49 protein-coding genes (1 of these 49 running past the window's edge) are annotated in these 57,671 nt (G+C 65.8%); 20 read left to right on the top strand and 29 right to left on the bottom strand.

Features of this window, described 5'->3' with window-relative positions; genetic code table 11:
* From RAD10_RS26085 to RAD10_RS26070, 4 genes are all read right to left on the bottom strand, one after another.
* Positions 1-407, bottom strand: partial view of a DUF4142 domain-containing protein gene (locus RAD10_RS26085; protein WP_461619739.1) — the 5' portion only. The gene continues 127 nt to the left of window position 1, outside the view; only the first 407 of its 534 coding nucleotides appear in the window; the start codon lies at positions 405-407; its stop codon lies off the left edge, out of view.
* An 88-nt stretch (positions 408-495) separates the two neighbouring features.
* Positions 496-1,188, bottom strand: coding sequence for an RNA polymerase sigma factor (locus tag RAD10_RS26080; protein WP_461619738.1), 693 nt, complete (start codon positions 1,186-1,188; stop codon positions 496-498).
* Between the two features lie 107 nt (positions 1,189-1,295).
* On the bottom strand, positions 1,296-2,165 hold the full coding sequence (locus tag RAD10_RS26075; RefSeq protein WP_461619737.1) for a sulfurtransferase: 870 nt from the start codon (positions 2,163-2,165) through the stop codon (positions 1,296-1,298).
* 163 nt (positions 2,166-2,328) lie between these two features.
* On the bottom strand, positions 2,329-3,663 hold the full coding sequence (locus RAD10_RS26070) for a dihydroorotase (RefSeq protein WP_461619736.1): 1,335 nt from the start codon (positions 3,661-3,663) through the stop codon (positions 2,329-2,331).
* 101 nt (positions 3,664-3,764) lie between these two features.
* Here RAD10_RS26070 and ygfZ point away from each other — a divergent pair, with 101 nt between their 5' ends.
* The 6 genes from ygfZ (at position 3,765) to RAD10_RS26040 (ending at position 10,293) form a co-directional block, all read left to right on the top strand.
* Complete coding sequence (gene ygfZ, locus RAD10_RS26065) at positions 3,765-4,640, top strand: CAF17-like 4Fe-4S cluster assembly/insertion protein YgfZ (RefSeq protein ID WP_461619735.1); 876 nt, start codon at positions 3,765-3,767, stop codon at positions 4,638-4,640.
* Positions 4,637-5,263: a DNA-3-methyladenine glycosylase I gene (locus RAD10_RS26060; protein WP_461619734.1), complete on the top strand. Its 627-nt coding sequence runs from the start codon at positions 4,637-4,639 to the stop codon at positions 5,261-5,263. Before ygfZ ends, RAD10_RS26060 begins: the two co-directional genes overlap by 4 nt.
* A complete protein-coding gene (locus tag RAD10_RS26055; RefSeq protein ID WP_461619733.1) occupies positions 5,260-5,874 on the top strand; it encodes a YfbR-like 5'-deoxynucleotidase in 615 nt (204 codons plus the stop codon). The genes RAD10_RS26060 and RAD10_RS26055 overlap by 4 nt, the downstream gene beginning before the upstream one ends.
* Before the next feature lie 171 nt (positions 5,875-6,045).
* The gene (locus RAD10_RS26050; RefSeq protein ID WP_461619732.1) at positions 6,046-6,552 is read left to right on the top strand and encodes a tyrosine phosphatase family protein; all 507 of its coding nucleotides are present in this window, start codon (positions 6,046-6,048) and stop codon (positions 6,550-6,552) included.
* A 19-nt stretch (positions 6,553-6,571) separates the two neighbouring features.
* Positions 6,572-7,540: an NUDIX hydrolase gene (locus tag RAD10_RS26045; protein ID WP_461619731.1), complete on the top strand. Its 969-nt coding sequence runs from the start codon at positions 6,572-6,574 to the stop codon at positions 7,538-7,540.
* A gap of 50 nt (positions 7,541-7,590) precedes the next feature.
* A complete protein-coding gene (locus tag RAD10_RS26040) occupies positions 7,591-10,293 on the top strand; it encodes a DUF2339 domain-containing protein (protein ID WP_461619730.1) in 2,703 nt (900 codons plus the stop codon).
* 3 nt (positions 10,294-10,296) lie between these two features.
* On the opposite strand, the gene RAD10_RS26035 is transcribed toward RAD10_RS26040, so the two are convergent.
* The 7 genes from RAD10_RS26035 to RAD10_RS26005 all read right to left on the bottom strand — a co-directional run bounded on the left by RAD10_RS26035 (position 10,297) and on the right by RAD10_RS26005 (position 19,783).
* The gene (locus RAD10_RS26035; RefSeq protein ID WP_461619729.1) at positions 10,297-11,985 is read right to left on the bottom strand and encodes a methyl-accepting chemotaxis protein; all 1,689 of its coding nucleotides are present in this window, start codon (positions 11,983-11,985) and stop codon (positions 10,297-10,299) included.
* Between the two features lie 288 nt (positions 11,986-12,273).
* Positions 12,274-14,244 (bottom strand): methyl-accepting chemotaxis protein, encoded by a 1,971-nt coding sequence (locus RAD10_RS26030; RefSeq protein WP_461619728.1) that lies wholly within the window; start codon positions 14,242-14,244, stop codon positions 12,274-12,276.
* Positions 14,245-14,439: 195 nt separating this feature from the next.
* Complete coding sequence (locus RAD10_RS26025) at positions 14,440-16,176, bottom strand: methyl-accepting chemotaxis protein (protein ID WP_461619727.1); 1,737 nt, start codon at positions 16,174-16,176, stop codon at positions 14,440-14,442.
* Positions 16,177-16,356: 180 nt separating this feature from the next.
* On the bottom strand, positions 16,357-16,623 hold the full coding sequence (locus RAD10_RS26020) for a DUF6894 family protein (RefSeq protein ID WP_028141644.1): 267 nt from the start codon (positions 16,621-16,623) through the stop codon (positions 16,357-16,359).
* A gap of 164 nt (positions 16,624-16,787) precedes the next feature.
* Complete coding sequence (locus RAD10_RS26015) at positions 16,788-17,387, bottom strand: hypothetical protein (protein ID WP_091967312.1); 600 nt, start codon at positions 17,385-17,387, stop codon at positions 16,788-16,790.
* 113 nt (positions 17,388-17,500) lie between these two features.
* Positions 17,501-18,487, bottom strand: coding sequence for an acrylyl-CoA reductase (NADPH) (acuI, locus tag RAD10_RS26010; RefSeq protein ID WP_461619726.1), 987 nt, complete (start codon positions 18,485-18,487; stop codon positions 17,501-17,503).
* 42 nt (positions 18,488-18,529) lie between these two features.
* Positions 18,530-19,783, bottom strand: coding sequence for an MFS transporter (locus RAD10_RS26005; protein WP_104462858.1), 1,254 nt, complete (start codon positions 19,781-19,783; stop codon positions 18,530-18,532).
* A gap of 341 nt (positions 19,784-20,124) precedes the next feature.
* Between RAD10_RS26005 and nadA the strand changes: the two genes are divergently transcribed.
* The 3 genes from nadA to nadC all read left to right on the top strand — a co-directional run bounded on the left by nadA (position 20,125) and on the right by nadC (position 23,900).
* Positions 20,125-21,231: a quinolinate synthase NadA gene (gene nadA / locus RAD10_RS26000; protein ID WP_461619725.1), complete on the top strand. Its 1,107-nt coding sequence runs from the start codon at positions 20,125-20,127 to the stop codon at positions 21,229-21,231.
* A gap of 180 nt (positions 21,232-21,411) precedes the next feature.
* A complete protein-coding gene (locus tag RAD10_RS25995) occupies positions 21,412-23,010 on the top strand; it encodes an L-aspartate oxidase (protein WP_461619724.1) in 1,599 nt (532 codons plus the stop codon).
* Positions 23,011-23,021: 11 nt separating this feature from the next.
* Positions 23,022-23,900 carry a carboxylating nicotinate-nucleotide diphosphorylase gene (nadC, locus tag RAD10_RS25990; protein WP_461619723.1) on the top strand — a complete coding sequence of 293 codons (879 nt, stop codon included), beginning with the start codon at positions 23,022-23,024 and terminating at the stop codon, positions 23,898-23,900.
* A gap of 182 nt (positions 23,901-24,082) precedes the next feature.
* Here the strand turns inward: nadC and RAD10_RS25985 are convergent, their stop codons facing one another.
* From RAD10_RS25985 to RAD10_RS25970, 4 genes are all read right to left on the bottom strand, one after another.
* A complete protein-coding gene (locus tag RAD10_RS25985; RefSeq protein WP_461619722.1) occupies positions 24,083-25,537 on the bottom strand; it encodes a cell wall hydrolase in 1,455 nt (484 codons plus the stop codon).
* Positions 25,538-25,663: 126 nt separating this feature from the next.
* The gene (locus RAD10_RS25980; RefSeq protein ID WP_461619721.1) at positions 25,664-25,951 is read right to left on the bottom strand and encodes a hypothetical protein; all 288 of its coding nucleotides are present in this window, start codon (positions 25,949-25,951) and stop codon (positions 25,664-25,666) included.
* Between the two features lie 19 nt (positions 25,952-25,970).
* Positions 25,971-28,922 carry a pyruvate, phosphate dikinase gene (ppdK, locus tag RAD10_RS25975; RefSeq protein WP_461619720.1) on the bottom strand — a complete coding sequence of 984 codons (2,952 nt, stop codon included), beginning with the start codon at positions 28,920-28,922 and terminating at the stop codon, positions 25,971-25,973.
* Between the two features lie 96 nt (positions 28,923-29,018).
* Positions 29,019-29,174: a DUF3096 domain-containing protein gene (locus tag RAD10_RS25970; protein ID WP_008562090.1), complete on the bottom strand. Its 156-nt coding sequence runs from the start codon at positions 29,172-29,174 to the stop codon at positions 29,019-29,021.
* A gap of 231 nt (positions 29,175-29,405) precedes the next feature.
* On the opposite strand from RAD10_RS25970, the gene RAD10_RS25965 reads away from it, so the two are divergent.
* Positions 29,406-29,759 (top strand): DUF1236 domain-containing protein, encoded by a 354-nt coding sequence (locus RAD10_RS25965; protein WP_091967335.1) that lies wholly within the window; start codon positions 29,406-29,408, stop codon positions 29,757-29,759.
* Positions 29,760-30,054: 295 nt separating this feature from the next.
* Here RAD10_RS25965 and glyS read toward each other — a convergent pair whose 3' ends face one another.
* From glyS to RAD10_RS25935, 6 genes are all read right to left on the bottom strand, one after another.
* Positions 30,055-32,154 carry a glycine--tRNA ligase subunit beta gene (gene glyS / locus RAD10_RS25960; RefSeq protein WP_461619719.1) on the bottom strand — a complete coding sequence of 700 codons (2,100 nt, stop codon included), beginning with the start codon at positions 32,152-32,154 and terminating at the stop codon, positions 30,055-30,057.
* Positions 32,154-33,089: a glycine--tRNA ligase subunit alpha gene (locus RAD10_RS25955; protein WP_018323356.1), complete on the bottom strand. Its 936-nt coding sequence runs from the start codon at positions 33,087-33,089 to the stop codon at positions 32,154-32,156. Before RAD10_RS25955 ends, glyS begins: the two co-directional genes overlap by 1 nt.
* Positions 33,090-33,321: 232 nt before the next feature.
* The gene (locus RAD10_RS25950; RefSeq protein ID WP_008131462.1) at positions 33,322-33,513 is read right to left on the bottom strand and encodes a hypothetical protein; all 192 of its coding nucleotides are present in this window, start codon (positions 33,511-33,513) and stop codon (positions 33,322-33,324) included.
* A 105-nt stretch (positions 33,514-33,618) separates the two neighbouring features.
* Positions 33,619-34,527, bottom strand: coding sequence for a S49 family peptidase (locus tag RAD10_RS25945; protein WP_091956049.1), 909 nt, complete (start codon positions 34,525-34,527; stop codon positions 33,619-33,621).
* 214 nt (positions 34,528-34,741) lie between these two features.
* Positions 34,742-35,506 carry a tRNA1(Val) (adenine(37)-N6)-methyltransferase gene (locus RAD10_RS25940; RefSeq protein WP_461619718.1) on the bottom strand — a complete coding sequence of 255 codons (765 nt, stop codon included), beginning with the start codon at positions 35,504-35,506 and terminating at the stop codon, positions 34,742-34,744.
* On the bottom strand, positions 35,499-35,726 hold the full coding sequence (locus RAD10_RS25935) for a putative signal transducing protein (protein WP_018323354.1): 228 nt from the start codon (positions 35,724-35,726) through the stop codon (positions 35,499-35,501). The genes RAD10_RS25940 and RAD10_RS25935 overlap by 8 nt, the downstream gene beginning before the upstream one ends.
* 135 nt (positions 35,727-35,861) lie before the next feature.
* On the opposite strand from RAD10_RS25935, the gene RAD10_RS25930 reads away from it, so the two are divergent.
* From RAD10_RS25930 to RAD10_RS25910, 5 genes are all read left to right on the top strand, one after another.
* Positions 35,862-36,869: a polyprenyl synthetase family protein gene (locus RAD10_RS25930; protein ID WP_026202916.1), complete on the top strand. Its 1,008-nt coding sequence runs from the start codon at positions 35,862-35,864 to the stop codon at positions 36,867-36,869.
* 323 nt (positions 36,870-37,192) lie between these two features.
* Positions 37,193-37,708, top strand: coding sequence for a winged helix-turn-helix transcriptional regulator (locus tag RAD10_RS25925; RefSeq protein WP_461619717.1), 516 nt, complete (start codon positions 37,193-37,195; stop codon positions 37,706-37,708).
* Position 37,709: 1 nt separating this feature from the next.
* A complete protein-coding gene (gene fabF / locus RAD10_RS25920) occupies positions 37,710-38,972 on the top strand; it encodes a beta-ketoacyl-ACP synthase II (protein ID WP_461619716.1) in 1,263 nt (420 codons plus the stop codon).
* Between the two features lie 43 nt (positions 38,973-39,015).
* Positions 39,016-39,648 carry a LysE family translocator gene (locus tag RAD10_RS25915; protein ID WP_461619715.1) on the top strand — a complete coding sequence of 211 codons (633 nt, stop codon included), beginning with the start codon at positions 39,016-39,018 and terminating at the stop codon, positions 39,646-39,648.
* Positions 39,641-40,531 carry an alpha/beta fold hydrolase gene (locus RAD10_RS25910; RefSeq protein WP_461619714.1) on the top strand — a complete coding sequence of 297 codons (891 nt, stop codon included), beginning with the start codon at positions 39,641-39,643 and terminating at the stop codon, positions 40,529-40,531. Before RAD10_RS25915 ends, RAD10_RS25910 begins: the two co-directional genes overlap by 8 nt.
* A gap of 143 nt (positions 40,532-40,674) precedes the next feature.
* Here RAD10_RS25910 and RAD10_RS25905 read toward each other — a convergent pair whose 3' ends face one another.
* The 3 genes from RAD10_RS25905 to RAD10_RS25895 all read right to left on the bottom strand — a co-directional run bounded on the left by RAD10_RS25905 (position 40,675) and on the right by RAD10_RS25895 (position 45,400).
* Entirely contained in the window at positions 40,675-41,559 is an 885-nt protein-coding gene (locus RAD10_RS25905; protein WP_461619757.1) for a 4-(cytidine 5'-diphospho)-2-C-methyl-D-erythritol kinase, read from the bottom strand.
* An 86-nt stretch (positions 41,560-41,645) separates the two neighbouring features.
* Positions 41,646-43,442, bottom strand: coding sequence for a tetratricopeptide repeat protein (locus tag RAD10_RS25900; RefSeq protein WP_461619713.1), 1,797 nt, complete (start codon positions 43,440-43,442; stop codon positions 41,646-41,648).
* Between the two features lie 296 nt (positions 43,443-43,738).
* Positions 43,739-45,400, bottom strand: a complete 1,662-nt coding sequence (locus tag RAD10_RS25895) for an electron transfer flavoprotein-ubiquinone oxidoreductase (protein ID WP_461619712.1) — start codon at positions 45,398-45,400, stop codon at positions 43,739-43,741.
* Between the two features lie 246 nt (positions 45,401-45,646).
* Between RAD10_RS25895 and RAD10_RS25890 the strand changes: the two genes are divergently transcribed.
* The gene (locus RAD10_RS25890) at positions 45,647-46,453 is read left to right on the top strand and encodes a uracil-DNA glycosylase (RefSeq protein WP_461619711.1); all 807 of its coding nucleotides are present in this window, start codon (positions 45,647-45,649) and stop codon (positions 46,451-46,453) included.
* Positions 46,454-46,584: 131 nt separating this feature from the next.
* Here RAD10_RS25890 and RAD10_RS25885 read toward each other — a convergent pair whose 3' ends face one another.
* The 4 genes from RAD10_RS25885 to RAD10_RS25870 all read right to left on the bottom strand — a co-directional run bounded on the left by RAD10_RS25885 (position 46,585) and on the right by RAD10_RS25870 (position 50,917).
* A complete protein-coding gene (locus RAD10_RS25885; protein WP_461619710.1) occupies positions 46,585-48,093 on the bottom strand; it encodes a glycosyltransferase family 39 protein in 1,509 nt (502 codons plus the stop codon).
* Positions 48,094-48,340: 247 nt separating this feature from the next.
* The gene (locus RAD10_RS25880; RefSeq protein ID WP_461619709.1) at positions 48,341-49,198 is read right to left on the bottom strand and encodes a ribonuclease HII; all 858 of its coding nucleotides are present in this window, start codon (positions 49,196-49,198) and stop codon (positions 48,341-48,343) included.
* Positions 49,199-49,271: 73 nt separating this feature from the next.
* Complete coding sequence (locus RAD10_RS25875; RefSeq protein WP_461619708.1) at positions 49,272-49,727, bottom strand: VOC family protein; 456 nt, start codon at positions 49,725-49,727, stop codon at positions 49,272-49,274.
* A 23-nt stretch (positions 49,728-49,750) separates the two neighbouring features.
* Complete coding sequence (locus RAD10_RS25870; protein WP_461619707.1) at positions 49,751-50,917, bottom strand: PA0069 family radical SAM protein; 1,167 nt, start codon at positions 50,915-50,917, stop codon at positions 49,751-49,753.
* Positions 50,918-51,127: 210 nt separating this feature from the next.
* Here RAD10_RS25870 and RAD10_RS25865 point away from each other — a divergent pair, with 210 nt between their 5' ends.
* Entirely contained in the window at positions 51,128-53,542 is a 2,415-nt protein-coding gene (locus RAD10_RS25865; protein ID WP_461619706.1) for a phosphoketolase family protein, read from the top strand.
* 2 nt (positions 53,543-53,544) lie between these two features.
* Positions 53,545-54,738 carry an acetate/propionate family kinase gene (locus RAD10_RS25860; protein WP_461619705.1) on the top strand — a complete coding sequence of 398 codons (1,194 nt, stop codon included), beginning with the start codon at positions 53,545-53,547 and terminating at the stop codon, positions 54,736-54,738.
* A gap of 87 nt (positions 54,739-54,825) precedes the next feature.
* Here the strand turns inward: RAD10_RS25860 and RAD10_RS25855 are convergent, their stop codons facing one another.
* Positions 54,826-55,665, bottom strand: coding sequence for an RMD1 family protein (locus tag RAD10_RS25855; protein WP_018323338.1), 840 nt, complete (start codon positions 55,663-55,665; stop codon positions 54,826-54,828).
* A 323-nt stretch (positions 55,666-55,988) separates the two neighbouring features.
* On the opposite strand from RAD10_RS25855, the gene RAD10_RS25850 reads away from it, so the two are divergent.
* Both RAD10_RS25850 and RAD10_RS25845 read left to right on the top strand, forming a co-directional pair.
* Positions 55,989-56,564, top strand: coding sequence for a glycosyltransferase family protein (locus RAD10_RS25850; protein ID WP_461619704.1), 576 nt, complete (start codon positions 55,989-55,991; stop codon positions 56,562-56,564).
* A 61-nt stretch (positions 56,565-56,625) separates the two neighbouring features.
* Positions 56,626-57,585: a bifunctional helix-turn-helix transcriptional regulator/GNAT family N-acetyltransferase gene (locus RAD10_RS25845; protein ID WP_461619703.1), complete on the top strand. Its 960-nt coding sequence runs from the start codon at positions 56,626-56,628 to the stop codon at positions 57,583-57,585.
* Positions 57,586-57,671 lie beyond the last annotated feature (86 nt).

The raw sequence follows: 57,671 nt of genomic DNA, 5'->3' as shown, positions 1-57,671 counted from the left end.
CCGTTGACCGCCTTGTGGTAGGCGACCTCGTTGGCGACATAGGCCTTGTCGAAGGCGGCGCCGTCCAGCTTGTCGAGCTCGGCCAGCTTGTCGCTCGCCTGCTTCGACAGCGCCTTGCTGGTGTCGTTATCCTCCGGCGTGACGTTCAATTTCTTGACCAGCGCGAGCGCCTGCTTGTTGACCGCCTCGTGGTCGCGCAGCATGTCCTCGGCAAACGCTTTCACGTCCTTGCTCTTCGCCTTCTTCTGCGCCTGCTTGGCCGCGCTGATGTCGATCACGCCGGCGGTGTAGGCGATGTGGGCGATCTGCGGATCGGTGGGCTTGTCGGCTGCGCTGGCACCTTCCAGCAGCGCGGGGCTCGACAACAGAATTGCCGCGGCGACCGCCGCGCTCCATCGGGTGAACATGGCTCGATACTCCTGTGGTGCCGGACGTTCGCCGGCGCGTTGCTTCACAGGGATTGGATGCGAGTATCGCGCGAACGTTCCCGAAAAATTACGCGCCGAAGCCAAGGCGCCTGAGCACGGCCTCCGTCAGGCGCTCGCAGCGCTGTCCGGCGAACGGAAACGCGTCCATCACGACGGGGCCGATCTTCTTCTCGACGTTCTCGCGCAGCAGGGTGCGCGCACGGTGCAACCGCGTCTTGACGGTCTCGGGCTTGATGCCGAGCAGCTCGGCCGTCTCCTCCATGCTCATGGCCTCCATCACCCGCGCGATGAAGACCATGCGGTAGACGTCGGGCAATTCATCGACCGCGTGTTCGACGACGCGCTGGATCTCGCGTTGGGCCATGGATTTTTCCGGATCGGTTGCGGCGGACGAAAGGGGAAACTGGATGATCTGTGCTTCCAGCGTTGCCTCCGGGACCGATCCCAGCTCGACCTGCGGCTTCCGACTGCGCAAGCGTCCGAGCGCCTCGTTGATCGCAATGCGCGACAACCAGGTCGACAGCGCAGCTTCACCCAGAAAACCGTCGAGATGCGTGAAGGCGCGGACGTAGGTTTCCTGCACCACGTCCTCGCTCTCACTATCGCTCCGCAAGATGCCGCGGGCGAGCCTGTAGAGCCTGCGGTTGTTGGCCTGCATGATCTCGCGGAGCGCAGCCTCGTCCCGGCGCCGCGCGCGCTCGATCAGCTCGGATTCCGACGTCCTGAGGCTGGCGGACAGCCCGGCTGTGGTCCCTGGCATGGCGGGTACCTCGATCTCCATTGGTTCCGGACATTGGATGCAAACCAAGGAAAAAGGTTCCTGACTTTCTTACCCTCCCCTGGAGGGGGAGGGTAAGAGCCGCCCACCTAATCCGTCTCGATCGGGAGCGAAGGGTCCCGTGCCCATTCGCCCATCGAGCCGTCGTAGAGCGTCAGTCTGTCGTAGCCGAGCTGCGTCAGCAGCAAGAGGTTGATCGTCGCCGAGATGCCGCCGCCGCAATAACAGATCACGGTCTTGTCGCGCGTGACGCCCTGGGCGACGAACTTTGCTTCCGCATCCGCAAGACTCGTCAGCGTCTTGTCGGCATTGACGAGCGACGGGGCGGGAACGTTGATACTGCTCGGCACGCGGCCCGGCCGGCCGTAGCGGCTCGGCTCGAGGCCTTGGTGAAATTGCGGCAAGAGAGCGTTGACGATTACCGTCGAGGGATCACCGATCCGGGCCTTCACGACATTCTTGTCGACGAAGAAGCCCGCGCGCGGCGTGGCCTTGAAGGTCGTGGCCGGATAGCCTTTCGGTGCGCCCGTCTCGACCGGACGTCCCTCCTCCTTCCATTTGTCGAAGCCGCCGTCGAGCACAAGCGCATCGACGCCGAGCGAGCGCAGCATCCACCAGAACCGCGTCGACCACATCATCGTGCCGATGCTGTAGAGCACGATAGTCTTGCTCGCATCGAGGCCATGGCGGCCGAAGGCGGCCTCCAACTGGTCGACATCAGGCATCATAAAGAGAGGGCGCGCGGAGGTGTCGGCGAACTCGCCTTGCAGGTCGAGGAAATCGGCGCCGGGGATGTGGCCCGCGGCGAATGTCTTGTCGCCGGGCACTGCGCGGTAGGGTACGTCACTGCCCGGCGGCACCGGCTCGTTGTAGGTCGTGCAATCGTAGAGGCGGAGATTGGAATCGCCGAGGATGGCGGCGAGCTGTTCGGTCGATATGAGGGCAGCTGGCTGGGACATGATGTGCTCTCCCAATTTGAGCTTTCACTTCGTGGCACACTGTCATTGCCCGCGAAAGCGGGCAATCCAGTATTCCAGAGGCCGCTATCGTATCAGCCAACTCTCGCCGCGGCGTACTGGATGCCCCGGTCAGGCCGGGGCATGACAGCGGAGCGAGAAGCCCTTACGCCTTCAGCGTTTCCAGAAACCGCACCGGCTCGCCCTGCGCGGGCGTGACCAATTCGCCCTGCCACATCACGCGGCGGCCGCGGACGAAGGTGCCGACGGGCCAGCCGGTGACGCGCAACCCGTCATAGGGGGTCCAGCCTGCTTTCGACGCTACCCATTTGTTGGTGATGGTCTCGCTGCGCTTCAAGTCGACGATGGTGAAGTCGGCGTCGTAGCCGGCGGCGATGCGGCCCTTGCAGGCCATGTTGTAGAGGCGCGCGGGGCCCGCGCTGGTGAGATCGACCAAGCGCGCCAGCGACAGCCGACCCGCGTTGACGTGATCGAGCATCAGGGGCACCAGCGTCTGCACGCCGGTCATGCCGGAGGGTGACGCCGGATAGGTCTTCTGCTTCTCCTCCAGCGTATGCGGGGCGTGGTCGGAGCCGAGCACATCGATGATGCCCTGCTCGATGCCGCGCCAGATACCGGCGCGGTGATCGGCGCCGCGCACAGGCGGGTTCATCTGCGCCAGCGTGCCGAGCCGCTCGTAGCATTCGGGCGCAACCAGCGTGAGATGGTGCGGCGTCGCTTCGCAGGAGGCGACGTCCTTGTGGTCGCGCAGGAACTCGATCTCTTCCTTGGTCGAGATGTGCAGCACGTGGATGCGCTTTCCGGTCTCGTGCGCGAGCTTGACGAGGCGCTGCGTCGCCATCAGCGCCGCGGTCTCGTCGCGCCACACCGGATGCGAGCGCGGGTCGTCCTCGATGCGCAGCGACTTGCGGTCGTTGAGGCGGTATTCGTCCTCGGCATGGAAGGCCGCGCGGCGGCGGATCACCTGGAAGATGCGACGCAGGCTCTCATCGTCCTCCACCAGCAGCGCGCCGGTGGAGGAACCGATGAACACCTTGACGCCGGCACAGCCGGGCGCGCGCTCCAGCACCGGCAGGTCCTGCACGTTCTCACGGGTGCCACCGATGAAGAAGGCGAAATCGCAATGCATGCGGTGATGGGCGCGCTTTACCTTGTCGGTGAAGGTGGCTTCAGTCACGGTGAGCGGCGAGGTGTTCGGCATCTCGAACACGGCGGTGACGCCGCCCATCACGGCGCTGCGCGAACCGGTCTCGAGGTCTTCCTTCTGCTCCAGCCCGGGCTCGCGGAAATGCACCTGCGTGTCCATCACGCCGGGCAGGATGTGCAGGCCCTTGCAGTCGATGACCTCCGCGGCCGAGGCCTGCGACAACGGGCCCAGCTCGGCGATGCGGCCGCCTGTGATGCCGATATCGCGAACATTCTCGCCGTCCTGGTTGACGACGGTGCCGTTCTTGAGGATCACATCGAAACGCTGGGTCATGGCTGAAGGCCCTTCTCATCCCCAAGCGCAGGGCTCGAGGTCTTGTCGTTTATGCCTCGCGGGCTTACGTTCCGGAGCAACATGTCGCAAGAGATTTTCGCATGAAATCAGCGTTTCTTCCCGACCGGGGCGTGGTCAAGGTCGCGGGCGAGGATGCGCGCAACTTCCTCAACGGCCTGGTCACGACCGACCTCGACAGGCTGAAACCGGGGCTGGGGCGATTCGGCGCGCTGCTGACGCCGCAGGGCAAGATCATCGTGGATTTCCTGATCACGGAAGCCCCCGCGGGTCACGGCGGCGGGTTCCTGATCGACTGTCCGAAGGCGCTCGCCGAAAGTCTCGCGACCAAGCTGAAATTCTACAAGCTGCGCGCCAAGGTCACGGTGGAAAACCTCGATCTCGGTGTGCTCGCCGCCTGGGACGGCCAGCCTGCGGCGCAGCCCGATCTTGCCTTCGCCGATCCGCGCGATCAAGGGCTCGGCTATCGCATCCTGATCCCCGAAGATCTCAAGGAGAAGCTCTCCGACCTCATCGGGGCCGAACTGGTCGAGGCGACCGACTACGAGGCGCACCGCATCGCGCTCGGCGTGCCGCGCGGCGGGCTCGATTTCATGTACAGCGATGCGTTTCCGCACGAGACCAACATGGACCGCCTTGCCGGCGTCGATTTCGACAAGGGTTGCTATGTCGGCCAAGAGGTCGTCTCGCGCATGCAGCATCGCGGCACCGCGCGCACCCGCAGCGTGAAGATACTGCTCGATGGCCCCTCGCCCGAAGCCGGCGCGACCATTCTCGCCGGCGACAAGCCGGTCGGCACCATCGGCTCGACATCAGGCGGCAAGGGCATTGCCCTGGTGCGCATCGACCGTGTCGCAGACGCGCTCGATGCCGGCCAGCCCCTCACCGCTGGCGGTCTCGCCTTGAAGCTGGCAGAACCCGACGTTGTCCGTATTCCTGCGAAGCAGCCTACCGCATGAGCCGAGCCCCTCGTCTGCATCCCGACGGAAAGACCCGTTGCCCCTGGCCGGGCGATGATCCGTTCTACGTTGCCTATCACGACACCGAATGGGGCGTGCCGGAGTATGACGACCGCGCGCTGTACGAAAAGCTGATCCTCGACGGTTTCCAGGCCGGCCTGTCCTGGATCACGATCCTGCGCAAGCGCGACAATTTCCGCAAAGCCTTCGACGATTTCCAGCCGGAGAAGATCGCGCGCTACAATGCGAAGAAGGTGCACGCGCTGATGAACGATGCCGGCATCGTGCGCAACCGCGCCAAGATCGACGGCACGATCGCGAGCGCGAAGTCTTATCTCGACATCATGGAGAAAGGCCCGGGCTTCTCAAAACTGCTGTGGGACTTCATGAACGGACGGCCGCTCGTCAACCATTTCAAGACCACTGCGAGCGTGCCGGCCTCGACGCCGCTGTCGGTGCAAATCTCGAAGGAGCTGTCCTCGCGCGGCTTCAAGTTCGTCGGCCCGACCATCGTCTATGCCTTCATGCAGGCAACCGGCATGGTCAACGACCACCTCGTCGACTGCCACTGTCACGCCAGCTGCAGCAAGACGCAGCGCAAGCCGCGCCTCAAGGTCAAATGACGGCCAAGAAGACCGCACGCGACGTGGCGTCCCGCGCCTGGCAGCGCATGCTGTCGGGACGGCGGCTCGATCTGCTCGATCCCTCCCCACTCGATGTCGAGATCGCCGATATCGCGCATGGACTGGCGCGCGTCGCGCGCTGGAACGGGCAGACCGTTGGCACACACATCTTCTCGGTTGCACAGCACACGCTGCTGGTGGAAACCGTGTTGCGGCACGAGATGCCGCGCGTCGACCAGCGCATGCGGCTCGCAGCGCTGCTGCATGATGCGCCCGAGTATGTCATCGGCGACATGATCTCGCCGTTCAAGGCGGTGCTCGACGGCCATTACAAGGCGGTCGAGAAACGCCTGCTCGGTGCCATCCATATCCGCTTCGGCCTGCCGCCGGTGCTGCCCGAGGAGGTCACGCTGGCGATCAAGGCCGCCGATCGCGGGGCGGCTTACCTCGAAGCGACCGAGCTTGCCGGCTTCAGCGAAAGCGAGGCGCGGCGCCTGTTCGGCAAGGATCCCGGCCTCTCCGACAGCGTCCGGCGCGACTATCTGACGCCGTGGACGGCGGCCCGGGCCGAGAAGCAGTTTCTGGAGCGGTTTGGCGCGGTGTTTGCGTGAGCATCATCCCTTCGTAGGGTGGGCAAAGGCGCGTTTGCGCCGTGCCTACGTGCTTTCGCTTTTGCGACAAAGATGGTGGGCACGCTTCCGCCTTCGCTCTTCGAGCTACGGCGGACATGTCGCTTTGCCCACCCTACGGCACCGGTTATAATCGCGGCAAAAAGGTCCGCCATGATCCACGTCTGTTCCCTCGCCGCGCTTCCCGAAACCGTCCGCCTCACCAGGGCCAGCCACGTGCTGACCGTGATGGCCAATGTCGAGCAGGTGGCACGGCCGGTGTCCGTGCTGCCCGCCAACCATCTCAAGGTGTCGATGGACGACATCACCGAGGAGATGGACGGTTTCGTCGCGCCGTCCGAGACCCATATCGATCAGGTGCTGAATTTCGTGCGCGGCTGGGATCGCGGCGCGCCGCTGGTGGTGCATTGCTATGCCGGCATCAGCCGCTCCACCGCGAGCGCATTTGCGGCGGTCTGTGCACTCAATCCGAACCGCGACGAGCTGGAGATCGCCAAGAAGATCCGCGCGGCCTCGCCGATCGCCTCGCCGAACCGGCGCATCGTCGGCCTTGCCGATCGTGCGCTGGGACGCAACGGCCGCATGCTGCGCGCGCTCGACGAGATCGGCCCGGGCGCGATGATGGTCGAGGGCCGCCCCTTCGTGATCGAGCTCGAATGACAGCTGCGATCATCATCGCATGAGCGAGACGCTGCTGACGCCGATCGAGATCGGCCTGACCGCGGCGATCGTCGCGATCGAGGGGCATGAGCCGCTGATCCTCACCGCGCGCGGCAGTGACGGGCTTGCCGGCCTGCCGTTCGGCCCGTTCGACGCGCTCGCGCACCGCACCTTCGACATCGGCCTGCGCGCCTGGGTCGAGGAACAGGCGGGCTTGCGGCTCGGCTATGTCGAGCAGCTCTACACCTTCGGCGATCGCGGCCGCCATGCCGAGGCCGGCGATACCGGCGCGCATATGGTATCGATCGGCTATCTCGCATTGACGCGCGCGGTGGACGGCGAGCTTGCAGCCAATGCGGCGAGCTTCGCGCCCTGGTATCGCTTCTTCCCCTGGGAAGACCGGCGCGAGGAGCCGCCTGCGATCATCGCCCGCGACATCATTCCAGCGCTGACCGAATGGGCCGCCGAGGAGACGCCGGAGACGACGCGCGCGCTGCCGCGCAAGGATCGCGTGCGGTTCTATTTCGGCCTCGACGGGGCGGCCTGGGACGAGGAGCGGGTGCTCGACCGCTACGAGCTCTTGTACGAGGCCGGGCTGGTCGAGGAGGCGCGGCGCGACGGCCGCCCTGCGGCATTAGCGCGCAAGACGCTTCCCCCGCTCGGGACCTCCATGCAGTTCGACCACCGCCGGATTCTCGCCACGGCGATCGCGCGGCTGCGGGCAAAACTGAAGTATCGTCCTGTCGTCTTTGAACTTTTGCCGCCCGAATTCACACTTACCGAACTGCAGCATACGGTCGAGGCAATCTCCGGCCGGCACCTGCACAAGCAGAATTTCCGCCGCCTGGTCGAAATGGAAGCCCTGGTCGAACCGACCGGGGTGATGTCGACACAGACGGGCGGACGGCCGGCGGCGCTCTATCGCTTCCGGCGCGACGTGCTCCAGGAGCGGCCCGCGCCGGGCTTGCGCGTGCGCTCCCGGCGCTAACCCGACATATTACGTGACCGGCCCCTGCCCGCCGGTTGCCTGGAGGCTTTATGTTCGACGGCCCGTTTGACGTCTTTGCGTGGATCATTGCGATCGCGGCCTTCCTGATCGCGATCAAGGCCTCCAGCCAGGCGGCCGAGCTGCGCCGGCGACTGAATTCGCTCGAAGAGATGTTCTACGCACAGCGGCAAATGCAGCCGCCGCCGCTCATGCCCGTGCAGGAGCAGGCCCCCGCGCCCGCGACGACGGCCGCCGAGCCGCCGCCGCTTGCGCCCGAAGCCGAAGCGGCGCCGCCTCCACTCGTCACCGAAGAGCTTTCACCGCCGCCGCTCGAAGCGAGCCCCGCGGCTGCCGCACCACCTCCGGTGCCGGCGGCTGCGCCCGGCTTCGAGGAGCAGCTCGGCACCCGCTGGGTGGTGTGGATCGGCGGCCTTGCGCTCGCGCTCGGCGGCTTCTTCATGGTGCGCTATTCGATCGAGGCCGGCCTGCTCGGCCCCGGCGTGCGCGTGTTCCTGGGCGGCCTGTTCGCAGCTGCGTTGCTCGGGGCCGGCGAGTGGTCGCGGCGCAAGGAAAGCATTTCCAACATCGAGGCGCTGCCGATCGCCAACATCCCGGCGATCCTCACCGCCGCGGGTACGGCGGTGGCGTTCGCCACCATCTATGCCGCCTATGCGCTCTACGGCTTCCTCGTGCCCGCCACCGCCTTCGTGCTGCTCGGCATCGTGGCCATGTGCACGCTCGCCGCCGCGCTGCTGCACGGGCCGGCGCTGGCCGGCCTCGGCGCGGTCGGCGCCTTCGTGACGCCGCTCCTCGTCTCCAGCGGCAAGCCGGACTACTGGGCGCTCTACATCTACCTCGCCATCGTCACTGCCGCGAGCTTCGGCCTCGCGCGCATCCGGCTGTGGCGCTGGCTCGCGGTCACGACGATCGCCTTTGCCGTGCTCTGGATCTTCCCGGGTCTGGACACCGAGCAGGTCCAGGTCGCGCCGCACGCCTTCCACGTCATCGCAGGCTTCGTGCTCGCCGCGCTGCTCGTCGTCTGCGGCTTCATGTTCGGCCCCAGCATCGAGGACGGCGAGATCGAGCCGGTCTCCTCGAGCTCGCTCGGCGCCTACCTGTTCGGCGCAATGCTGATCGTGCTGTCGAGCGCACATGCGGATCTGGCGCTGATCGCGTTCACGCTTCTCGTCGGCGCGACGCTTCTCGTCGCCTGGCGTGCGCCGGCGGCCACCGGCGCGCTCGGCGCGGCCGCAGCGACCGTCTTCATCGTGTTCGCCGAATGGGCGGTGCGCGCCAATCCCGACATGCTGGTGCTGCCGGGCGGCGCGATGTCCGGTATCGGACCGACCGCGATCGACAGCTCGGTGACGCTGCATCTGATGATGGCCGCGATCTTCGCCGTCGGCTTCGGCGTTGCGGGCTTCCTCGCGCAGGGCCGCTCGAACTCGGCAATCATTCCCGTGGTGTGGTCGGCCGCAGCCGTCGCCACGCCGATCGCGATCCTCATCGCGCTCTACGCCCGCGTCGCCCATCTCGACCGCTCGATCCCGTTTGCGATCCTCGCGGTGCTGCTCGCCGCCGCCTTTGGTGCCGCGACCGAAGCGCTTACACGCCGCGAAGATCGACCGGGCGCGGCGACCTCGACCGCACTGTTCGCGACCGGCACGCTCGGCGCGCTGGCGCTGGCGCTGACCTTCGCACTGGAGAAGGGCTGGCTCACGATTGCCCTGGCGCTGATGTCGCTCGGCACCGCCTGGATCTCGATGCAGCGGCCGATCCCGTTCCTGCGCTGGCTCGCCGCCATCTTCGCCGGCATCGTCACCGCGCGCATCGGCTATGATCCGCGCATCGTCGGCGACGCCGTCGGCACCACGCCGATCTTCAACTGGCTGCTCTGGGGCTACGGCCTGCCGGCGGCTTCATTCTGGGCCGCGAGCATCTTCCTGCGCCGCCGCGCCGACGATGCGCCGCTGCGCATGGTCGAAACAGCGGCGATCCTGTTCACCGCCCTGCTCGCCTTCATGGAGATCCGACACTTTGCGACCAATGGCCGGATGACCTCGCCGCCGTCGCTGCTCGAGTTCGCGCTGCAAGTCTGCGTCACGCTCGCGATGGCGATCGGGTTGGAGCGCTTGCGGCTACGCAGCCGCAGCATCGTGCACAATGTCGGCGCGGTCGTGCTGACGGCGATCGGCGGGCTCATCAGCGTGTTCGGCCTCCTGATCCTGGAGAACCCGCTGATCTGGCGCGTCGACGTCGGCGGCGCCGTGTTCAACCTGCTGCTGCTCGGCTATGCGTTGCCGGCGGTGCTGATGCTGCTGCTGTCCTACGCAGTGGTCGGCGAGCGAGGCAAGGTCTACGCCAACACCATCGCGGGCGGTGCGCTCGTGTTCGCGCTCGCCTATGTCACGCTGGAGATCCGCCGCTTCTATCACGGCCCGATCCTCTCCACCGGCGCGACGACGGGCGCCGAGCAATACACCTATTCGATCGGCTGGCTCGCCTTCGGCGTGGTGTTGCTGGGCGTCGGCATTCTCGTCAACTCGGAGCGTGCACGGCTGGCCTCGGCTGCCGTCATCGCGCTGACGATCCTGAAGGCCTTCGTCATCGACATGTCGACGCTGACAGGCGTCTACCGCGCGCTGTCGTTCATGTGCCTCGGCGTCGTGCTGGTCGCCATCGGCTGGCTCTACCAGCGCATCCTGTTCCGGCGGCAGGTCGCACCGCCGCCGGCTCCGCAGGCGAGCGCGTAAAGATCAGGCCGCGCGGACCGATTCCAGGAACTGCGCGACCTCGACCTTCAGGCGGGTGCTGTCGGTCGCCAGCGATTTCGCCGCCGAGAGCACTTCGCCCGAGGCCGAGCCGGTGTCGATCGCGCCGCGCTGCACGTCGGTGATGTTGGACGAGACCTCCTGCGTGCCGAGCGAGGCCTGCTGGACGTTGCGCGAAATCTCCTGCGTCGCAGCGCCCTGCTCCTCGACGGCGGCGGCGATGGCCGATGACACCTCGGACAACCGCTCGATGGTGCCGCCGATCTCCTGGATGGCGCTGACGGATTCCTGCGTTGCGGCCTGGATGCCCGAGACCTGCGCGCCGATCTCGCCGGTGGCCTTCGCGGTCTGCTCGGCCAACGCCTTGACCTCGGAGGCGACGACGGCAAAGCCGCGACCGGCTTCGCCGGCGCGCGCCGCCTCGATGGTCGCATTCAGCGCCAGGAGGTTGGTCTGGCCAGCGATGGTGTTGATGAGCTCGACGACGTCGCCGATGCGGGAGGCCGCCTGCGACAGCGCGTTGACGCGATCGTTGGTCCGCGCCGCCTGCTCGACGGCTTCCGCGGCCATCCGCGCCGAATCCTGCACGCGGCGGCTGATCTCGGTGATGGAGGACGACAGCTCCTCCGAGGCGGACGCGACCGCCTGGACGTTGGTGGATGCTTCCTCGGACGCAGCGGCAACGACGGTTGCGAGTTCCTGGCCGCGCTGCGCCGTGCCGCTCAGCGTGGCCGCGGAGGCCTCGAGCTCGGTCGAGGCCGACGACACGGTCTCGACGACCTCACCGATCATGGCCTCGAAATTGCGCGTGATGGCATCGACGCGGCGGCCGCGCTCGATCTTGGCCTCGGCGTCGCGAGCGGCCGCCTCATCGGCGGCCTTCTTGGCGATCAGTGCCTCCTTGAAGATCTGGAGCGCATCCGCCATCGAGCCGATCTCGGTCCGCTCGCCGCGATGCGGCACTTCGGCCGAGAGGTCTCCTTGGCCGAGCGACTGCATCGGACGAATGATCGAGGCGATGCCGCGAGAGACGTCGCGCACGAGATAATAGGCGGCGCCGATCGCAATCACGACCGAGAGCACGATGATGCCGACCAGGACGCGGAAGATCGTGGCGTAACTGTCGGCCGCCTGCTTGGTCTCCAGCTCGGCGCCCTGGTTATTGAGCTCGATGCCCTTCTGAAGCAGGGGATCGGCGGCCTGGGCCATCTTGGCGACCTTGGTCTGCAACATCTCGTTGGCGTCGGTCGGGAAACGGCCGACGCTCTTGCGCGACAGCGCCATGGTCTCCTGCACGCCGTTCAGATATTCGCCCCACGCCTTGCTCCATTGCTCATAGAGCGCGCGCTCTTCGGCGGCCGTGATCAGCGGCTCGTAGACTTTGCGCGTCTTCTCGATGCGCTCACGCAACGAGCCGAGGCGCTTCTCGGCGGCTTCCTTGCCTTCGGCGGTGTCCTGCATCAGGTGCAAACGGAGCGCGACGCGCAGCTCGTTGATGTCGGCGCGCATCGAGCCGAGCGCACGCACGCTCGGCAGCCAGCTCTCCGCGATCTCGACGGTATGAGCATTGATGTTCTGCATGGTGCCGATCGCCGTCACGCCGACGCCGGCGAGTGACAGCACGAGGACCGATAACACGGCCAGAAGCTTGAAGACGATCGACAACTTCGACATCACACAAATCCCGATGATACCTAGCAACGCACAAATGACCTGCGCCGCTATCGTCGCGACGGACGAGAGGGGCGGAAGTCAGTTCAACAATGCTGGCTGGTTCTTATTCCGTGAGACTAAGCCCATGATTGCAAACAGGCGTTAACAGGAACCTACGTAAAACTACGGCATGGCCCGCGCGGTCGTTATTATCGTTGCAACCTCCTGCAGCTGCACGGGCCTCTGTGCTGCAGCCCAGGCGTACCGCGCTCGATGCATTGCAGTATTCGACCGACGCGGTTTGCGCCGTTATGCCGCCCGCACCGACTCCAGGAAGCGCGCGACCTCGCTCTTGAGCCGGTTGCTCTCCTGCGACAGCGACTGCGCGGCCGAATGCACCTGCGCCGAGGCAGCCCCGGTCTCGCCGGAGCCGCGCTGAACGTCGGCGATGTTCGACGAGACCGCGGAAGTACCTTGCGCGGCGTGCTGGATGTTGCGGGAGATCTCCTGCGTGGCGGCGCCCTGTTCCTCCACCGCAGCAGCGATGGTCGACGAGATCTCCGACATCCGCGCGATGGTGTCGCCGATCTCCTTGATCGCACCGACTGATTCGTCTGTCGCGGACTGGATCGCACCGATGTGCTGACCGATCTCGCCGGTGGCCTTCGCAGTCTGCTCGGCAAGCGCCTTCACTTCGGTCGCGACCACCGCAAAGCCCCGGCCGGCTTCGCCCGCCCGCGCCGCCTCGATCGTCGCGTTGAGTGCCAGGAGGTTGGTCTGCGCGGCGATGGTGTTGATCAGCTCGACGACGTCGCCGATGCGGGAAGCGGCCTTGGTCAGCTCGGCGACGCGGGCATTGGTGCGCTGGGCCTGCCCGACGGCGACGTCGGCGACACGCGCCGATTCCTGCACCTGGCGGCTGATCTCGGTGATCGATGACGTCATCTCCTCGCTCGCGGCCGACACCGACTGCACATTGGCGGACGCCTCCTCCGAGGCCGCCGCCACGGCGGTGGCAAGCCCGTTGCCGCGCTCGGCGGCGTGGGTCAGCGTATTCGACGACGCTTCGAGCTCGGTTGCCGCCGACGACACCGTCTCGATGATCTCGCCGACGGCGCCTTCGAACGTATCGGCGAGCCGTTGCATGTCGAGCTTGCGCTGCTCGCGCCCACGCGCGTCCGCTTCGGCCTGCTCGGCGCGCAGCCGCTCGGCTTCTGCCATGTTGGTCTTGAAAACCGCGACCGCGCCGGCCATCTCGCCGATCTCGTCCTTGCGGCCGACGCCGGGGATCACGACGGTCGTGTCACCGCTTGCCAGACCGGTCATCGACCGCACCATGGCGATCAGCGCGGTCGAGATCGAGCGGCCGGTGAAGAAGGACACGCTCCCCACCAGCAGGATGGAGCATCCGAGTGCGACCCACATCCACAGCTTGATCGAGGCCCGCATCGACTCTTCGGCGGCCTTCGCCGCGTCGTATCGCTGACTGACGGTCTTTTCGATCTCGTCGAGGACGGGCTCGATGGTGCGGAATTCCTTGGACATTGCCGAGCCGCGCGCGGCCAGATCCTGCGCGCCGGCTGCCCACGCCACGAAGTCATCCCGGTATTTGGAGAGCTTCTTGCCGATATCGGCCTTGAGCGCCGGCAGGATCGCCGAAGCCTCGACTTGCCCGGAGAATTCCGTCGCCGTCTTCTTCAGGGCGTCGAGATATTTCGGGTCGCGGCGCAACATGAAGTCTTTCTCGTGACGACGCATCGTCAGCATGCCGCTGGTGAGCCTGGGATCGTCGACCTCCTTGAGCTTGGTCTCGATGTCGTGCACCGCCGTGCGCAACGAGCCTGACAACCCCAGGGTCTCGTTCAATCCAAGCTTGACCTCGGCCTGCTCAACTGCCGCGAATTCGTTCACATATTTCTCGAACCCGGTGCGGACCACTGACGCCTTTTCCCCGACCGCCGCGTATCCTGCCGCACGCGCCGCGCTGCCGAGGCGATCAAGATTGCGGGTAATGTCGGAAGCAAGTTCGGCATGACGCTTCGCAAAAGACTGATCGCGGCGGAGCTGGAAATCCTTCTCGGCCCGGCGCGCTTCGAGCAATTGCTGCGAGATCCGCTGGTTCAGATCGGACAGCCGGCGCGCCTCTTCGGCGGCGTCGCGGGACGTGTCCTGGGAGAGGCTGCCAATCTGGTAGATCGTGCCGAAGGCGACGAGCCCGATGAGGCCGAACAGCCCGATCGCCATGACCTTGTGGGTCAGGCGAATGGAAATGCCACTCATGAATGTGCTCCAACGATTGAGACGCAATACGCGAAGGACGACTCAGCATCCGGGAAATTGCGGCAATCATGACTGCGCCGCTTTTCCGGAAGGTTAACCGCGCGCGACGGTCGCGGCGACGAGATACGCGCGCGAGCAGCCGCCACGCATTCACGCGTGATGGTTGCAAGCAGGACCTGCCGAAAGACGCCACCGTCAGGCGGCGCGCACGGTGCCGAGAAACTTGCCGACCTCGAGCTTGAGGCGGTTGCTGTCGCCGGACAGCGATTGCGCCGCCGCCAGCACCTGCGAGGACGCCGAGCCGGTCTCGCTCGCGCCGTGCTGCACGTCGGTGATGTTGGACGACACCTGATGAGTGCCCTCCGCCGCCTGCTGCACGTTGCGGGAAATCTCCTGCGTCGCCGCGCCCTGCTCTTCGACGGCAGCCGCGATGGTCGAGGAAATCTCCGACAGCTTCTCGATGGTGTCGCTGATGTCCCTGATGGCGCCGACTGAATGCTCGGTCGCGGTCTGGATGCTGGCGATCTGCTGGCCGATCTCGCCGGTCGCCTTCGCAGTCTGCTCGGCGAGCGCCTTGACCTCGGAGGCGACAACGGCAAAGCCGCGGCCCGCCTCGCCGGCGCGCGCGGCCTCGATGGTCGCATTGAGCGCCAGGAGATTGGTCTGGCCGGCGATGGTGTTGATCAGCTCGACCACGTCGCCGATCCGCGCCGCCGCCTTCGACAATTCGCCGACGCGGTCGGTCGTGGTGCGGGCCTGGCTGACCGCTTCGCTTGCGACGCGCGCGGATTCCTGCACCTGGCGGCTGATCTCGGTGATCGACGACGACAGCTCCTCGGTCGCCGACGCCACCGACTGCACGTTGGTGGACGCCTCTTCGGAGGCGGCAGCAACCATGGTGGTGAGCTCCTGTCCGCGCGCCGCAGTCGACGTGAGCGTCGACGCAGACGCTTCCAATTCAGTCGCGGCCGATGACACGGTATCGACGATCTCGCCGATCGCCGCCTCGAAGCCATCGGCCAGCTTGGACATCTCGGCCTTGCGTTGCGCGGCTGCAGCCTGATCCTGCCTGATCTTGGCCTCGGCCTCCTCGCGCGCCTTCTGTTCGGACACGATCTTGAACTTCTCGACAGCCGCCGCGACGCCACCGACCTCGTCCTTGCGGCCGAGACCGGGCAGCACCACGGAAAAGTCGCCGCCGGCGAGCTTGTCCATGGCCACCGTGAGCGCGCGGATCGGCCGTGCGATGGTCAGGAACGACAGCAGCCAGGAGCCGAGGAGGACGAGCGCCGTGAAAGCGCCGATGACCATTGCGATATGCTCGCTGGACGCCATCTCCCGCGCGGAGGCCGCAACCTCCTCTTCGCTTCTGTGCCTGGCGACGTCGGCAATCTGATTGGAAGCCTGGTCCATCTCGCCTGCGATCGGCAACGTGACCTCGCGGGCAAGACGTGTCCCCTCATCGACGAGCTTGGCGAGGCGAGCAGCGGCATCCTCGCCCGTGAGAGCCAGAGCGGCACCGCGCACGGATGCGAGCTGCTGAGCTCCCTTGAGATAGTTCGCCGTGAGCACCTTGAGCTTCTCTATCCTCGCGCGGTTTTCCGGCACGCGCGAGAGCGTGAGCATTGCGTCGGCAACCTTCACCAAATGACCGGCGCGTTCGGCCAGCGCGTCGCGCGCCTTCTGCAGTTCATCTGAATTGTTGGCGAGGCGGATGTCGCGTGCGGCGAGCTGCATGGTGCGCGCCGCGAGCTTGGATTCGACTGCCTCGCGCGCCAGCTCCTGCTGCTCGGACGCCGTCTGGCTGGACCGGCGCACGTTGCCGTTTCCGATCACCTGACCCGCGATCATCGCGAGGACCAGGAGGATGCCGAGCGCCGATGAGATCGCCAGCTTGGTCCCAATCCGCAAATTCTGAACGAGGCTCAACATGGGCATGCTTCCCCCCAAGGGAATGCGCGGCCGAGTCATTGCCAGCCGCCCTCGGCGTTGATCGCCCTTGTCCGAAAAGTATGCGTTCGCCATTCCAATTTGGTTAACGCGACCTCCGGGCAAATACTGGATCGGTAGGAAAACCCCTTGAATTTCAGCACGGTATGCGCGCTTAACAGGTTAATCACACGCAGTGATAGGAGCCCCGCTCTGCTGCGTTACGCTCTCGCCGACGAGGCTGATGCGAAAGACCGGCTTCTTGTCCTCGTCGAGCAGCTCCATGCACCACTCGGCGTTCGGCTTCAGGCCGCGCGCGATGCCGCCGAGCAGATTGGCGCAGACCTCGGTCATCTCGGTCCAGGCGGCTGTGCGATCCTCGAACTCGTACGGCTGGTCGGCGGCGCCGGAATAGCGACCGGTGCTGATGCGGAAAAAGTACAGCGACATCGTTGAACCCTTTTATCGGGCCGCGCCCCCCGGCCGTCCGCAAACTGGGGCGCGAACAGCTACCAACGCATGAAAGCCGCCGTCCGTATGACTACGGCGCGGCGGCTTGGCGTTCGATGGGCGTCTTCAACGACAAAGTGCGCGGACCGTCCCGCGCAGCCCTCTCACTGGGTGGAACGGCGCAGCTCCAGCGGGCCCTCGTTCCTGGCGGGCTCCGACTTGATCTCCGACTTCACCGGCTCGAGCCGGCTGCTCTCAACACGCGGCGTCTCGACGCGCGCGGCGACTTCGGTGTTGGTCGCGCCGACGGAACCGGTGTGCTCTGTCCTGTGCAGCGAGCGCGGACGCGCCGCAGCGCGCGCCATCAGCATCTGGTTGCCACCCTGGTGATGGAAGTCGCAATAGGCGAAGCCCATCCCCGACACCGAGCCGCGGAAGCTGCGATCGTCGGTCTTTTCCAGGTTGAAACACGGCTCGAACGGAATGCCCTTGATCGAGGCGCAGACGTTCTGGCCACGGATTTGGAGCGTATTGCCGGGCAGGCGGAGATGTTTGACCGGGCCCGCGCCGGAGAACTGCACCGCGCCGGCCGCGCCGAGATCGTCCAGGATGCGGCCCGCGCCGCGGGTGCCGTCGAAACAGGTGAAGGCAAACACCTTGCCCGCCACGAAGCGACGCGCCTCGTCGGCGTTCATGCCTCCGGCAAGGGCCGGCGCAAACGTTGCTGCCGCCGTGACAGCCCCCAACACAATACGCGCAAGCATGCTCAACTCCGAACCAACCCCCGCAGCGGGCGATGCCTTATCTCTTTACCCGCTGCTTACCATACTAACCATGGCGACATTGAAGCAGCTTGGTTGGTAAAGTCTGAACGCCGTTAGACAATTTTTACCACGGTGCGGCCGCGGACCTGGCCCGCCAGGATTTTCGCGCCCCACTCCGGCACCTCATCAAGAGGGATTTCGTGAGTAATTTCAGTTAGTTTGGTCCGATCCAGATCTGACGCCAGGCGCTGCCACGCGGCTTTCCGCGGCTCGATCGGGCACATCACGGAATCGATGCCGAGAAGGCACACCCCGCGCAAAATGAAAGGTGCGACAGACGACGGCAGGTCCAGGCCGGCGGCCAAGCCGCTGGCCGCGATCGCCCCGCCGTATTTCGTCATCGACAGCAGATTCGCCAGTGTGGTCGAGCCGACGCTGTCGACGCCACCCGCCCAGCGCTCCTTTGCGATCGGCTTGGCCGGCGCCGACAATTCGTTGCGGTCGATGATTTCGGCTGCTCCGAGATGCTTCAGATAGTCAGCCTCCGAGGCGCGGCCGGTCGAAGCGATAACGTGGTAGCCGAGCTTCGAGAGCACGGCGATGGCGACCGAGCCGACGCCGCCGGCGGCGCCCGTCACCACCACAGGGCCGCTCTTCGGCGAGAGACCGTGCTTCTCCAGTGCCAGCACCGAGAGCATCGCAGTGAAGCCGGCGGTGCCGATCGCCATGGCATCGCGTGCCGACAGGCCTTGCGGCAAGGCCACCAGCCAGTCGCCCTTCACCCGCGCCATTTCGGCATAGGCGCCGAGATGGGTCTCGCCCATGCCCCAGCCGGTGCAGACGACCTTGTCGCCGGCCTTCCATTGCGGATGCGAGGATTGCTCGACCGTGCCGGCGAAGTCGATGCCGGCGATCATCGGGAAGCGGCGCACCACCGGCGCCTTGCCGGTGAGCGCGAGGCCGTCCTTGTAGTTCAGCGTCGACCATTCCACGCGGACGGTAACGTCGCCGTCCATCAGCTCGGCTTCATCGAACTGCGTCAGCGCGGCGGTGGTGCCCTTGTCCGCCTTGTCGATCCGGATCGCCTTAAATGTGGCCACGACTGAACTCCCTGACTTTGTTTGTCGGGGATGTTTAGCCGATCACACAGGCTGCGCAACCGCCCGAACGACAGGTTTCTCCACGATCGGAAGATTGATCAGCGCGGAAAGCACGCCGAACAGGATCGAGAGCCACCAGATCGGCGTATAGGAACCGAAGCGCTCGAAGACGATGCCCCCTAACCAGACGCCGAGGAAGCCGCCGACCTGATGGCTGACGAAGGCAAAGCCATACAGCGTCGCAAGCCAGCGCGTGCCGAACATCAGCGCCACCAACGCCGAGGTCGGGGGCACCGTGGACAGCCAGGTCAGGCCGGAGACCGCACCGAAAGCGATCGCCGAGAACGGCGTGATGGGGAACGAGATGAAGGCGAGGGTCGCGAGCGCACGCGTGAAGTAGATGGCCGAGAGGATGTAGCGCTTGGGCAGCGAGTTCTGGAGATAGCCGACGCTGAGCGAGCCGATGATGTTGAACAGGCCGATCGCCGCGATCACCCAGCCTCCGGTTTGCGTCGAGATGCCGCGATCGACCAGGAAGGCCGGCAGATGCACGGTGATGAAGGCGAGCTGGAATCCGCAAGTGAAGAAGCCGAGCACCAGCAGCACATAGGAGCGGTGACCGAAGGCTTCGGCGAGCGCCCTGGTGATGGTCTGCTCATCCGCCGGCGTCGCATTGGCCGTCGCTGCGGCGGGCGGCGTCGAGAGCGCCAGTGACAGCGGGATGATCAGCAGCATCAGGAAGCCGAACACGGAGAGTGCCTGCTGCCAGCCGAAATTGTCGATCAACGCGACGCCGATCGGTGCGAACAGGAACTGGCCGAACGAACCCGCCGCCGTGCCGGCGCCGAGCGCGAGGCCGCGCTTCTCGGCCGGCAGCAGCTTGGTGAATGCCGACAGCACCAGATTGAACGAGCAGCCGGCGAGTCCGAAGCCGACCATAACGCCGGCGCCGATGTTGAGCGACAGCGGCGTCGAGGAATAGCGCATCAGCAAGAGGCCGCCAGCATAGAGCAGCGCGCCGACGCACATCACCCGGAACAGGCCGAAGCGATCGGCGACCGCGCCGGCGATGGGCTGGCCCAGTCCCCACAGCAAATTCTGAAAGGCGATGGCGAGGCCAAACACGTCGCGGCCCCAGGAGAATTCATGGCTCATCGGCTGCACGAAGAAACCGAGCGCCGAGCGCGGGCCAAAGCCGAGCATGCCGATCGCGCAGCCGCAAAGAATGATGACGGCGGGGGTACGCCAGCTGGAGGAACGTGAGGCCGGAGCGAGTTCGCCCACTGATGTCGACATGGTGTTCCTCGTCTGTCATTGGCGGACTCGCAAAGAGGCGGCCGCGAACGCGTCATTTAATGCATTTGCATGAAAATCCCAAATCAAAAACGGTTGCATTCCACGAGGGGCTGCCGCGGGAGCATTGCGTTTCAATCTGGCCTCGCCCGACGCGTCGGACGACGATCTGACGAGATTGTGTGCGGCAGGACCTAGCCGTCCTCGACAGAGCGTGCTATTTCTGATTTACTCATATTGAGCATATATGAGGATCGATGAAACCCGCTCCGGCCCCTCGGCCGGATTACTCAGGCTCTACATATACTCATATTGAGTATAAATGACATGCGAGGGAGGCTTTTATGCCGATCACTGAAATTTACGGTCCAGACGATTTTGCCAACCGGCCGCAGGGCCATCTCGCCTCCTCTCCCCGCCCCGCACCGGCGCCCACGGCGCGCGCGCTGCCGACGCCCTCGCTGGAATGGACGGCGGAGGTCGAACGCGCCACCGCCCCGCTCTATGAGCGCGTGAAGCACGTCATCCCCACGATCGAGTGGCCGCTGATGGCGCCGACGATCAAGGCGATCAACGAGCTGAAGCGCGCGCGGGGTGCGGTGATCCTCGCGCATAACTACCAGGCGCCGGAGATCTTCCACTGCGTCGCCGACATCGGTGGCGACTCGCTGCAGCTCGCGGTGGAAGCCACCAAGGTGGAGGCCAATGTCATCGTCCAGTGCGGCGTGCACTTCATGGCGGAGACCTCAAAACTGCTCAACCCGGACAAGACGGTGCTGATCCCGGACTCGCGCGCCGGCTGCTCGCTGGCCGCCAGCATCACCGGTGCCGACGTTCGGCTGCTCCGCGAAAAATTTCCGGGCGTGCCTGTCGTCGCCTATGTCAATACGTCCGCAGAGGTGAAGGCCGAGGTCGATATCTGCTGCACCTCGTCGAACGCGGTGCAGGTGGTCGAGAGCCTGAACGCGCCAACCGTGATCTTCCTGCCCGATCGCTATCTCGCCACTTACGTGGCCTCGAAGACGGACGTGAAGATCATCGCCTGGAAGGGCGCCTGCGAGGTGCACGAGCGCTTCAAGGGCGAAGAGCTCCGCGCCTTTCGCGAGGCCGATCCGTCCGTGCAGATCATCGCGCATCCGGAGTGCCCGCCGGACGTGCTGGCGGAAGCCGACTTCACCGGCTCGACCGCCCACATGATCAACTGGGTCCGCGAAAAACGGCCGCGGCGGCTGGTGATGATCACGGAATGCTCGATGGCCGACAATGTGCGCGCCGAGCTGCCTGACGTGGAGATGCTGCGCCCCTGCAATCTCTGCCCGCACATGAAGCGCATCACGCTCGCGAACATCCTGGAGAGCCTGCTGACGCTCCGCGAAGAGGTGACGATCGATCCCGCGCTTGCGGATCGTGCAAGGCGCTCGGTCGAGCGGATGATCAATCTGAAGAACTAACAACACATGCGGCGTCACACACAGCTGTCGTCCCGGACAAGCGAAGCGCAGACCCGGGACCCATAACCACAGGCAGTGGTTTGGCGAAGACCCGGGGTGACCATCTCGCGCGACAACTACGCCCTGGGGTTATGGGTCCCCGCGTTCGCGGGGACGACGACAGAGTGAATGGAGAGAACGATGACCAACACCATCCACAATCTCACCCGCACCGACGACATCGTCATCGTCGGCGGCGGCCTTGCCGGGCTGTTCTGCGCGCTGAAGCTGGCGCCGCGGCCGGTGACCTTGATCTCGGCCGCGCCGCTGGGACAGGGCGCATCATCCGCATGGGCGCAAGGCGGCATCGCCGCGGCGGTCGCCGAGGGCGACACGCCCGAAGCCCACGCCGCCGACACCATCGCGGTCGGCGGCGGCCTCGTCGACGAGGCGGTTGCACTTGGGATCGCGCGCGAGGCCGCGCCGCGCATCCACGATCTCCTGACCTATGGCGTCCCTTTCGATCGCGACCTCGAAGGCAGGCTCGCCGTGGGACGCGAGGCAGCACACTCCGCACGCCGCATCGTGCATGTGCGCGGCGATGGCGCGGGCGCTGCGATCATCGCGGCGCTGAGCGAAGCCGTACGGCGCACGCCGTCAATCCGCGTCATCGAAGGTCTGGTCGCCGAAGCGCTGCTGACGGAGGACGGCGCCGTCACCGGCCTTCAGCTGCGCGAGGCCAACAATCCCGCCGCACGGCCGATCCTGCTCGCCTCGCGCGCGATAGTGCTCGCAACCGGCGGCATTGGACATCTCTATGCCGTCACCACAAATCCGCTCGAAGCCAGCGGCTCGGGCCTTGCGATCGCCGCACGCGCGGGCGCAGTCATCGCCGACCCTGAATTCGTACAGTTCCATCCGACCGCCATCATGGTCGGCCGCGATCCGGCACCGCTCGCCACCGAAGCGTTGCGCGGCGAAGGCGCGACGCTGGTCAATGGCGCCGGTGAACGCTTCATGGTTGCGCGCCACCCGCTCGCGGAGCTCGCGCCACGCGATATCGTGGCCCGCGGCGTGTTCGCCGAGATCGCGGCCGGTCGCGGCGCCTTCCTCGACGCGCGCCAGGCGCTGGGCGCGCGCTTCGCTGACAAATTTCCAACCGTGCATGCGAGCTGCATCGCGGCCGGCATCGATCCGGCCACGCAGATCATCCCGATTGCGCCCGCCGCGCACTACCACATGGGCGGCATCGCCGTGGATGCGCGCGGCCGCAGCTCGATCGACGGACTTTGGGCCGGCGGCGAGGTGTCGTCGACCGGCGCGCACGGCGCCAACCGGCTCGCCTCGAATTCGCTGCTGGAGGCGGTGGTCTACGCCGCGCGCATCGCCGACGACATCGCCGGCCGCTCGATCCCCGCACCTGCCCGCCTCCCCGACGCATTGGTGACACCGCGCGGCGGGGCGCCGGATGCTCTGGCCGGGAAGCGGCTGCGCGCAATGATGAGCGCGCATGTCGGCGTGATCCGCGAGGGCGACGGCCTCACCGAGGCCGTGCACCACTTCGCTGCGCTCGAACGCGAGGCAACGAGCATCGCGCTGCGCAACATGGCGACGTCTGCCCTGCTCGTTGCCGCCTCGGCGTGGAGCCGCCACGAGAGCCGCGGCGCGCATTTCCGCTCCGACCATCCGGCTGAGGTCCCTGCGCGGGCACAGCGAACGATGACGACACTCGCCGCGGTGCGCGAGATCGCGGACAGCCTGAGTTCCCTGCCGCGGGTCGCCCAACCCATGATTGCCTGACGGAGTTTTCCATGATTACCCCCACCTCCCTGCTCTATCCCGACGCCTTCCTCTCACCGCTTGCGATCGACGAAGCGGTGCAGCGCGCGCTCGACGAGGATCTCGGCCGCGCCGGCGACATCACCTCCCTTGCGACGATCCCGGAAGCGACCAGGGCGCAAGCCATTCTGGTCGCGCGCCAGTCCGGCGTAATCGCAGGCCTGCCGCTGGCACTCGCGACATTGCAAAAGCTCTCCTCCGACATCGAGGTGCGCGCGCATGTCCGTGACGCCGCACGCATTGTCCGCGGACAGCAGGTGCTGACGATCTCGGGCCCTGCGCGCGCCATTCTCACAGCGGAGCGGACGGCGCTGAATTTCGTCGGCCGCCTGTCGGGCGTCGCGACGCTCACGGCCGACTATGTCGCCCGCACCGAAGGCACGAAGATGCGCATCTGCTGCACGCGCAAGACCACGCCGGGGCTGCGCGCGCTGGAGAAATACGCCGTGCGCTGCGGGGGCGGCTTCAACCACCGCTTCGGCCTCGACGATGCGATCCTGATCAAGGACAACCACATCGCGGTCGCCGGCGGCGTTGGTGCGGTGCTGGAGCGCGCCCGCACCCATGCCGGCCATCTCGTCAAGATCGAGATAGAAGTTGATACGCTGGCGCAATTGCGCGAGGTGCTCGATACCGGACTTGCCGACGCCGTGCTGCTCGACAACATGGACCTTGCAACATTGCGCGATGCCGTGCGGATCAACGAGGGCCGTCTCAAGCTGGAGGCGTCAGGCGGCGTCACGCTGGACTCGATCGCGGCCATCGCGGCGACCGGCGTTGACTACGCTTCGGCGGGCGCGCTGACGCATTCGGCGCCGAACTTCGATTGCGCGCTGGATATCGAGATGTGAGATCACCGCTCTGAGCCCAGGGCTGGCTGCACCTCTCCCGCTTGCGGGGGAGGTCGGCGCGAAGCGCCGGGTGGGGGGCTCTCTCCACACTGGGGTTCTCGCCTGTGGAAACACCCCCTCCCCGACCCTCCCCCGCAAGCGGGAGAGGGAGCGCACCTTCACTGCCGCGACGATTGATTGCCTCAGCGCCGCTCGCTCGCACCCATCTCGGCAGAGCTCTTGGCTTCCTGCGCAAGCTCGGCCGACAGCGCGGCGGTCTGGGCCGGGGTGCCCCAGCTTGGTTCCTCGCTGCCGTCGCCCCAGGCGCGTGGCCGATAGAAGGTGTGCACGCCGGTCTTGTACATCTTCTTCATCTCGGCGACCCAGGACGGACGCACCCAATAGGCATGATAGTGCGTGGACTTGCCGACCTCGGGCAGCCAGATCTGGCCGTCGAGCATCGCCTTCGCGATCTTCTTGGCGCGCTCCCACATCTCGGGCTCGCGGATCACGTCGGCATTGTTGTCGCAGGCGAAGGTGAACTGGCAGGCGAGATGGCGGTGCTTGTTCTGATAGACCGCTCCGCACACGGTGTCGGGATATTTGCCGGAGAACACGCGGTTCATCACGACTTGCGCGACGGCCATCTGGCCGCGCACGGCCTCGCCGCGCGACTCGAAATAGACGGCTTCCGCAAGGCACTTCTCGGACTTCGCGCGCGACTTGTCGTCGAGCGCGAGACGCTCCGCCGGCGATCTGGCGCGCTGGTTGTCGGCGTTGACCTCGCCCTTCGGCGCGACGCTCTCGCCGCTCTCGATATCCTTGGCGATGTCCACTGTGGGCGGCGACAACGAGGCCGTCACCTTCATGTCGGGATCGGGCATCACGATCAGCGGCTCGGCGCCGGGCTGCCAACTCTCGATGCTTTCGAGATTGCCGCCGAGCGAGGAACTGCCAAAGAACAGGTTGGAGGTCTTGACGCTGAAGGGATCCCGCACCGGCGTCGTCGGCGCAGTGGTCCGCTTAAGCGCCTCGAGCGGCTGCACCGCGAACGCGCGCGCGGCGTCGCTGGCCCGCGGGGCATTGGTGTATTGCGGTAGCGGTGGCGCGCGGAGCGCTTCCTGGAGCTCGGGATCGAGCGCGGCCGCGGATTCCGGCGACATCGCCTGCGGCAGCGCGGCGGTCTTGGCGCCGAACACCGAGCTGTTCGACGTCGCGGGATCTTGCTGCGCCGGTGCCGCAGTGGGCGCGGCCGTCTCGGGAGCCTCGGTCGGTGCAACGGTCGCGAGGCGATCACCCTTCATGGAGCGATCGACCTTGGGAAAGTCTGAAGCCTGGTAGCGCGGCGCAGCCTGCAGCGCCGGATTGCGGCTGATCGCGCCGGTGACGTCGCGACCATCGAGGCTCGCCAGGCGAACCATCGCGCTCTGCGGAACCGAGGTGCCGATGGGGCGGGAAAAACTGTAGGTCGCGAGCTGGATCGAGGACGCTGCGGAGAACACCTGCTTCTGCCAACGCTCGGCGACGCCGGGTTGGCGCGCCAGCAGAGAGGCAATATCCTGATAGCCGGTCTCTCTCGGCATCAATGCGAAGATGCAGAGACCGATGCCGAAGGACGCGAACCGCGCGCCCTTCGGATGGTTACGCAACACAGACATCGATACGCTCACGCTACGCTTACGCCAGAAAAATCGAAACGCAGTACATCCGTGCAATTCGATCTTTATCGTAAGTATCCAATTTAGGTTGCCGGGGCGTTAATCGGCGTTGCGCGTGCGGCACACTCAAGCGATTGCAGGTGTTTTCACGGGTTGATCGCGCACGGTGGTAAATGCGTCGTCACGTGAAGCGGTAAACAACCGGTCAACGCGAATGGTGAAGGAACTCTTGCTGGCGCGTATCAATACGGGATGCGCGTGCGGTTCCTTGTTGTCCGAGCGCTCTTGCGACGAAGCAATCCAGGTTGCCGCCGTGGAGAGATTCTGGGTTGCTTCGCAGCGCTCGCAATGACGGGTTGGCGAGAGCATCGCGAAAACGAAAAAGAGGCAGGGTTTTGGCCCCGCCTCTTTCATCCCAGTATTCTAGTTCTGCTTACGCCTGGCTGGCGATCGCCTTGCCGAGTGCGGCTTGCGCCGCTGCGAGACGGGCGATCGGCACGCGGTAGGGTGAGCAGGAGACGTAGTCGAGGCCGATGTTGTGGCAGAAGGCGACGGAAGCGGGATCGCCGCCGTGCTCGCCACAGATGCCGACCTTGAGCTTCGCCCGCGTCTTGCGGCCGCGCGCGACGCCGATCTTGACGAGCTCGCCGACGCCTTCCTGGTCCAGCGCGACGAAGGGATCAACCGACAGGATGCCCTTCGCCACGTAGGGACCGAGGAAGCTCGCCGCGTCGTCGCGGCTGATGCCGTAGGTGGTCTGCGTGAGGTCGTTGGTGCCGAACGAGAAGAACTCGGCCGACTCTGCGATCTCGGCCGCGAGCAGACAGGCGCGCGGCAGCTCGATCATGGTGCCGACCTGATAGGTCAGCTTGGTGTTGGTGTCGCGCATCACCGCCTGCGCGGTCGCATCGATCCGCGCCTTGACGAGGTCGAGCTCCATCTTGGTCGCGATCAGCGGCACCATCACCTCGAGGCCGACGGCCTTGCCGGTGCGCTTCTCGGCCTCGACCGCCGCCTCGAAGATCGCACGCGCCTGCATCTCGGCGATCTCCGGATAGGCGATCGCGATGCGGCAGCCGCGGAAGCCGAGCATCGGATTGAACTCCGAGAGCTCGCGCGCGCGGTCAGCCAGGCGCCGCGGGTCGGTATTCATGGCGCGTGCCACTTCCTCGACCTCGGCGTGGGTGTGCGGCAGGAACTCGTGCAGCGGCGGATCGAGCAGACGAATCGTGACGGGCAGGCCCTTCATGATCTCGAACAGCTCGACGAAGTCGGCGCGCTGCATCGGCAGCAGTTTTGCGAGCGCCGCGCGGCGGGACTGCTCGTCTTCGGAGAGGATCATCTCGCGCACCGTGCGGATGCGGGTCTCTTCGAAGAACATGTGCTCGGTGCGGCACAGGCCGATGCCTTCGGCGCCGAACTTGATCGCGGTGCGCGCGTCGTCGGGCGTGTCGCCGTTGACGCGGACGCCGATCTTGCGGACCTGGTCAGCCCAGGCCATCAGCGTGCCGAACTCACCGGACAGCTCCGGCTCGATCATCGGCATGCGGCCGGCCAGCACCTGGCCGAGCGAACCGTCGATGGTGATCACGTCGCCGGTCTTGAAGGTGCGCGAACCGATGCTCATGGTGCCGCGGCCGTAATCGACGCGGATGGTGCCGCAGCCGGAGACGCAGGGCTTGCCCATGCCGCGCGCGACCACCGCCGCGTGCGAGGTCATGCCGCCGCGCGTGGTCAAAATGCCTTCGGCGGCGTGCATGCCGTGGATGTCTTCCGGGCTGGTCTCGATGCGGACCAGAATGACCTTGCGCCCGTCGGCCTGAAGCTTGGCGGCCTCGTCCGAGGAAAACACGATCTCGCCGGAGGCAGCACCCGGGGATGCCGGCAGGCCGGTCGCGATCACGTCACGCTTGGCGTTGGGATCGATGGTCGGATGCAGCAGCTGATCGAGCGAAGCCGGATCAATCCGTGTCACCGCTTCCTTTTTCGAGATCAGGCCTTCATTGGCGAGCTCGACCGCGATGCGCAGCGCCGCTTTCGCGGTGCGCTTGCCGCCGCGGGTCTGCAGCATCCACAGCTTGCCGCGCTCGACGGTGAACTCCATGTCCTGCATGTCGCGGTAGTGCTTCTCGAGCTGCGTGTAGATCCGCGTCAGCTCCTTGAAGGCCTCCGGCATCGCCGCTTCCATCGACGCCTTGTCGGACCCCGATTCCTGGCGCGCTTCCTCGGTGATGTCCTGCGGTGTGCGGATGCCCGCCACCACGTCCTCGCCTTGCGCGTTGATCAGGAACTCGCCGTAGAGCTTGCTCTCGCCGGTCGAGGGGTTGCGGGTGAAGGCAACGCCGGTCGCCGAGGTCTCGCCCATGTTGCCGAACACCATGGCCTGCACGTTGACCGCGGTGCCCCAGGATTCCGGAATGTCGTGCAGCTTGCGGTAAGTCACCGCGCGCGCGTTCATCCAGGATGAGAACACCGCGCCGATCGCGCCCCAAAGCTGATCGTGCGGATCCTGCGGGAAGTCCTTGCCGGTCTCGCGCGCGACGGCGTCCTTGTACTTGCCGACCAGCTCGACCCAGTCCTCGGCGGAGAGGTCGGTGTCGAGGGTGTAGCCCTGGCCGTCCTTGAAGGTGTCGAGGATTTCCTCGAAGTGATGATGCTCGAAACCGAGCACCACGTCCGAATACATGGTGATGAAGCGGCGATAGCTGTCATAGGCGAAGCGGCGGTCACCCGACAATTCCGACAGCGCTTCCACGGTCTGGTCGTTGAGGCCGAGGTTGAGAACGGTGTCCATCATGCCCGGCATCGAGGCGCGCGCGCCGGAGCGCACGGAGACGAGCAGCGGGTTCTTGGCATCGCCGAAGATCTTGCCGGTCAACTTGCCGACATAGTCGAGCGCCTTCTCAACCTGCGACTGCAACTCCTTCGGATAGGATTTGTCGTGGGCGTAGAAATAGGTGCAGACCGAGGTCGGGAGGGTGAAGCCCGGAGGCACCGGCAGGCCGAGATTGGCCATCTCGGCAAGGTTCGCGCCCTTGCCGCCGAGCAGGTCGCGCATCTCCGTGCGGCCCTCGGCCTTGCCGTCACCGAACGTGTAGACCCATTTGCCGGCCTTGCCCGCGGCTGGCGCGGCCTTGGCTGATGCAGCCTTCTTCGGCGCAGGCTTCGCAGCGACCTTCGGCAGAGCCGCCTTGGTCACAGCCTTCGCAGCCGGCTTGGCAGCAGCTTTTGCGGCAGTTTTGGCGGCCGGCTTTGCGGCAGCTTTGGCGACCGGCTTGGGCGCGCTCTTGGCAAGCGTCTTGCGGGCTGCCGGCGCGGCTTTCGCCTTGGTGGAAGACTTTGATTTCGCTGGAGTTTTATTGGGCTTCGAGGCGGCTTTGGCCATAGCTTGCACACAACCTGCGAGAGGAATGGGAATTCGCGGGCCTTACACCATTTTGGGCGGGCCCGCGCAAGTCAGACAGTTCCGGAAAATGAACGCCTAGAAGCGGAGCCATTTCAGGAGCCCGAGCCCGATCGCACCGTTCACAATGAGGAAGATCGCGACGATCAGGTTGAGGAGCCGCGGCATGATCAGGATGAGCACGCCCGCAATCAACGACAGGATCGGCGAAATGTGGGCGACGGTGATGTGCATGAACGATCTTTCTGTGGAGGTGGGGCGAATCGCGGGCGGATCATAGCCCTCCCGGTTCCGCGAGTAGAGACGCGCAAGAGGCGATGCGAGTTCCGGCACCCACGAAAACTGCCTGAAATTGCCGCGAATGCGGCGGGCCTTTTCCCGGAACATTGCCAAGGGTGCATGCATTGGCCAACCGGTCGCGCCATTGACGCGTCCGAAAATAAAATCACGTCGAAGGAGTTGTCCATGCGGAACAGGATTCTCGCTCTTGCAGCGCTCGCGGCCGCGATCGGCTCGCCCCTTGCGGCGCAGGCGCAAAGCGGTGTCACCGTCGGACGCGCGCCCGCCGTGGTCGACAGCGCGCCGACCATTGCGGCCGATCAGCGGCCGGCCTTCCGCGACTATGTCGTCGAGCAACGTGTGCCAGCCTTCCGCATCCCGGATCGCATCGTGGTCGGCGCCACCCTACCCGAAAGCGGCGTCACTTATTATGACGTGCCGCAACGCTTCGGCGCCACCACCTATCGCTACACAGTCGTGAACGGCGAAACCGTGCTGGTCGAGCCGCGCTCGCGCCGCATCGTCGAGGTGCTGGACTGACATCGACTGGCTGACATCGACTAGATGTCCGGCGCGTCACATCAGGCTGGCGCGAGCAGTTAATCGGACATCAGGCCCCGCCCGGTCCTTCCCCCCGCCGGGCGGGGCTCTTTTTGGGCAGGCGTTCGTGTTGGCGCGCTCGTGTCCCGGACAAGGCGCAACGCGCAAGCGTTGCGGCGCAGAGCCGGGACCCAGAAGCTCCGAGCACGCGTCCGGCATGGGCCCCGGCTCTGCAGCGCACCGCCAAGTGGCGCTGCGCTGCGTCCGGGGCACGAGAGCCGCAATTGCCGCGGCCTCAATCCTGGATCTTCGAGAAATCCGCCACCGCACGCGTGGCGCTGCGGATCTCGTTCAGCAGCTTCAGGCGGTTCTCGCGCACCTTCGCATCGTCATCATTGACGCGAACCTTGTCGAAGAACGCATCGACCGGCGGACGCAGCTTTGCCATCGCGCTCATCGCAGCGGCAAAGTCTTCCCCGGCGACGGCGGCGCTGGCTTCCGCCTGCACCTCGCCGATCGCCTTGGCCAGCGCCTTCTCTTCACCGAGGCTGTAGAGCGCAGCATCCGGCGCACCGTCGAAGCTGCGCTTGTCCTTCTTCTCCTCGATCGAGAGGATATTGCTGGCGCGCTTGGTCCCGGCGAGCAGGTTCTTGCCGTCGTCGGTGTCGAGGAATTTGCCGAGCGCCTCGACCCGGCGGACGATCATCAGCAGATCGTCCTGACCGCCGAGCGCGAACACGGCGTCGACAAGATCATGCCGCGCGCCCTGCTCGCGGAGTTGGACTTTCAGACGGTCGGCAAAGAAGGCGAGCAGATCGCTCGGAAGCCTCGTGGCATCGGCAGGCTTCACCAACAAGCCCGCAAGTGCGGAAGCCGCGACTTTCGTGAGCGAGAGCCGCAGCCCGTTTTCGGCGATCAGCCTGATCACGCCCAGCGCTGCACGACGCAGGGCATACGGATCCTTGCTGCCCGTCGGCTTTTCGTCGATCGCCCAGAAGCCAACAAGCGTATCAATCTTGTCCGCCAACGCCACCGCAACACTCACCGGATCGGTCGGCACGCGATCGGCGGGCCCTTGCGGCTTGTAGTGCTCCTCGCACGCCGCGGCGACGGAGGCATCCTCGCCCTGCGCCAGCGCGTAGTACTTGCCCATCAGGCCCTGCACTTCAGGGAATTCACCGACGACCTCCGTCAGCAGATCCGCCTTGGCCAGATGCGCGGCGCGCGTCGCCTTGGCGACATCGGCACCGACCAGCGGCGCGATCTCGGCGGCGAGCCGCTCAATGCGCTTGATACGCGCGGCCTGCGTGCCGAGCTTTTCGTGGAACACGATCTGCTCGAACTTCGGCAGACGGTCTTCCAGCTTCGTCTTGAGGTCGGTCTCGTAGAAAAACTTCGCATCCGACAGGCGCGGACGGATCACGCGCTCGTTGCCTGATACGATGACCTTGCCGCCGTCGGTCGCCTCGATATTGGCGGTGAGGACGAACTTGTTGGTCAGCTTCCCGGTCTTGGTATCCTTGACCACAAAGCACTTCTGGTTGTTGCGGATGGTGGCGCGGATCACCTCGTCCGGGATGGCGAGATATTCCGCTTCGAACGATCCCATCATGACGACCGGCCATTCGACGAGGCCCGAGACCTCGTCCAGCAGCACCTGATCCTCAACCAGCTCGAAGCCTTGTGCGAAGGTCAGCTCCTTGGCGTCGGCGAAGATGATGTCCTTGCGCGCCTGCGGATCGAGAATGACTTTGGCGGCTTTCAGCTTCGCCTCATAGTCCTCGAACCGGCGCACGCTGATCGCGTCCGGCGCCATGAAGCGATGGCCATAAGTGGTCTGGCCGGTCGCGATGCCGTCGACCTCGAACTTCACGACATCAGGCTCTTCCGTCTCGAGCCCGAACGTCGCGGTGATCGCGTGCAGCGGGCGCACCCAGCTCAGCGATCCCGGCTTGCCCGAGCGCGCGCCCCAGCGCATCGATTTCGGCCAGGGGAAGGTGCGGATGATGACGGGCAGGATTTCCGCGAGCACGTCGATCGCATCGCGGCCGGGCTTCTCGATCAAGCCGATGTAGAAATCACCCTTGGGATCGCGCTGGATCTTGGCTTCATCCAGCGACTTCAATCCCGTCGCTTTCAAAAAGCCCTGCACGGCCGCGTCGGGCGCGCCGACCTTGGGTCCGCGGCGTTCGGTCTTGAGGTCAGGCTGACGCGCGGGAATGCCGTGCACGGTGAGCGCGAGGCGGCGCGGCGTCGCGAACGCTTTCGCGCCCTCATAAACCAGGCCTTCGGCAACGAGCTTGTCGGTGACCAGACGGCTCAGATCGTCGGCCGCCTTAGCCTGCATGCGCGCGGGAATCTCTTCCGAGAACAGTTCAAGCAAAAGTTCGGGCATCAGGCCGCTCCGCCCGCTTCAGTATGGATCCAGGCCTCGCCGCAGGCTTTTGCCAATTCACGCACGCGAAGAATGTAGCTCTGCCGCTCCGTCACGGAGATCACGCCGCGGGCATCGAGCAAGTTGAAGACGTGGCTCGCCTTGATGCACTGGTCGTAGGCCGGCAGCGCCATCAGATGCGCCTCGCGCTTGTCGTCCTTCCAGCCGGCGTCGAGATATTTCCGGCAAGCCGCTTCCGCCATCTTGAACTGCTCGAACAGCATCGCGGTGTCGGCGACTTCAAAGTTGTGCTTCGAATATTCCCGCTCGGCCTGCAGGAAGACGTCGCCATAGGTGACCTTGGCGTCGCCCTCGCGGCCGTTGAAGTTGAGGTCGTAGACGCGGTCGACGCCCTGCACATACATCGCGAGACGCTCGAGCCCGTAGGTGAGCTCGCCCGCGACCGGCGCGCATTCGAAGCCGGCGACCTGCTGGAAATAAGTGAACTGGCTGACTTCCATGCCGTCGCACCAGCACTCCCAGCCGAGACCCCAGGCGCCCAGCGTCGGGCTCTCCCAATCGTCCTCGACGAAGCGGATGTCGTGCACGGCGGAATCGATGCCGATCGCGGCCAGCGACTTCAGGTACAGCTCCTGAAGGTTCGGCGGCGACGGCTTCATGATCACCTGGAACTGGTAATAGTGCTGCATCCGGTTCGGGTTCTCGCCGTAGCGGCCGTCCTTGGGGCGGCGCGAGGGCTGCACATAGGCGGCGTTCCAGGGCTTTGGCCCGAGCGCGCGCAACGTAGTTGCCGGATGGAAGGTGCCCGCGCCCATCTCCATGTCGTAGGGCTGCAGGATCACGCAGCCCTGCTCGGCCCAGAACCGCTGGAGCGCGAGGATGAAGCCCTGGAACGAGCGTTCCGGGCGCATATGGGCGGGCAATGAGGCGTCCATCGTCAGATCAGGCTCTCGCGGGGGGTTTTGAATCGCGCGGGACCGTATCGACGGCGGGGTTGGGAATCAAGGCAAAGGGGGCGGTTTCGGGCCAAACGGCACGCGTCGAGGACAGTGCCGTAGGGTGAGCAAAGGCGCCCTTGCGCCGTGCCCACCATCTTTCCAGGATTGAGGTGCTGTCGTGGGCACGCTTCGCTTTGCCCACCCTACGGCACCTTACGGGTTGAGAGCGCTAACCCGGCCGGTAGGCTCCGGTCACGGGGTCACGTTTCAGGGTCTGGATATTCCCCATATGGGCGGCCTCGGCGACGCGCGACAGGCGCATCTCCTCCAGCTCCTGGTTGATCCTGACAGCGGTCTTGTAGGCCCAGCGGACCACGGCAAGCCCACCCAGGACGCCCGCGAAAGCGACGAACGGCGGCATCTGTCGATCCTCGTATAGTGCTCAGCCCCCACGCACATTGTTGCGCAGTCGGGGCTGCGCCGCAATCGGCAGGCCAAGAGGCCAAATGGCGCGGGAGGGCTCGGCCTAGAACCCGAATTTCGCCCAGATCGCCCGCGTCTCAAGCGCCGAGATCAGATCGTCCGGCAGGCCGGCCATTGATTCCATGGCCGAAAGCTGCCCCGCGCCGGGCGATTTCCGGCCCAGAAAGCCGGAGAGCAGCCCGGTCGGCTGCGCGATCACGGGGGTGAGAACCTTCTCGCCATAGCGGGCACGAAGAGTTGAGCGGAGATCGCCGATGCTGTCGGCGAGTCCCAGCGCGATCGAACTCTCGCCGGCCCAATATTCGCCCGTGAACAGGGCGTCGTCCGCGCCCTTGAGGCGCGCGCCGCGGCTCTCCTTCACCAGGGAAATGAAGATCTGATGGATTTCGCGCTGGAGCGCCTTCAGCTTGGCGACGTCGTCGGGGTTCTCGGGGAGGAAAGGATCGAGCATCGCCTTGTGTGCGCCGGCCGTATAGAGGCGCCGCTCGATGCCGAGCCGCTTGATCGCCTCCTGGAAACCAAAGCTGCCGCCGACCACGCCGATCGAGCCGAGGATCGAAGAGGGATCGCAGATGATCTCGTCGCCGGCGCAGGCGATCATATAGCCGCCAGAGGCTGCAACGTCCTCGACGAACACCAGCACCGGCAGCTTCTTCTCCGCCGCGAGTTGCTTGATGCGCAGATAAATCTGGCGCGACTGCACCGGCGAGCCGCCGGGCGAGTTGATCACCAGAGCCACCGCCTTGGCGTGCCGATACGAGAACGCGCGCTCCAGCACCCGCGCAACGCCCGCCAGCGTCATGCCCGGGCGCAGCGGCGTCACCGCACCGATCACACCGGACAGCCGCACCACCGGCACGACCGCGGTACCGGGGCGGAAGCGCGCCGGCAGATATTGCATGAGCTTGTCGGCCAGGCCGGAACTCTCACGATCTTTCAATTGTTCGGCCATGCCGTTACCTCTGATTAACCATTTCTTATCACGCGACTGTCATTGGAAGTGCCTGGAACGTGTTTTGCAGATTTCCCGCTGGGAGGCTTCAATGAGGCAGCGGAGAACACCATGAAAATCTATCTGCTGATGCTGCTGATCGGTGCGCTGTTCATGGCGATCCGCTTGACGTCCCCGCAAGAGCAACAGCCGGAATCGCTTCCGCAGTAAGCCGTCACGGTTCCAGCAGCGGCAAGGCCGCTCTCCCCTCCAGAATCTCCGTCACCTCTTTCTTGGACGCGCCTGACTCGTCGTTGAGCATGAGGCCCGGCAGCAATCGCGTCGGAGCCCGGCCACCTTTGACCGCACGCACCAGCACGCGGATCGCAGGCCGCCCCGCCTCACCGTGAACCGGCAGGACCGAAAGGCTACCGAAGCCGCGTGACAGCGCCGCCAGGACATCGGCGATGCCATCTGCGCGCCAGATCAATGTCAGCACACCATTCGATCGGAGGATGCGCCGCGCTGCATGCACCCAGGCATGCAGGGTCTCCTCCGTCGCCACATGCGCGGTGTGACGCGCCTGATCCGGCGAGCCGCGATGCCGGGCCGGATCGTTGAAGGGCGGATTCATCAGCACCACATCGACGCTGTCGGGCGACAGCCCGTTTGCCGCAAAGGCCGTGGCGTCGGCGGTGACATCGAGCAGGATGGTCTCGGCGGCAAGCGCATTCGCGGCGGCATTGGCGCGCGCGAGCTCGGCCAGCTCCGGATCGATCTCGACCAGGCTCAGCCCGATACCAGCGACGCGCCGGGCCAGCGCCAGCCCGGCCGTGCCGACGCCGGCGCCGAAATCGACCACGCGGTCCCCGGGACGGGCCTCCGTCGCCGCCGCAAGCAGAATGGCGTCGTGCCCGGCTCTGTGGCCACTCCGCTTCTGCCTCAGGCGCAATTGCCCGCCGAGAAAGGCGTCCTCGGTAATATCTGCGGCCTCACTCATCGCCGCGCAGTTCGTGGCTGAGGCCGGCTTCGGTGAGGAGCTCCCTGGCCTCCTGGGCGTCGTCCTCATGAACCAGGATCCGCCGCGGCAAAATGCCGAGCGAGCCCTCGATGATGCTCATGTTCTGGTCCAGCACCAGGTGATGGATGTTGGCGCCGTCGAGCAGCGCGCCGATCGCCGACACCAGCACCATATCGTTGGTCCGAACCAGTTCACGCAAAACGCAGGTTTCCTTGCCTGAGAGGGGGTTAAAGCGGCAAATGTCAATGGTTCCGCGGGCCTTGCCGCATCCGCCGCCAGTTTCTATTGTCTTTCCGTCAGAATAGCCCCTCCGGGGCAAATATTGGAGACCGGCGTGGCCGTCATCGTACCTTTCGAAACTCCCGGCGCGTCGATCGAAGAGCTGGTTGCCCTTGTCGCCCCTGATATGGAGCGCGTCAACGCCACGATCCTGTCGCGGACCGGTTCGGACGTGACCATGATCCCGGAGGTCGCCAACCATCTGATCTCCTCCGGCGGCAAGCGGCTGCGGCCGATGCTGACGCTCGCCATGGCCAACCTCGCCGGCTACACCGGCGACGGCCATATCAAGCTCGCCGCCTCCGTCGAGTTCATGCATACCGCCACGCTGCTGCACGACGACGTCGTCGACGAGAGCGAGATGCGCCGCGGCAAGCTGTCGGCGCGCATGCTCTGGGGCAACGAGGCGAGCGTGCTGGTCGGCGACTTCCTGCTCGGCCAGGCCTTCCGCATGATGGTCGAGGTCGGCTCGCTCCGCGCGCTCGACATCCTCTCTGCGGCCGCCGCCACCATCGCCGAAGGCGAGGTGATGCAGCTGGCCGCCGCCAAGAACACCGCGACCACCGAGGACGAATATCTCGCCGTGATCCGCGGCAAGACCGCCGAGCTGTTTGCCGCCGCCTGCGAGGTCGGCCCCGTGATCGCCAACCGCCCCAAGGCCGAGCAGACCGCCTGCCGCTCGGTCGGCATGAATCTCGGCATCGCCTTCCAGCTCGTCGACGACGTGCTCGACTATGGCGGCAAGAGCGCAAAGCTCGGCAAGAACACCGGCGACGATTTCCGCGAGGGCAAGATCACCCTGCCCGTCGTGCTCGCCTTCCGCCGCGGCAACGACACCGAGCGCGCGTTCTGGATCCGGGCGCTGGAGCGCGGTGAAATCGGCGACAGCGACCTCGATCACGCCATCGGATTGATGAACAAGCACCGCGCACTCGAGGACACGCTCAGCCGCGCCCAGCACTACGGCGCCATGGCGGTGGACGCACTGGCGCTGTTCCCCTCCTCGCCGATGAAGAGCGCGTTGGAGCAGGTGGTGGCGTTCTGTCTGGCACGGTCGCATTAGGCTTTTGCGTTTAGGCGCATTGCCAGCCCAACACTTGGTGTCGTCCCGGCGAAGGCCGGGACCCATATCGCGTGATCCATCGATACTGCGTTGGGTGCCAGTACCAATAACAACCAATCTTCGCCAAACCACTCCCTGTGGTTATGGGTCCCGGCGTTCGCCGGGACGACAGCGGTGAGTTAGGCCGCGACTGTCTCCACCTCGTCATTGCGAGCGCAGCGAAGCAATCCAGACTGTCTCCTCGGAAAGACTCTTGATTGCTTCGCTGCGCTCGCAATGACGAGTTACTTGCTTTTTGCAAGTCACTACCCTACCTTCCCGCCATGCAGCCCAAATCCCCCTCGATCCTGGAATGCCCGGTCGGTCGTGCCGTGGAGACGGTCGGTGAATGGTGGAGCATCCTGATCCTGCGGGATGCGTTTCAGGGTGCGACGAAATTCGACGAATTTTCGCAAAGCCTCGGGATCGCGCCGAACATCCTGTCGCGGCGGCTCGCTCACCTCACCGCATCAGGCATGTTCGTGCGCCGCCGCTATCAGGAGCGGCCGCCACGTTACGAATACGTGTTGACGGACAAGGCGCGGGATTTCTTCCCGGTGATCGCTACGTTGCTCGCCTTCGGCAACAAGCATCTCGCGCCCAAGGGCGAATCCATCGTGCTGGCGAGCCGGAGCGACGCTCGCCCGTTCGATCCGGTCGTGGTCGACGCTACCGACATGCAGCCGATCACGCTCGCCAATACGGTCGTCGTCGCCGGCCCCCGCGCCAGCCGCGGCATGCGCAAGCGCATCGCTTCACTCAAGGCCATGAACCCGGCCGTCGCGCCGGTTGGAGAGTAACATGCGTCGTATCGTCGTGACGGGAATGGGCGCGGTGTCGCCGCTCGGCTGCGGTGTCGAAACCTCCTGGCGCCGGCTGCTCGCCGGCCATAGCGGGCTGCGCCCGCTGCCAGAATGGGCGCTGGCGCTGCCGGCGCGCATTGCCGGACTCGTGCCCGACAAGGCCGACGATGCCGATGGCGGCTTCGACCCCGCGCAGGCCGCCGCACCAAAAGACCAGCGCAAGATGGACCGCTTCATCCTGTTCGCGCTGCTCGCGGCCGCCGAGGCGATCGCGCAGGCGAAATGGACGCCGCAGGATGCTGCCGCGCTGGAACGCACCGCGACGATCATCGCCTCCGGCGTCGGCGGTTTCCCGGCGATGGCGGAGGCGGTGCGCATCACCGAGCAGCGCGGCGTGCGCCGGCTCTCGCCGTTCACGATCCCCTCGTTCCTGGCCAATCTCGCCGCCGGCCACGTCTCGATCAAATACGGCTACAATGGCGCGCTGGGCACACCGGTCACCGCGTGCGCGGCCGGCGTGCAGGCGATCGGCGATGCCGCGCGCATGATTCGATCAGGCGAAGTCGACATCGCGATCTGCGGCGGCGCGGAAGCCTGCATCGACATCGTCAGCCTCGGCGGCTTTGCGGCAGCGCGCGCGCTGTCGAGCGGGTTCAACGAGGAGCCGGCGCGCGCCTCGCGCCCGTTCGATCGGGACCGCGACGGCTTTGTGATGGGCGAAGGCGCCGGCATTCTTGTCATCGAGGAACTCGAACATGCGCTCGCGCGCGGCGCCACGCCGATCGCGGAGGTGATCGGATACGGCACGACGGCCGACGCCTACCACATGACATCAGGCCCGCCCGACGGCGACGGCGCGCGCCGCGCCATGGAGATCGCGCTTCGGCAGGCGAGCCTTGCGCCGGCGGATCTGCAGCACCTCAACGCCCACGCAACATCGACGCCCGCCGGCGACGAGAGCGAGCTTGGCGCGATCGCCGCGCTGTTCGGCCGCAACCGCGGCATCGCCGTCAGCGCGACCAAATCGGCCACCGGCCATCTGCTCGGCGCCGCCGGCGGCCTCGAGGCGATCTTCACCGTGCTTGCCCTACGCGACCAGATAGCGCCGCCGACGCTCAATCTGGAAAACCCCGATGCGGGCGCTAATGGCATCGACATCGTCGCCGGCACCGCGCGGCCGATGCCGATGCAACACGCGATCTCCAACGGCTTTGGCTTCGGCGGGGTCAATGCCAGCGTGATCTTCCGCCGCACGGGCTAAACGAGAGCCTTGCAATCGCGGCCCGCTCCGTTACCAAAACAGGATGATCGAAACGAATTTCTGGCTGTTCCTGGCCGCAGCCTGTCTCATCGCCGCCGTTCCCGGCCCCGGCATCTTCTACGTCGCGGCACGAACCTTGTCGGAGGGACGGGCCAGCGGCTTCGCATCGACCGCAGGCACGGCGCTGGGCGGGCTGGTTCATGTGGTCGCGGGCAGCCTCGGCATCTCCGCAATCATCCTCGCCAGCGCCGAATTGTTCGCCGCCGTCAAATTCGTCGGCGCGCTCTATCTGGTCTGGCTCGGCATCAAGACTTTTCGGAGCGCCGGCCGCACACTGTCGCTCGAGGGAGAAGCCTTCGGCGACAAGCGCGCGTTCCGCGAGGGCGTGCTGGTCGAGGCGCTGAACCCGAAGACCGCCGCGTTCTTCCTCGCCTTCATTCCGCAATTCCTCGATCCCGCGGGACCGAGCCCCACGCTGCAATTCATCCTGCTCGGTGCGATCTCGGTGGCGTTGAACACGCTCGCCGACGTCGTCGTGGTGCTGATGGCCTCCGCGACACGTACGCAGCTGATTGGACGACCGCATCTGATGCGGCGTCTCACGCAGGGCTCCGGCGTCTTCATTGCAGGCCTCGGCCTGTCGCTGGCCCTGGTGCGGCGGCCGGCGAATGGATAGTGCCCCGGTGCTCGCCCCGCAAAGCCGCTTCTACGAGTCTCATGGCCTGCGGCTGCATTATGCCGATTGGGGCAATGAGGGCGCGCCGCCTCTCATCCTGGTCCATGGCGGCCGCGATCATTGCCGGAGCTGGGACGTCATCGCCCGGTCGTTGCAGCCGCATTTTCATGTGGTGGCGCCCGACCTGCGCGGCCATGGCGATTCCGACTGGACCAGGGGCGGCAGCTACGCGCTGACCGAATATGTCTACGATCTCGTCCAGCTCATCCGCACCATCGCAGCTTCTCAGGTGACCCTCGTCGGCCATTCGATGGGCGGCATGGTGAGCCTGATCTTTTCAGGGTCATTCCCCGAGCAGGTCACGAAGCTGGTCGTGCTCGACGGCGTGACCATGCTGCCGGACACGCCGAAGCCGCCGGCGCATGAGCGTATCGGCAAATGGGTAGCCCAGCTCGACAGACTGCATGACCGCACGCCGCGCCACTATGCGACCCTCGAAGACGCCGCCGCACAGATGGTGCTTCACAACAAGCGTCTCTCCCGCGACCTCGCGCTGCATCTCGCCACGCACGGCGCACGGCAGAACGAGGACGGCACCTATAGCTGGAAGTTCGATCCCTATCAGCGTGCCTCCGCGCCGCACCGGCTTTGGCCGGACGATCACATCGCGCTGTGGTCGCGCATCACCTGCCCGACGCTGCTCTTGAACGCCGGCGAGAGTTTTCTCGCCGGTGCCAGGGCAGCAGGCCTGGAGCGTTACTTCCCGCAAGCGCGCGTCGAGACCATCTCAGGCGCCGGACACTGGCTGCAGCACGACAAGCCGGACGAGGTGTTGGGCGAGATCCGGCGGTTTCTCGGGCTGGCCGAGCAAGGCAGCGGCTAGCTCGGCTGCCGTAGGGTGGGCAAAGGCGCGTCAGCGCCGTGCCCACGTTCTTGAAAGTGGTGGGCACGCTTCCGCCTTCGCTCTTTGAGCTACGGCGGACAAGTCGCTTTGCCCACCCTACGGCACTGTCGCCGGGGAAATATCTAGCTCAACGTCCCCGCATGCACCCACCAGCCGGGGTGGTCGCGCCGGATCTTTTCGGCCGCGGCATGCGTGTCGACGGGCGAGCCGTAGATCGCAAAGCACGTCGCGCCCGAGCCGGACATGCGGGCGAGCTTGACGCCGGCGGAGTCACGCAAGGCCTCCAGCACGTCGCCGATGACAGGTTCGATCCGCAGCGCAGGAGCTTCGAGATCGTTGGCGACGGTTTCGAGAACGTCGACCCAATCGGCGATCGACCCGCCCTCTTCCGGCCAGGCGGGAGCTCCCAGAACCGAGGTGGCGCCGACCAGGAGCTCGCCGTTGCGCAGGCCCAGCTGCTGGAAAACATCCTTGGTGGCCATAGGCACGCGCGGATTGACCATCACGCAGGGCATGCTCGGCAGTGCGAGCGGCAGCAGCTGCTCGCCGACGCCGGTCATGTCGCAGGCGCGCGAGAGCAGGCACACCGGGACGTCGGCGCCAGTTGCGAGCGCGACCTTCTGCAGGCGCGGATCGTCGAGCGACAGATTGTTGAGACGCGCCAGGAGTCGCAGCGCCGCTGCCGCATCAGCCGAGCCGCCGCCGATGCCGGCGGCAACCGGCAGCACCTTGTCGAGCGCGAAGGCACCGAGCTTCAGGTTCGGCACCGCGTCGGCCAGAAGCCTGGCGGCCTTGAAGACGAGATTGTCCGCGGTATCGCCGCAAGCCGCGGCCAACGGTCCGGTGGTGGCGAGCTTCAGCTCGCCGCCCGGCTCCAATGTCAGCCGATCGGCGCAATCGGCAAACGCGACCACGCTTTCGAGATCATGATAGCCATCGGCACGACGGCCCACGACGCGAAGGCTGAGATTGACCTTCGCCCGTCCTTCTTCAATCAACGCCGGCATCGGCGACACGCCCCCAACTTCAAGTTCTTTGTCGTGCATGATCTTGTCGGAAAACCGCTACACACTTTTCCGGATCATGCGCCAGACTAGCCGCCCTTGCCGTCGTCCTTCCTCTTGTCCGCCTGCGCGGCCGAAGAGTTCGAATTGTCATCGGCGAGACCATTGGCGATCTTGGCCTCGATCTTCGGCAGCTCCTCCGCCTCGGGCTTGAGATCGCGGGCGTGCGCCCACTGGAATTTGGCTTCCAGCGTGCGGCCGACCCGCCAATAGGCGTCGCCGAGATGGTCGTTGATGGTGGGATCCTCGGGCTTGAGGTCGATCGCGCGCTCGAGGTTCTTCACCGCTTCTTCGTAGTTGCCAATGCGGTAATAGGCCCAGCCGAGGGAGTCGACGATGTAGCCGTCGTCGGGACGTTGCTCGACGGCGCGCTTGATCATCTTCATGCCTTCGTCGAGGTTCACGCCCTGGTCGATCCAGGAATAGCCGAGATAGTTGAGGACGTGCGGCTGGTCGGGCTGGAGCTCGAGCGCCTTCTTCATGTCGGCCTCGGCCTTGGCCCACTGCTTGGAGCGCTCCTCGCAGATACCACGATAATAGTACCAGACGCTGTTAGCCTTGTCGTTGCCGGGCGGCAGCACGTCGACGCCTTGCGAATAGGTCGCGCCGCAGTCGCCGAACCTCTTGCGGCCGCGCTCGATGTTGCCGAGCGCCATGATCGCTTCGAGGTCCTTGGCATCCTCCGATGTCACGCCCTTGAGGATCTTGATCGCCTCGTCGGTGCGGTCGGCGGAATCCAGATCGATGGCAAGCTGGATCTGCGCGTTGCGCTTGAGCGGCGACGTCGACGGCACGCGCTCATAGACCTTGATCGCCATCTGCGGCCGCTTCACGGACTCGTAGAGATCGGCCAGCGAGAGCAGCGCCAGCGGATGGGTCGGCTGGAGGTAGAGCGAGAGCTGGAGATAGACCAGCGCCAGGTCCTCGCCGCCGCGGCGGGTCAGCGTGGCGCCGATGCCGTAGAGCGCCTCGGCGGCGCCGGCCTGGGCGGAATCGGCGAGCGGCGGCATCTTCTTGCCGGCCTTGGTCTCGCGCAGGCCTTCCTGGATCAGCGGATGGCGCGCGAGCTTCTTGTCGAAGGCCTGATAGACGGTGGTCGCGGCGGCGGAATCCTTGTTGCGCGACAGCCAGCGCGCATAGGCCTCGGTCACGCGCAGCATGGAATCGTCGAGCTTGTAGGCGCGCTCGAAGCGGGTACCGGCGTCCTTCTCCTTGCCGGAGAGCTCGAGGATCATGCCGGCGTGAAGGTCCTTGAACAGCGGGTACCATTCGGGACCTGCCAGCTTGTCGATGGTGGCGACACCGCCCTTGGCATCGCCCGCACCATAGGCGGCCCAACCCGACAACAGCGTGGCGACGAGATCGGTGATCGGACCGCGGATCGACTGGTTGATGTTGGTCTGCGCGGCCGCGTACTTCTTCACCTTGAGATCATGCACGCCGACGACGAGACGCGCGACGCGGTTGGTCTTGTCGATGGTGAGGATGCGCTCGGCGAGCTTGACGGCTTCGTCGATGTCGCCGTCGGCGACCGACGAGATGAAGGCGCGGTCGAGCAGCTCGTTGTTCTTGGGATCGGTGCGCAGCGCCGAGCGGTAGAAGGCGGCGGCGGAGGCGGCGTCGCGCTCGACGCTGGCGTGGCGGGCGGCGAGATAGCTGCCGGCGGTGGTGAGCGACTTCAGATCGTTTCGGGTCGGAAACTGTGCCGCCGTGTCGGACGGATGATCCGGCGTCTGCGCCAGGACCCTGCCGGGGACGGTCGCGATCGCTGTGCCCATGAGGGCGATGGCGGCAACAGTCCAGCGGTTGAAACGATTTGAAAACATCAGGGCTCGCCTTGAGTTGGTAGTGCCTGGGTTTGCAGCAGAGGGCCGTATCGCATGCGAACGCGGCCGGTGGCATCGGGACCCGGAACCGTCCGGCGGACAATGCCGCTTTTGGCGCTTCGCCGCAAGGATTCGGGCCGGGCGATCCCCTCCGCACGCCTTAAATCGGCCAAGAGCGGTCCCAAGACGCTGCCAGTATGGCCTTATCGTGGCCGCGACCGGTGGCCGCAGCGGTGTCCTCACGCGAACGTGCGCCGGATCACCCTCGTGATCAGGTCCTTTTGCTCGGCCGGCTGTTACATCGCCTCGTAGTTCGGACCGCCACCACCCTCCGGAGGAACCCAGGTGATGTTACCGTTGGGGTCCTTCACGTCGCAGGTTTTGCAGTGAACGCAGTTCTGGGCGTTGATCTGGAAACGCGGGCTCGATCCTTCCTCGACCCATTCATAGACGCCGGCCGGGCAATAGCGATTCGAGGGACCCGCGAATACGTCGTGCTCGGAGGTCTTTTGCAGGTTCATGTCGGTGACCTTGAGATGGACCGGCTGGTCCTCCTCATGGTTGGTGTTGGACAGGAACACCGAGGACAGTTTGTCGAACGAGATCTTGCCGTCCGGCTTCGGATAGTTCTTGGGCGCGTGGCTCTTGGCCGGATCGAGCGTGGCGCGATCGGGCTTGGCGTGCGCCTGGGTGCCGAACAGCGAGGCGCCAAACAGCGTGTTGCACCACATGTCGATGCCGCCGAGTGCGACGCCCAGCACGGTGCCGAACTTCGACCACAGCGGCTTGACGTTGCGGACCAGGAACAGGTCCTTGCCGACCGACGACGAGCGCCACGCATTCTCGTATTCGACGAGTTCGTCATTGGCGCGATCGGCGGCCAGCGCCGCCGCGACATGTTCAGCCGCGAGCATGCCGGTGCCCATCGCATTGTGCACGCCCTTGATGCGCGGCACGTTGACGAAGCCGGCCGCGCAGCCGATCAGCGCGCCGCCGGGGAAGCTCAGCCTCGGCACCGACTGGTAGCCGCCCTCGGTAATGGCGCGCGCGCCATAGGCGAGACGCTTGCCGCCTTCAAAGGTGCCGCGGATCGAAGGATGGGTCTTGAAGCGCTGGAATTCGTCGAACGGCGACAGGTACGGATCGTCGTAGTTCAGATGCACGACGAAGCCGACGGCGACGAGGTTGTCGTCGTAATGATAGAGGAACGAGCCGCCGCCGGTCTTCAGGTCGAGCGGCCAGCCGAAGGAATGCTGGATCATGCCCTTCTGGTGCTTGGCGGGATCGATCTGCCAGACTTCCTTGAGGCCGATGCCGAACTTCGCCGGCTCGCTCTTGGAATCGAGCGCGAACTTGGCAATGAGCTGCTTGGTCAGGCTGCCGCGGGCGCCTTCGGCGAACAGCGTGTACTTGCTGAGCAATTCCATGCCACGGGTGAAGGAGTCCTTCGGCTTGCCGTCCCGGCCGATGCCCATGTCGCCGGTGGCAATGCCCTTGACGTTACCGGCGTCGTCATAGAGCACCTCGGCCGCGGCGAAGCCCGGATAGATCTCGACGCCGAGCGCTTCAGCCTTGCGCGCCAGCCAGCGGCAGACATTGCCGAGCGAGCCAATGTAGCAGTGATGATTGTCCATCAGCGGCGGCATCATGAAGTTCGGCAGCTTGATCGCGCCGCCGCCCGTCATCCAGTAGAAGCGGTCGTCCTTCACCTGGGTCTTCAGCGGGCAATCGGCATCATCGCGCCAGTCCGGGATCAGCTTGTCGAGCCCGGCAGGGTCGATCACGGCGCCGGAGAGAATGTGCGCGCCGACCTCCGAGCCCTTCTCCACCACGACGACGTTGAGATCGGCATTGAGCTGCTTCAGCCGGATCGCGGCCGACAGGCCCGAGGGGCCGGCGCCGACGATGACGACGTCGAATTCCATGGATTCGCGCGGGGGAAGTTCTTCGGTGCTCATCTGATCTCAGCCCTTGAGACGGTCCTTGGTCATTTGCGCCCTCTTGTTTCCGATTTTTCCGGGTAGGACAACCACGGAAATGCGTTTCGCCGGGGTGCAAGGGGGTGCAAGGCGCCCTAAACGGGACCTCCCCGGTTCTGGTAGGCCAGAACCGGGGAAGTCCCATCTTTTTTGACGCGTTTTCTTCACGCGAACCGGGTGCCCACTTCGCTCGAAAACGCTATGCTATAATAGTCAGACTTTCCCATGATCCCAGAACCCGCACCCACCGTCCGCGAGCTTCTCGCCTTCTATCTGGAGGCCGGTGTCGATTGCGCGCTCGTGGAGGAACCGATCGACCGCCTGGCGGAATTGGATGCCCCGCCGCCTGCCCCGCGCGCGGCACCTCCGGTCGAGGCACCGCGGCCGGTCGCCGCGCCGGCGGCCATGCGCGGCGAGGCCGCACCCGCGCCCGACATCGCGATCGCCTCGGCGCGCGAGGCCGCGCGCACTGCGCCGACGCTGGAAGCGCTGCAGGAGCTGATGCAGAGCTTCGAGGGCTGTGCGCTGAAGCACACCGCGACGCGATTGGTATTTGCCGACGGCAATCCGCAGGCGCGCATCATGTTCGTCGGCGAGGCGCCGGGCCGCGACGAGGACATCGAGGGTCTGCCCTTCGTCGGGCGCAGCGGCAAGCTGCTCGATCTGATGATCGGCGCGATCGGCCTCAACCGCAGCACCGCCTACATCGCCAACGTGATTCCGTGGCGGCCGCCCGGCAACCGCACGCCGACGCCGCAGGAGACGCAGATCTGCCTGCCCTTCATCCAACGCCAGATCGAACTGGTGAATCCCGACGTGCTGGTGACGCTCGGCAATCCCTCGACGCAGACGCTGCTCGGAACACGCGAAGGCATCATGCGCACCCGCGGGCGCTGGTTCGACTACGAGACGGGGGCGCGCACCATCCGCGCGCTGCCGACGTTCCATCCGGCCTATCTGCTCCGCTCGCCGTCCTACAAGCGGCTGGCCTGGCAGGATCTGCGCGCGATCGCCAAGGTGCTGGCGGGCTAGCGAGCTCTCGTAGGGTGGGCAAAGCGAAGCGTGCCCACCACCTTTGTCGTGGCGACGGATAGACACGACGTGGGCACGGCGCGTTGCGCCTTTGCCCACCCTACGATTTCAGGTCCGTAGCAACGCGCGGCTCACGTCCCCTTCGGCCGCACGATGGCCCAGCCGACGCGCAGGAGCTGCTGACGACCGGTCACCAGCCATTCGAAGGCGCGCGGGACTTCCGGGACGATGCCGGGAAAGCGCTTGAGGATGTCCGGCGGCGGCGTGCCAGCGGTATCGGAGGCGCGCCAGACCACGACGCCGCCGGTCTCGCTGAATTTGGCCTGATTGATCCACGGCGTGCGCGCGGGGTCGGCGTCGATGAAGAGATGCGGCCGGCCGGAATGCAGCGTGATCAGGCTCGCGAGCGATGCCTCGCCGCCCACCGCGCGCAGGCGATGGTTGGTGCGGCGGGCAAAGCTCTCGTCGAAGAAGTCCGAGATCGCGCGCGCCGGCATCGAGGTCGCGATCTCGTTAGTGCCAGTCCAGGGCAGCAGCAGGACGGCGAGCACGACGCCGACGGCCGGCGCCACGACAGCGGCGGCCCAGACCGTCCGCAGCATCCGCGCACGGCGCATCGCGATGAGATCGCCGGCTGCGACCACCACGGCAAGCCCGGACACAACCAGCACGACGCCGGCGCCGCCGACCACGGATTCGAGCCCGAGCAGGCCGGAGATCAGCACCGCGCCCAGCGCCGGCGCCAGCGCGAAGAAATAGACGAAGTTACGCGCCAGCGGCTCGACCGGCGGCCGATAGATGATCGGCGGCTCTTCGCCCTTGCCGGCGAACAGCCCGGTGTTGAGGAAGGTCAGCGCCGGGATCGCGGCGGCCCCGAGCACAAGGCCGCCGAACAGCCAGGCCGCATGCAGGGCGCGGGCATTCAGCTCCGCAACTTGCGGCAAGGCCGGCATCACCAGCGTCTCGGCACGCATCAGCCAGACCGCATAGGGCAGCGCCAGCACAGCGACGACAACAAGCGCGAACAGCGGATCGAGCGCGCGCAGCGTCCGGCGGCCGCCGGCGGTCGAGACCGCGAAGACGACGAGCAGCAGCAGCAGGAAGATCGCCGCGGGCGTCGTCAGCAGCAACAGACCGGCCTCGATCGACCAGGCGAACCAGGCATTGCCGCGGCGCTGGCCGATGATCTGCCAGGAGTGCAGCAGCAGCAGCGCCCAGAGCGGCCGGGCCAGGACAAGCGGGCCAAAGTCGAGCGCCGACGAGGAGAAGGCGAGCACCGTCATGGTCAAGAGCACCGCGAGCACCGCCTGCTGCGAGCCGACCACGGCGCGGGAGAGATGATAGAGCGCAATGAACGTCGCGATCTCGCAGAGCTCGGCGAGCACATAGACGCCGAACATGTGGCCGCCGGCGGCGCGATAGGCGATGTCGGCGAGCCAGACCGGCAAGGGCGGACCGAGATCGGTGCCGACCTGGTATTCGCGTCCGAAAGCCAGGAGCGTCGCAAGGCTGCCGGGCGGGCTGCGGTAGAACACCAGCGCCACGAACAGCCACATCGCGGCCTGCAGCAGCACGGCGATCCAGACGATCAGCCGCGGCCGGGCGCGAATGAGCTCGATGACCAGGGAGGTAAACCGCATGCAACGTCCGAAAGATGCAGCCAACCCGTCCAGCCGGCCCTATTCGCTCACAAACACTTTGATAAGGGGCGCTGCGCGTCGTGGCAACGACGGTTTGCTCGTCATGCCCGGGCTTGTCCCGCCTGCGCGGCCGAAGCCGCTTCGGCGCGGCGAAGACCCGGGCATCCACGCCCGTCGTGCCGCGGGAAAGACGTGGATGGCCGGGTCAAGCCCGGCCATGACGGATGGAGAAGCTGTGGGGCCAACCCTAGAGATTCGCCGAGAGGTCGACCCCGACGCTCGCTTCCACCTGCACCTCGACCTCGGTGACCGTAAACAGATCCTGCATCGGCTCGACCGTCCACGGCATGTGCTTGGCACGCGCGGCGGCGACCGGGGCGAAGAAGCGGCGGTGATGGACGGAGGGGCCGAGGCGGTCGAGCGCGTCGAGGTGCTCGGGGACGGCGTAGCCCTTGTGCTGCTCGAAGCCGTAGCCGGGGCAGTCCTGCGCCAGCGCGCACATCAAGCGGTCGCGCGTCACCTTGGCGATGATGGAGGCCGCCGCGATCGACAGCACGATGCCGTCGCCGCCGATCACGGCCTCACAGTCGCATTCCGTGTCGAGCCGGTCGCGGCCGTCGACGAAGACGTGCCTCGGCGCCTCCGGCAGCGCCACGACGGCGCGCTTCAGCGCCCACAGTGAGGCGCGCAATATATTGTCGCGGTCGATTCGCGAGGGCGAAGCGACGGCGACCGAGACCTGGGCGGTGGCGCAGATCTTGTCGAACAATTTTTCGCGCTCCTCGGCGGTCAGACGCTTGGAATCGTCGATGCCGCGCGGGATCCGGTCGGGGTCGAGAATCACGGCCGCGGCTACCACGGGGCCGGCGAGCGGCCCGCGGCCGGCCTCGTCGCAGCCGGCGACCGGCCAGACGCCGCGCTTGATCAGCGCGCGCTCGCGCCGGAAGCTCGGCGGTGCGACCGCGATGATGCCTTTCTTGCCTGCGGGAACGGCCGTTGTTTTGGTCGCAGGCGCTTTGCCGGCCTTGGCGGGCGCTGCCTTCTTCGCAGCGTCCTTCTTTGGCGCGTCTTTGGCCGGTGTCTTGGCGGACTTGTCCCGAATCATGGCGGGGATCGTGCGCAAGCGGCCCGGCCGGCGCAACCGGGAACCCCGCGCAATTCCCGTTATTCAGGCCGCCCTATTCCGCCAGGTGCACCCGCCGGTCCTCGCCGACCTCGATGCCGGGTGCGACCACGACCTCCCAGGGATGTCCGTCAGGATCGGCGAAATAACCGGAATAGCCGCCGTAATCGGTCTCGTGCGCGGCCTTCACCAGCTTTGCCCCCTTGCCGAGGGCGAAGGCCAGCACCGCGTCGACCTCCTCCCGTGTCCGACAGTTCCAGGCGAGGGTGATGCCGCGGAAGGTTGTCGGCCTCGGCTGGTCCGCCAACGCAGCGTCCGCCGCGAGCTGATCCCAGGGATACAGCGCGAGCACCGGACCGCCGGTATCGTAGAACGCAACCGCCTCGCCGGTCGCCTTCAGCCGGCGCGAAAAGCCGAGGGCGTCGTAAAAAGCGATGCTGGCGCGGATATCGCTGACGCCGAGCGTGATGACAGTGAGCCGCGGCACCGGCGAGTGAAGTTCCTTGACCATGCGACGCCTCTTCCACTTCCCGATCAGAACAGGCTGAGCTGATCGCCGTTCCGCTTCGGCCGGGCAAAGTGATCGGTCGTCAGCCTGGAGCGCCGCTTGTTGAGGCCGAGCCTGTCGCAGGCGATCTCGAAGCGGCGGCCGATGGTCCAGGCCATCGGTCCGGTGCCCTTCATGCGCTCGCCCCATTTCGCATCGTAGTCGCGCCCGCCGCGCATGTCGCGGATCAGCGTGAAGACGTGGCGGTAGCGGTCCGGATAGTTCGCCATCAACCATTCGCGGAAGAGATCGCGCACCTCCAGCGGCAGCCGCAGCAGCACGTAGGAGGCTTCCTTGACGCCGGCATGGGCGGCAGCATCGAGGATGCGCTCGATCTCGGAATCGTTCAGTGCGGGGATCACGGGCGCGACCATCACGGTGGTCGGGATGCCGGCATCCGAGAGCTGCTTCAGCGCCTCCAGCCGCTTCGACGGCGTCGAGGCGCGGGGCTCCATGGTGCGCGCGAGCTTCGGATCGAGCGAGGTGACCGAGATCGCGACCTTGGCGAGGTTGCGCTTGGCCATCCGCGCGAGAATGTCGATGTCGCGTACCACCAGCGCCGACTTGGTAACGATGCCGACGGGATGGCCGGCACGCTCGAGAACCTCGAGGATACCGCGCATGATTTTGCGCTCGCGCTCGATCGGTTGATAAGGATCGGTGTTGGTGCCGATCGCGATCATCCGGGGCTCATAGCCGGTCGCGGCGAGCTCCTTCTCCAGCAGCGCCGGCGCCTCGGGCTTGACGAACAGTTTTGACTCGAAGTCGAGCCCCGGCGACAGGCCGAGATAGGCATGGGTCGGCCGCGCGAAGCAATAGACGCAGCCATGCTCACAGCCGCGATAGGGATTGATCGAGCGATCGAAGCCGATATCGGGGGAATCGTTGCGGGTGATCACCTTGCGCGAGGTGTCGACGCCGACACTGGTCTTGAACGGCGGCAGCTCTTCCAGGCTCTGCCAGCCGTCGTCGAAAGCGACGCGCGCCTCGGCCTCATAGCGGCCGCTGGCATTCGACTGTGCGCCCCGCCCTCGCCTGCGCGCGCGGTCGATGGCGACGCCAAGTTCCGGAAAGTCAGAGTCCACACCCGCCGGCTCGGAGGGCGCCGTGACCGGCGGGTGCTTGAGAGCATGAGAGGATGCTGCTGGACTCATGAAGCCAAGATAGCATGCAAAAGGAACAAATCAAGAACGCAAACAAAAAATGGGAAAACAACCCCATGCAAAGGTGCCGCCCAAATTTCGGGCGCGGTCCTTTGACCTCACGCAACACGCCCGTCGCAACGATTTCGTTTGATGCCGGCCAGGGATCAATCGTCGCGGAACAATGTTGGTGACGATCGGCGGGTGAAGGTCAGCAGGAACATGACAAATCAACAACAATCGGCCGCGGCAAGCAGCAACCTCGACCTGCTCGATCGCTACTGGCGCGCCGCGAACTACCTCTCCGTCGGGCAAATCTACCTGCTCGATAATCCGCTGCTGCGCGAGCCCTTGCGGGCCGAGCACATCAAGCCGCGCCTGCTCGGCCATTGGGGCACGACGCCCGGCCTGAACTTCATCTACGCCCATCTCAACCGCGTCATCCACGCGCTCGATATCAGCGTGCTCTATGTCTGCGGTCCCGGCCATGGCGGGCCGGGCATGGTCGCCAACACCTATCTGGAAGGCAGCTACAGCGAGATCTATCCCGACATCGCGCGCGACAAGGACGGATTGCGCAAGCTGTTCAGGCAGTTCTCCTTTCCCGGCGGCATTCCGAGCCACGCGGCGCCGGAAACGCCGGGCTCGATCCACGAAGGCGGCGAGCTCGGCTACGCGCTGGTGCACGCCTACGGTGCGGCGCTGGACAATCCTGATTTGATCGTGGCTTGCGTGGTCGGTGACGGCGAAGCGGAAACCGGTCCGCTCGCGGCCTCCTGGCACTCCAACAAGTTCCTGAACCCCACCCATGACGGCGCGGTGCTGCCGATCCTGCATCTCAACGGCTACAAGATCGCCAATCCGACCGTGCTCGGGCGAATGCCCGACAGCGAGATCCGCGATCTGTTCCGCGGGTTCGGCCACGAGCCGCTGTTCGTCGAGGGCGACGATCCCAAATTGATGCATCAGGCCATGGCGGATGCGCTCGACGTTGCGCTCGCCAGCATCCGCTCGATCCAGCAGCACGCCCGCGACGGCCGCAAGGCAGTCGAGCGGCCGCGCTGGCCGATGATCGTGCTGCGCAGCCCGAAAGGCTGGACCGGCCCGAAAGAGGTCGACGGCAAGAAGATCGAGGGTTTTTGGCGCGCGCATCAAGTCCCGGTGGCGGGCTGTCGCGAAAACCCGGCGCACCTCAAAGTGCTCGAAGACTGGATGCGCAGCTACGAGCCGGAAAAGCTGTTCGACCAGAGCGGCGCGCTCATTCCAGAACTTCAGGCGCTCGCGCCCGAAGGCATTCGCCGCATGGGCGCCAATCCGCATGCCAATGGCGGCCTGCTCAAGAAGGAGCTGAAGCTGCCGGACTTCCGCAGCTTCGCCATCGAGGTGCCGCGGCCCGGCGGCGCCATCGGGGAAGCGACGCGCGAGCTCGGCAAATTCCTGCGCGACGTCATCCGCCTCAACGCGAAGGAGCGCAATTTCCGCATCATGGGACCGGATGAGACCGCGTCAAATCGGCTCGATGCGGTGTTCGAGGCGACCGAACGGGTCTGGCTGGAGCCGATCGAGCCTTACGACGTGCACCTTGCGCAGGACGGCCGCGTCATGGAGGTGCTGAGCGAGCATCTCTGCCAGGGCTGGCTCGAGGGCTATCTGCTCACCGGACGCCACGGCTTCTTCTCCTGCTACGAGGCCTTCATCCACATCGTGGATTCCATGTTCAACCAGCACGCCAAATGGCTGAAGGTCACGCGCGATCTGCCGTGGCGGCGCCCGATCGCCTCGCTCAACTATCTCCTGACCTCGCATGTCTGGCGGCAGGACCATAACGGCTTCAGCCATCAGGATCCCGGCTTCGTCGATCTCGTCGCCAACAAGAAGGCTGATATCGTTCGTATCTACTTCCCGCCCGATGCCAACACGCTGCTGTGGATCGCCGATCACTGCCTGCGGACCTACAACCGCATCAATGTCATCGTCGCCGGCAAGCAGCCGGCGCCGCAATGGCTCTCGATGCAGGAAGCAGCCACGCATTGCGATGCCGGCATCGGCATCTGGACCTGGGCGGGAACGGAAGATGCAACGGGCGAGCCCGACGTGGTGATGGCCTGCGCCGGCGATGTGCCGACGCTGGAGACGCTCGCCGCCGTCGACCTCTTGCGCAAGGCGCTGCCGGATTTGAAGATCCGCGTCGTCAACGTCGTCGACCTCATGACGCTGCAGCCCAGGGATCAGCATCCTCATGGGCTTTCGGACCGCGACTTCGACAGCCTTTTCACGACGGACAAGCCCGTCATCTTCGCCTATCACGGCTATCCCTATCTGATCCATCGGCTGACCTATAACCGCACCAACCATGCCGGCATGCATGTGCGCGGCTTTGCCGAGGAAGGCACCACGACGACGCCGTTCGACATGGTCGTGCTCAACGAGCTCGACCGATACCACCTCGCGATCGAGGCGATCGAACGCGTACCCGGGCTCGCGGCCAAGGCTGCACAGGCGAAGCAGCAATTCCGCGACAAGCTGATCGAGCATTCGCGCTACGTGCGCGAGTACGGCGAGGACATGCCTGATGTCCAGGGCTGGGTCTGGCCCAACAGTTCCGGCGGCAACACCCCGACTGAGGCCGGCGATTAGCCATGGCGGACACGGTCCTCGTCCTCAACTCGGGATCGTCGAGCATCAAGTTCGGCCTGTTCGAGATCTCGGCTGTTGAACCCCGCCTGCTCTGCAAGGGGCTGCTCGACGAGCACGAGGCAAAACCCCGGCTGGTGGTGAAGAGCCCCGCGGGCGAAGACCTGTTCGAGACGCGGACAGAGGCGCCGGATGCCGATGGCGGCCATCTGTTCGCCGACGTGCTCGCCTTCATCGAGGACCGGTTCGGCGGACATCATCTGCGCGCCGTCGGCCATCGCATCGTTCATGGCGGGCCGGACTATTCAGGCCCGGTCGCGCTGACCGATGACGTGATCGAAAAGCTTGAGGCGCTGACGCCGCTGGCGCCGCTGCACCAGCCGCGGTGCCTCGCGCCAATTCGCACGCTCGCGGCGATCCGGCCAGCGCTGAGGCAGATCGCGTGCTTCGATACGGCGTTCCATCACGGCCTGGCGCCGCCGGCGAGCCGCTTCGCGATTCCGAGGCGCTACGAGGAACGAGGCGTCCGACGCTACGGATTTCACGGCCTCGCCTTCGAATATGTCGCGGGACGCCTCGCCGAGATTGCGCCGGAGCTCGTCGCCAAGCGCACCGTCATCGCGCATCTCGGCAACGGCGCCAGCCTGTGCGCGTTGCGCAACGGCCGCAGCGTCGACACCACCATGGGACTAACGCCGCTCGACGGCCTCGTGATGGGCACACGCTGCGGCACGATCGATCCCGGCGTGCTGCTCTATCTGCAACAACACGAAAAGATGTCGATCGAGGATGTCCAGCACCTGCTCTATCACCAGTCGGGCCTGCTCGGCGTCTCCGGCATCTCCGCGGACATGCGCACGCTGCTTGCGAGCGGCGAGATTGCCGCGCGAAACGCGGTCGATCTCTTCACCTTCCGCGCGGCGCAGCAGGTCGCGATGATGGCGACCACGCTTGGCGGCCTCGACTGCCTGGTCTTCACCGGCGGCATCGGCGAGCACGCCAAGGAGATCCGCAGCGCGATCGGCGAACGGCTCGGCTGGCTCGGCGTGCGGATCGACGCGGCGGCGAACGAGGAGGCACGTGAGCGGATCAGCGGTAACGATAGCGCGGTGGAGGTGTTCGTCATTGCAACGAACGAGGAACTGACGATCGCGCGCCACTGTGCAGCGGTGCTGCGAACTAAAGGGACAATATCGTAGGGTGGGCAAAGGCGCAAAGCGCCGTGCCCACCCTACGACACCGGACTCGTGGAGATGTGAGGCACAACAGCGCGCGGAAAAAAGCGCTCAATGCGTTCCCGACCATATCTGAAAACACCCGATCGCGACCTCGATCACGATCAGGACCACGACCGCGATCTCCAGGCGGAGCGAGCGCTGGGTGTCGATGATGTCGGTCAGCGCGTTGGCGGTCTCCGACACCGCGGTGAGCTTGCGCTCGAGCGTGTCGAGGCGTTCTTTCAGCTCGTACTCGTCCTCGAGGCGGGAATAGAGCCGGTCGAGCTCGGGCTTCTCCCAGAGCACGTCGGGCTTCTCGGCGATCGCGACGCGCCCGGCGACGCGCTGCTGCACCAGCAGTGCATTGCCGATCAGTTGCAGGATGCCCTTGCGACGGCGCGGCGTGCGGCCGTGCTCGGCGAGCTCCCGCGCAAACGGCTCGATCACATCGAAGACCGCGGCGACGCGGCGCTCGTCCCGCGCGAGCGACGTGCTTTTGGCGAGCGCGTCCGCAACCAGCAGCAGCCGGTCGTCGGAGAATTTTGCGAGGCAGATCGGCCCGCCCGGCTGGATCGCTTCAGTGCTTTCATCCTTGCAGAGCTGTGCCTGCGCAATCTCTTCCTCATACGGGCTGAGCTCGCCGATCACCCGCGGCTTCAGGCTGTCGATCAGCACTTTCTCCTCGGACGGGAGCAGCCCGATCAGCACCACGACGCCGTAACGGAAGATCACGGCAAGGCCGGCATGGACGCGGAAGGCGGCGGGTGTCGACGAGACCAGCGTGCCGATCTCGAGACCGGCGGCGTTGATGCGGTCGCCCAGCATCAGCGCGCGGATCCGCAAGGTCGGCGCAGCCTCCGGCTTCGGCGACGTCGAGGCCGTGCCAACAGCGAGTTGATCGGCGTTCACAGGAAGCCTCCGCCGGCACCAAAGTCACACATTTCCCGTTCGAACCTTTCTTGCAGGGCGCACCCTCCCTGCAGGAGCCGGCTACCCGCGCTACGCAATGTTGCCGCGAAACTCCGGGCTGATACCCCCGGGACGAGCTTGTGCCGAAACATTCGGCAACATCGCCAACCCGCGCGTGACACATTTGGCTGCGAGGACTGGCTGCAGTTTACCATCGCACGCCGAAGCGCGGCCGGAAAGTTGCACTCGGCACCGCCACGTGTTTATGACAACATCATAACAAGCTACGCTTCTCCCGAAGTGCAGACATTGAAGCCTCAATCATGCTGAGCGTCATCATTCCGACCGAAGGCGTCGAGCAGACCGCGGTGGCGACTCTGGCCGCGCTGGTCCCCGGGGCCGCCGCCGGCGTCATCCGCGAGGTGCTTCTGGTCGACGGCACCCGCAACGGCGTCATCGAGCGGGTTGCCGACGTCGCAGGCTGCCGTTTCGTCGGCTTCGAGGGATCCTCGCAAGGCGCCGCGCTCGCGGCCGGCGCGCTCCAGGCCCGCTCGCCGTGGCTGATGTTCCTGCCCGCAGGCGCCGTACTCGAAACCGGCTGGATCGAGGAAACCACCCAGTTCATCCAGGCCGTCGCGACCAGCGGACGGGACCGTGCAGCCGTGTTCCGCTATGCGCGCTCGCCTTACGCCGATACCGGATTGCGCGACATCCTCCGGGCCGTGGTGCGCAGGCTGATCGGCCCGCTCGGCGACCAGGGCCTTTTGATTGCGCGCGATCATTACGACCGGATCGGCGGCTACCCGCCGCAGGCCCGCCGGTCCGAGGCACGGCTGCTCCGCCGGCTCGGCCGCTCGTCCCGGACCGTGCTGCGCAGCCAGATCGTCATGGTGGGCTGAAGTCACCTGATACTTGCCAAAGTCAAATAATTATTTGACAATGGCAAATATCGAGGTGCCCATGCCATCAAGCTCTTCCCCATCAGCCCTTGCGATCGGACAGGTCGCCGACGATCGCATCGCGGCGGTCCGCGCCTTCAACCGCTTCTATACCCGCAAGCTCGGTGTGCTCGACCAGCATCTTGGAAAGAGCCCGTTTTCGCTCAGCGAGGCCCGCGTGCTCTACGAACTCGCGCATCGCGACGAGCTGGCGGCAAAGGAGATCGGGAACGAGCTTGGTCTTGACCCCGGCTATCTCAGCCGCATCGTGCAAAGCTTCGACGAAAAGGGGCTGATCACGCGAAGGCCCCTGCCCGCCGATCGCCGGCAATACCAGCTCAGCCTCACCGCCAAGGGCCGCCAGACCTACGCCAAGCTGAACCTGAGCTCGCAAAACGAGGTCGCCGCAATGCTGGCTCAGCTTTCGGCCAGCGATGCAACGCGGCTCACGCAGGCCATGGCGACCATCGAGGCCGTGCTGGAGCAACGTCGAACCCAGCCTGCGGCCTTCATGCTGCGCAGCCATCGCGTCGGCGACATGGGCTGGGTCATCTCCAAGCAGGCCGCCGCCTATGCCGCGGACTACAACTGGGACATCAGCTACGAGGCGCTGGTCGCCGAGATCTGCGCACAGTTCATCAAGAATTACGATGCCGCGCGCGAGCACTGCTGGATCGCGGAAGTGGGCGGCGAGCCGGTCGGCTCGATCTTCCTGGTCAAGGCCACCGACGAGATCGCCAAGCTGCGCCTGTTGCAGGTGGAGAAGAAGGCGCGCGGGCTCGGTGTCGGCCGCGCGCTGGTCGAGCAATGCATCCAGGGTGCACGCGAGCGCGGCTACAGCAGGATGACGCTGTGGACGCAAAGCATCCTGGTTGCCGCACGCGGCATCTATCAAAGTGCGGGATTCACGCTCGTGAAGGAAGAGAAGCACCGCAGCTTCGGTGCCGATCTGGTCGGCGAGACCTGGGAGCGGGATCTGTAGCGTTGTCGCTACAAGCCAGGAATCGTAGGGTGGGCAAAGGCGCCCTTGCGCCGTGCCCACGGCCCCTGCATTGCGGACAGAGATCG

The sequence above is a fragment of the Bradyrhizobium sp. 23AC genome (genome assembly GCF_054863025.1).
This window is presented reverse-complemented; position numbering and strand designations above follow the sequence as displayed.

Coding starts and splice junctions, on each gene's coding strand:
- RAD10_RS26080 (WP_461619738.1), bottom strand. CDS start 1,188: ATGCCAGGGACCACAGCCGGGCTGTCCGCCAGCCTCAGGACGTCGGAA.
- RAD10_RS26075 (WP_461619737.1), bottom strand. CDS start 2,165: ATGTCCCAGCCAGCTGCCCTCATATCGACCGAACAGCTCGCCGCCATC.
- RAD10_RS26070 (WP_461619736.1), bottom strand. CDS start 3,663: ATGACCCAGCGTTTCGATGTGATCCTCAAGAACGGCACCGTCGTCAAC.
- ygfZ (WP_461619735.1), top strand. CDS start 3,765: ATGAAATCAGCGTTTCTTCCCGACCGGGGCGTGGTCAAGGTCGCGGGC.
- RAD10_RS26060 (WP_461619734.1), top strand. CDS start 4,637: ATGAGCCGAGCCCCTCGTCTGCATCCCGACGGAAAGACCCGTTGCCCC.
- RAD10_RS26055 (WP_461619733.1), top strand. CDS start 5,260: ATGACGGCCAAGAAGACCGCACGCGACGTGGCGTCCCGCGCCTGGCAG.
- RAD10_RS26050 (WP_461619732.1), top strand. CDS start 6,046: ATGATCCACGTCTGTTCCCTCGCCGCGCTTCCCGAAACCGTCCGCCTC.
- RAD10_RS26045 (WP_461619731.1), top strand. CDS start 6,572: ATGAGCGAGACGCTGCTGACGCCGATCGAGATCGGCCTGACCGCGGCG.
- RAD10_RS26040 (WP_461619730.1), top strand. CDS start 7,591: ATGTTCGACGGCCCGTTTGACGTCTTTGCGTGGATCATTGCGATCGCG.
- RAD10_RS26035 (WP_461619729.1), bottom strand. CDS start 11,985: ATGTCGAAGTTGTCGATCGTCTTCAAGCTTCTGGCCGTGTTATCGGTC.
- RAD10_RS26030 (WP_461619728.1), bottom strand. CDS start 14,244: ATGAGTGGCATTTCCATTCGCCTGACCCACAAGGTCATGGCGATCGGG.
- RAD10_RS26025 (WP_461619727.1), bottom strand. CDS start 16,176: ATGTTGAGCCTCGTTCAGAATTTGCGGATTGGGACCAAGCTGGCGATC.
- RAD10_RS26020 (WP_028141644.1), bottom strand. CDS start 16,623: ATGTCGCTGTACTTTTTCCGCATCAGCACCGGTCGCTATTCCGGCGCC.
- RAD10_RS26015 (WP_091967312.1), bottom strand. CDS start 17,387: ATGCTTGCGCGTATTGTGTTGGGGGCTGTCACGGCGGCAGCAACGTTT.
- RAD10_RS26005 (WP_104462858.1), bottom strand. CDS start 19,783: ATGTCGACATCAGTGGGCGAACTCGCTCCGGCCTCACGTTCCTCCAGC.
- nadA (WP_461619725.1), top strand. CDS start 20,125: ATGCCGATCACTGAAATTTACGGTCCAGACGATTTTGCCAACCGGCCG.
- RAD10_RS25995 (WP_461619724.1), top strand. CDS start 21,412: ATGACCAACACCATCCACAATCTCACCCGCACCGACGACATCGTCATC.
- nadC (WP_461619723.1), top strand. CDS start 23,022: ATGATTACCCCCACCTCCCTGCTCTATCCCGACGCCTTCCTCTCACCG.
- RAD10_RS25985 (WP_461619722.1), bottom strand. CDS start 25,537: ATGTCTGTGTTGCGTAACCATCCGAAGGGCGCGCGGTTCGCGTCCTTC.
- RAD10_RS25980 (WP_461619721.1), bottom strand. CDS start 25,951: ATGAAAGAGGCGGGGCCAAAACCCTGCCTCTTTTTCGTTTTCGCGATG.
- ppdK (WP_461619720.1), bottom strand. CDS start 28,922: ATGGCCAAAGCCGCCTCGAAGCCCAATAAAACTCCAGCGAAATCAAAG.
- RAD10_RS25970 (WP_008562090.1), bottom strand. CDS start 29,174: ATGCACATCACCGTCGCCCACATTTCGCCGATCCTGTCGTTGATTGCG.
- RAD10_RS25965 (WP_091967335.1), top strand. CDS start 29,406: ATGCGGAACAGGATTCTCGCTCTTGCAGCGCTCGCGGCCGCGATCGGC.
- glyS (WP_461619719.1), bottom strand. CDS start 32,154: ATGCCCGAACTTTTGCTTGAACTGTTCTCGGAAGAGATTCCCGCGCGC.
- RAD10_RS25955 (WP_018323356.1), bottom strand. CDS start 33,089: ATGGACGCCTCATTGCCCGCCCATATGCGCCCGGAACGCTCGTTCCAG.
- RAD10_RS25950 (WP_008131462.1), bottom strand. CDS start 33,513: ATGCCGCCGTTCGTCGCTTTCGCGGGCGTCCTGGGTGGGCTTGCCGTG.
- RAD10_RS25945 (WP_091956049.1), bottom strand. CDS start 34,527: ATGGCCGAACAATTGAAAGATCGTGAGAGTTCCGGCCTGGCCGACAAG.
- RAD10_RS25940 (WP_461619718.1), bottom strand. CDS start 35,506: ATGAGTGAGGCCGCAGATATTACCGAGGACGCCTTTCTCGGCGGGCAA.
- RAD10_RS25925 (WP_461619717.1), top strand. CDS start 37,193: ATGCAGCCCAAATCCCCCTCGATCCTGGAATGCCCGGTCGGTCGTGCC.
- fabF (WP_461619716.1), top strand. CDS start 37,710: ATGCGTCGTATCGTCGTGACGGGAATGGGCGCGGTGTCGCCGCTCGGC.
- RAD10_RS25915 (WP_461619715.1), top strand. CDS start 39,016: ATGATCGAAACGAATTTCTGGCTGTTCCTGGCCGCAGCCTGTCTCATC.
- RAD10_RS25910 (WP_461619714.1), top strand. CDS start 39,641: ATGGATAGTGCCCCGGTGCTCGCCCCGCAAAGCCGCTTCTACGAGTCT.
- RAD10_RS25905 (WP_461619757.1), bottom strand. CDS start 41,559: ATGCCGGCGTTGATTGAAGAAGGACGGGCGAAGGTCAATCTCAGCCTT.
- RAD10_RS25900 (WP_461619713.1), bottom strand. CDS start 43,442: ATGTTTTCAAATCGTTTCAACCGCTGGACTGTTGCCGCCATCGCCCTC.
- RAD10_RS25895 (WP_461619712.1), bottom strand. CDS start 45,400: ATGAGCACCGAAGAACTTCCCCCGCGCGAATCCATGGAATTCGACGTC.
- RAD10_RS25890 (WP_461619711.1), top strand. CDS start 45,647: ATGATCCCAGAACCCGCACCCACCGTCCGCGAGCTTCTCGCCTTCTAT.
- RAD10_RS25885 (WP_461619710.1), bottom strand. CDS start 48,093: ATGCGGTTTACCTCCCTGGTCATCGAGCTCATTCGCGCCCGGCCGCGG.
- RAD10_RS25880 (WP_461619709.1), bottom strand. CDS start 49,198: ATGATTCGGGACAAGTCCGCCAAGACACCGGCCAAAGACGCGCCAAAG.
- RAD10_RS25875 (WP_461619708.1), bottom strand. CDS start 49,727: ATGGTCAAGGAACTTCACTCGCCGGTGCCGCGGCTCACTGTCATCACG.
- RAD10_RS25870 (WP_461619707.1), bottom strand. CDS start 50,917: ATGAGTCCAGCAGCATCCTCTCATGCTCTCAAGCACCCGCCGGTCACG.
- RAD10_RS25865 (WP_461619706.1), top strand. CDS start 51,128: ATGACAAATCAACAACAATCGGCCGCGGCAAGCAGCAACCTCGACCTG.
- RAD10_RS25860 (WP_461619705.1), top strand. CDS start 53,545: ATGGCGGACACGGTCCTCGTCCTCAACTCGGGATCGTCGAGCATCAAG.
- RAD10_RS25850 (WP_461619704.1), top strand. CDS start 55,989: ATGCTGAGCGTCATCATTCCGACCGAAGGCGTCGAGCAGACCGCGGTG.
- RAD10_RS25845 (WP_461619703.1), top strand. CDS start 56,626: ATGCCATCAAGCTCTTCCCCATCAGCCCTTGCGATCGGACAGGTCGCC.